Below are 57,671 nucleotides of genomic sequence, written 5' to 3' on the forward strand. Positions count from 1 at the left end.
AGAATTATGAAAAGTCTATTATTATTAGGAATTGTTTTTGCCTCTTTCTTTCTATGTGCATGCCAGAAAGAGCTTCTTTACAGTTGTGATCCTGAAATAGATAAAATAGTCAGAAATAATATTTCGGAGGTACAAGTTATGGATAGAACTCAATGGCTTAACATTGAAAAACAAGATTTACAACGGGGATATTATGTGGCTTTTAGTTCCGAGCAAAAGCATGCTTTCTGGAAAGAAAAATTGGCGGAAGTATTGGAGTTAGACTGGAGCGAACAAGAAAGAGCGCATCTGCTTATTTTAGTTGACTTTTTGGAAAAGAATCCGCAGATGTTTTCTCCGGATAAAAATCAAAAAGCGGATGATACATTCGATCTGTTTATGTATCGTTGGCAAGATGATGCGAAAGAAAAGTTGGGTTGGAACAAAAAGATGCTATACGCGATAGCCGCAACAGGGGACAAAATGTTAAATAAAGCAGGTGATATTGCATTTGCTTCCGATTCGGATCACCCTTTAGTTAAATCCCGATCTGAATCCGGTTCCGGCTCCGGTTGGAAGAATTGTAGTTGCTCGACGAAACAGGATTTTTGTGATTTGACCGGAGAATTTCAACAGAGATGTAAAGAGGACGCAGGATGTAAATTAGATTTTATCGATTGTGGATGGTTTAGGACACAAGCATGTGATGGTAATTGTCGTCATTTATGGGCTTAATTAACAACTTTATGAAGAAATATATATGGATTTTTATTAGTGCCGCTTTATTGGAGACTTTAATTTTCCCTTTAAGGGGGTTGTATTTACCGACTTGTCCCTATTTAGGACATCAGGTCTGTCTGTTCGTGGGAACTATTCTATTTTTTCTATTAACAGTGTATATGTTACATAAGTATAAGAATAGGATAAAGCCTTCTTATGTAATTATTCTTTTGCTTATCGGAAGTTGTATTTTTGAACTGCCTAACGATATTTATCTTTATATACGTTACGGTTATCTAACAGCTTCACCTCCGCAACTTCTTCTTCGCTGGATCGGCATCATTGGGGGATTAATCTATTGCAGGATGGAAAAGAAACAGCAGAAAATTCTTCTTTTGTCTTGCGGTATACTCGTAATTTTTTTGGCTTTATGGGGAAATCCTTATTGGTTAAAACTACTGTGAAAGATATTTTATTAAAAAATAAAGTGATTCCGTGATTCGGAGATTATGTGATTTTGATGGTAATTTTTGGGTAAGAAAACAAAAGTGTTATTGGATTAAGGTTATGAAGAAATATATATGGATTTTTATTAGTGCCGCCTTATTGGAGACTTTAATTTTCCCTTTAAGGGGGTTGTATTTACCGACTTGTCCCTATTTAGGACATCAGGTCTGTATGCTCGTGGGAGCTATTCTTTTTTTCCTGTTAACGATATACATGTTACGAAAGTACAAGGGGCAGACGAAACCTTTTTACACGGTTCTTTTTTTGCTAATTGGAAGTTGTATTCTGGAACTGCCTGATGATATTTATCTTTATATACGTTACGGTTATCTAACAGCTTCACCTCCGCAACTTCTTCTTCGCTGGATCGGCATCATTGGGGGATTAATCTATTGCAGGATGGAAAAGAAACAGCAGAAAATTCTTCTTTTGTCTTGCGGTATACTCGTAATTTTTTTGGCTTTATGGGGAAATCCTTATTGGTTAAAACTACTATGAAAGAAATTTTTATAAAAAAATAAAGTGATTCTGTGATTCGGAGACTAAAGTGGTAATAGTTGGATTTATAGAAAAACTGTTATTGGTTTCCAATATATAAATGGAATAAAATGATATCGAGTAGAAAAAATTATCATTTCTTTCTACTCGGTTTTATCTATCTGGAGAATATTTTAATTAAACATTAAATGAAAGGTAGAAGCAGATCTTTATCAGCAGGTCTAAAAATCATCCTTTTCCAATAACAATTCGTTATATTTTTGTTTCATTTTATCTTTTATATCGTCAATAATAATCGACGGTACTTTTACTTTTTTATTTTTTATATCTAAAACCGTTTTTTCAACCATTTTTCTATCTCCTCTTAATTCGTATAAGTTGACTAAATGGTATAAAGGTAAAAATCGGTTTGGGCACATCCTTGCTGCTGTCAGATAACAACATTCTGCCGCGTATAAGTTTCCCAAATGATAGTAATTGTCGGCTAACAGGAGTTGAACATCAAAATCATTAAAATAGCGTGTACATAAAGTAAGTACGATAAGACTCTCCTTATATTGCTTATCTCGATGTAATGCTGCTGCATGATTATAGAGGAACATACCGTCTTTTCCCAACCATTCGTGTAAATCATGGTATTTTTTCCATCTATCGGAAGAGCGGGAATACGTTATCACAAACCATTTTCTTTCTGCATGTATCCAATTGAATGTCCAAGTGAGAAATAGAATACAAATACTATAACCGATAAAACGAAATACATTCAATTTCCATCCTGTTATTGATTGAAAAATACACTTGTCTCTCGTGGATAAAATGGCCAAATTCAACATTAGAATCAGGCAGATGAGTGGATATTTCAGAGGATATGAGAAACAACTTGCTATGGCAATGGCAAGTAAACTTGTACCTACAAAATTTAATTTTATGATTTTGGTAGGTGAAGATTCGTTCTTCGATGCCGGTCGTACGGTTACGGAGCCAGAGAAGTGCGTCTTTGGGAATGTTGTCGTACTCGAGGTAATAATCCGTGGCTGTTTTCCGACCTAAGGATTGCCAGCCGTTCAGATCGTGGTAGAAAAGTTCGTATTCGCTTTCAGGGTATATTCCGTTCCCGTCGCTTCGGGGGAGGCATATTATTTTAGCTATTTCGACGGGAGAATCAAAACTAACTGCTTCGTCTTTTTTTACTCGTGTATTTGTAAGAGGATTGTGATCGAAACTTTTATTAAAGATTGAATCTGTGGTTCCTTTTAATCGTTCTCCACTGGAACTGATCAATATGATCTCACCGATATTTGTCGAAATGGGAGATGTGATTCGGTAGTGCTGGTATAATTTGCGGGTTTTAATTTCTCCGAACAAATAAGTGATCTCGGATGTTTCTAAATTTGTCAGGAGTGTATCTGATTCTTGGAGTTCAGGGTCATTGCTTCCTTCAAAAGTGATACGTTCGAGTTCTCGGGCATAGGAGAGTAAGTTTTCGTTTAGAGGATATTTTCGTTTTATGCGAATGACTTGACGTGTAGATGTATCTGGGATAAGGTATTCTACTTCTCCTTTCAGATTTAGTATAAACGGATAATTGATGATTGTCCTATTTTGCTTGTCGAAACAGACCGGAAGGTAGGCAATATCTTTGCCGATGTCTTTAAATTCAGCTTTTTTTCGTTTTACTTTGCCTATTGCTGTCGGTTGCCATTCCAAATTATTAAACACACATAAAAAGGCGTAGTGAGGCATTGTATATGACGAATTATTTACGTGTTAATTGTAGGTTGTAAATTTTAAATTGTAGATTACAAAATGTAGCGTCCAATTTACAATCTACAATCGTCAATTTACAATTAGGAGATGGCCGTAGATTAAAAAAACAGGAGTTCGATGTAATCTCGAACTCCTGTTTTTGATGGTAGATAGCATCCGTTGTCGGATGTTTCTATATGAATTTTTCCCGGTTGCGGGTGTTATTTAGGCCGAGGATGATAAAAAGGGTAGAAGCTACCAGCATGATAACCCGGTTGTGGGCTACCGTGTTGAAGAAGATCTCCGGATTTTTATCTAACGGGACATTGAACGGATTGATAAATATGTTCCATTGACTGTTTCCCAACTGTCCGTCCACTAAGTTAAGAATGAGACCGATGATAATAATTACCACGGAAGTCCCGTTTCCGTTTTTAATCACGGTACTCAGCATAAAGGAGAGAGTTCCGATAAAAAGAGCGGGAACCATCGTTTGAAATGTCAATTTGAATACGGGAACATCCACGATTACCCACCAGGTGAGGGTGGATAACAGAAGGGTGATCAGTAGGCAGATGACATAAGCGATAAGCAGACGGAACAGCCAAACCTTATAACTGTAATTCGGAATACCGAATATGATCTCTACGATTTTGGCATCCTGGTCATTTTGAATCCCGAAACACATGGGATAGAAAACGAGTAGAATACAAGGCATCATCAGCATGGAATAGGCTGTCGCTTGGGTAATTTCGTCGTCTCCGAAAAGTTTTACGGTAACGATGATGATGAAAAAAACCAGAGCGGCTAACATGAAATAGAGAAACTTATTTCCAAAAATAATTTTAATATTGTATTGGACCAGTTTTTGAATCGTTGTCCAAATCTGTATCAGGATGTGTGGTTTTGAATTGATAACGCTCATTGTATATTCCTCCTTTTAAGAGGGCTATGACTTCGTCTTCAACTCCGGTTGAAGACGAAGTATGGTCCCGTGTTAAGTAATAATCTCTTCTTTATTTTGAATCTTAACCGTTCGTAGTAACCACAGGTAAGAGTCTTCCAATGCCGGAAGTATTCTTTCCGCGTTTTCTGCCGGTTTTTCTTCGCTCAAGCAACGTACCCGGATGACGTCTCCCTGCCGGATGTGGTGTACGATCAACAAGTCGGACGGCAACTTCGTGAAGTCGCGGGCCGGGAGTTCGAAACTCCAAGTTACGTCTTTTGCGATATTTGCCATATCGTTCGGGGTTCCTAAGTATTTCAGTATTCCTTTGTTAATAACACCTACCTGATTACAGGAACTGGCGATATCCTCGATGATGTGAGTCGAGAAGATCACGATCCGGTTACGGGAAAGCTCCACCAGCAAGTTACGGAAACGAATTCTTTCTCTGGGGTCTAATCCTGCGGTGGGTTCGTCGACAACGAGGATGCGCGGTAAATTCAGAAGCGTTTGGGCAATACCGATACGCTGTTTCATTCCTCCCGAAAATCCTCCGATCTTTTTGTCTTTGTTTTCATACATGTGGACGGCCGAGAGGACCTCGCTGATACGATTGAAACGGGTTCGTTTGTCGTAAATGCCCTTCAAAAGGGATTGATACTCCAGGAATTCCCAGGCGGTCAGGTTTTCGTATGTTCCGAATTCCTGCGGTAAATAACCGATCAGTCCCTGTAACTCTTCCCGTTTCTTTTGAGTATCGATACCGTTGATGAAAATCTTACCGTAACTTTGCTCGAAAATACCGCAGATGATACGCATAAGCGTGGTTTTTCCGGCCCCGTTCGGTCCCAATAATCCGAACATTCCGGTACGAATCTCAAGGGAGACGGAGCTTAATGCTTTGAAAGGCTTCTTTTTTGCTCCGATAATCGGAGTTTGAGCTGCCATCCGGAAGATGGTTTTACGCAGCATCCGGAAACGTCCGTCAATCAGATCGATATTGATATTTTCGTTATTGATTTTATTGGAAAGGAAGCGGGCTCCAATCGCCAAATACCAAAAAAGCCCGATAAAAACGGCTCCTCCGCTATTGTTGAATTTGCTGCTTCCCCAGTTCAGAATGATTAACGGGCCGATATAGTAGATGACCATGACCGTATATTCCAGGATCTTTTTTGTAATATGCCATTCCCTGTTGATACTCAATTCATAGAAGATTTTTATAGTATTCAGGGTCATGAACCAAGAACATAGGGCGAAAACGATAGCCCAGAAAAATAGTACCTGATAGATAAAAGTAAAATAGAACAGGAAGACTGTAATAGGAACGAGCCAAACTAAAGCTTGCAAATCTTTCCAAGAGTAGTAGTCGTTTTTTAATCCTAAACGTTCCTTGACTTTTAGTCCAGAGGTCCATTCCCTGGTGAAGCGCGAAGGCCGTCCGTATATCTTCACTAAGTTACGGATCGTAATCACTAACTCCTCGTGTGCGGGAATAATATTGCTTTTTGCTCTGCGCAGACTATTCTCGAGGAACCAGGTAATTCCCGGAACCAACACGACTGCGATAATCAGGTAGAAAATACGATTCAATATTTCCGACGAGAAAATGAAGGTACAAACGACGCAGATAACAAATAGCGACAATTGCAGGACCTTCATAAAGAGACTTTGCGTACGTAATCTCTTCAAGGCATCTTCCAATCCGGAATAAAGGGTCGGAATGATCACAAGAGTCAATAGGGTACTCATGGTCAGTCCCCCGATAACGGTAATGGCAAAAGGAGCTCCCAATCCGGAAGCGGATTCATCTTTTCCCATAGCTAACGGAATCATGGCGACGATAGTCGTTATGGCCGTGATCAGTATCGGACGCAGGCGGGAAAGTCCTGCCGTAATGATTGCCCGTTGCTTGCGGAAACCGTTTTTCCGCAACATGGTGGTGTAATCGATCAGGATGATACTGTTGTTCACCACGATACCTATCAGGATGATAAAGCCGACATATACCTGGGCATTATTCGCCACGGAATTATTGGTAAACAGTAAAAACAGCAACGAACCGATCGCTGCCAACGGGATGGTGAACATCAACACGATGGGAGCGGTGAGAGATTCGAATACGGCGGCAAGGATCATATAGATAAGGACGAAGGCTGCGATGATCAGGAAGGTATAGTCTTCCGGTTGTTTTTCCTCGTGTACGATCTCTACGAAAACGCCGCTCGGAACGTCTGTTCCTTGTACTAATTCGTCGATCTGTAGACGGGAGGCTTCCAGCAAATCCTTGGATTCGTTGATATCGGATTTAAACATGTAGTTTATCTCCAGTTGCTTTTCCTGGTTGACTCGTTTGACTCTTCCCTGACCCTGTTCTAACCGGATCCGGCTGAAGTTATTCAATTGTATCAGGGCTTTTTTGCTGGTGGTGACATCTAAGTTACGCAGATCTTCCAAAGAGGGGTATTGTTGTTTTTCCTCTTTTTCTTTGTCGTAGTTGATATCCCGGATCGTGATGTCATATTCCTGATCTTTTGTTTTGAATTTTGCATTCGATACCGGACTTTCCGGTTGTAGGCCGGTTAGCTCTTGGCTTACTTCGGAAGGAGTGACTTCATTTACTTCCATCAGGTAAGGATCGAAATAGATACGGGCTTCGGGATCTCCGGGTAAAACATTTATGTTGGAGTAGGCTATTACATCTTCCAATTCTTTTAATTGATAGTCGATCAGATTGGCATAGCTGGTCATTTTTTCGAAATCCTCCCCTTTGATGACAATTTTTTCGGATTGACTTCCTCTTCCCATATACCTGAGCAGGTCGCTATTCCCGAGCAGACTGCTACCGCCACTGAAATTATCGCGGCTCTCGCTGGCATCCAAACTGATATCCGTAATATTTACTTTTTTAGCTAACTCTAAGATATCGGCTTTGAGTTTCTGGAGATTTTTACCGTTTATCTTTTCGAATTGGTCTTCTAACTTGATAATTAGGTTGGCTTTTTCCTTCTCTACGGTGGAAGAGAATGTTTTTATTTCCGGAATGCCGGGCAATTCCTCTTCGAAATGCCGGATCAGTTCATCCGTTTTTTCTAACGTCGAACCGGAAGGGGTGGTGATCTCTACCTGGAAACTGTCATTTTGTATCTCTTTCAGGGTATTCAGAGATAGCGTGAGGGAGAGAACTACCGTAACGAAGAGAATGACAAGGGAGAATAAAATAACCTCCGTGGGTTTTCGTAATGCCATTTTTAAAATAGCTATATACATTTGAACCAAACGGTTGTGTATGGAAATGTTACTGAAATTGACATTGCCGGTCTCTTTTCTTAAAAGGTAGTTGATTGCCATCGGAATAAGCAATAGCGCCACGACTAAGGAGATGATCAAAGTCGTAATAATGGAGATTCCGATATGCTCTCCGATCATTTTTATGATGTAGTCATTGGTGAACAGGAAAGGAAGAAAAACGGTAACAGTGGTTACCGTGGCTGCCAGAATGGCTTTCCATACCTCGGTAGTCCCTCGTACGCAAGCTTCTTCCGTGGGCATACCTGTGGCTTTTAGCCGATAAATGTTCTCCATGACCACGATGGAATTGTCCAATAACATCCCGACAGCAAGAGCAAGTCCTGTAAGCGTCAGGGTGTTGATCGTGATACCCGACAGGTAGAAGAAATAGAAAGAGGAGAATACGGAGATCGGGATGGCAAAGGCCACGATGCTGACGATTTTTATTTTCCGTAGAAACAGGAATAGTACGATGATTGCCAGAAACGCTCCGCTAATCGCCAAATCAATGATGGAATTGATATTTTTATTCATGATTTCGGCCGTATCGGAGTCGATCTCAATGGAAATTCCCTTGGATTTAAGTTCCTCGTTCAGGCGGTCGATTTCCGCACGAGTTCTTTTAGAGAGTTCGATAACATTAACTGTCGGGGATTTGGAAAGAACACAAGAGACCACCTCTTTTCCTTTGGTTCTGGAATAAGTTTCCTCTTCTTTTACCCCGAATCGGATCTCCGCGATGTCTTTCAATAAAATCGGACCTTTGGCCACAACGATATTGCCGAGATCTTCCGTGTTAAGATATTCTGCCGTTATATTGGCAAAATAGCGTTTGTTTCCATCGTAGGTAAGACCGATAAAGTTTTTTCCTGTTTGATTATTTGAAATCAGGTTACTGATAGTGGATTTGGTGATATTTAAAGCCTTGCATTTATCCGGATCGACGATAATCTCGATGGTTTTTTGCCGTCCTCCCCTTGCTTTTACGGAGGCCATCCCCTCCACGCTGCTCAGGTAGGGGACGATATCTTCGTCCGTGATATTGCGGACATAATCGATATCGCCTTCCCCGAGAATCAGTAAGTGCATAAATTGGTCGTTGGAAGACCCCGAGTAACCTTTACTGACGGATAGCTTGAAGATTTCCGGAACGGAGGATTGGGTGGATTTTATTTTTTGCTCCATTTGCAGGAAAGCATATTTTAGATCCACATCTTGGTTTAAAGAAACCTTAATATCAGCTCCTCTCGAGTAGTATTGCGATTCGATTTTTTCAATCCCTTGCTGGGAGCGGATAGCTCCTTCCACCGGGATAACCGCGTATTTTTCAACGTAATCCAAATCGAGTTCATTCTGGGCGTTGATACTCACGTACAATACCGGAAGATCGGCATTGGGATATAATTCCATGGGAATGTACTTGTAGGAAAATACGCCCATGAGAACTAATCCGATGAATAACATCGATATAAGAACCCTTCTTTTTATGATCGTGTTCATTCCACTTTCTTTTTCTTATCAATAATATAATACACGCACGGGATGACAATCAGTGTCATGACGGTGGAGGTAGCCAATCCACCGATTACCGCGAGAGCCATCGGGGAACGCAGGGAAGCTCCCTCCCCGAAACCGAAACACATGGGCAGTAAGGCCAAAATAGTAGTGGCACTGGTCATAATGATTGGGCGTATTCTGAATTGAGCCGCCATCATGATCGCCTCTTCCAGCGGGTGGCCTTCGGCCTTCAGGCGGTTGATGGCATCCACTAAGATGATGGAACTGTTTACGGCTATACCCGCTAACATGATGATACCGATAAAAGCCATCATATTGAGAGTATCTCCTGTGAGCAGGAAAGCCCAAATACATCCTACTCCCGCTAAAGGAATAGTCAGCAGGATGGTGAACGGATGTCGTAACGATTCGAATTGGGCAGCCATCACCATATAGACCAGAAGAATGGAGAGGAACAGGGCAAATCCCAAACCTCCGAATGATTCCTGACGCATCTCCTCCTCTCCGGTAATCTTTGCCGTGTATTTTGCAGGGAACTCTACCTCTGCTATTTGTTTTTTTACTTGAGGGGCGATGTGGCCTAACGTGTATCCTTTTTCCAACATGGCCGTTACTCTTCCGATCCGGCTCTGGTTATTCCGGGTGATCTCCTTGGGAGCCGTCAAGATCGAAATATCGGCAATCTCGTCCAAGCGGTATTTTTTATCGCTTTGGCTGATTTCGATACTTCCTAATTCGGCTAAGGAGACTTCAGGAACCTTAATACTGATGTCGATGCTTTCTCCTTTGTTATCGAAAGTCCCGGCCTCTTTTCCTTGTAGTTTACTTTTTATCTGACCGGTGACATCACTGATATTGATCCCGTATATACCGCTTTTTATGCGGTCTATTTGTATATTGACCTCAGGAGCTCCGTTTTCCATGGAGGTTTTGATATCGTATAAACCGGCAATACCCGTTATTTTTTGTTTGATTTCCTTACACAGTTCGTCAATGGTTTCCAGCTCTTCGCCCTTTACCTCTACGACTAAGGGTGCACCCTCCGTACCCAGGATACTTTGTAACGTTGATTCTCCCTGTTGATAGGAGATTTCCATGCCATTCTGTAGCGGATAAGTTTCACTGATGTTGGAAATGAAGTAGTCGGCATTCAATTTAGACTCTTTTTTTAACTTTACCTTAATTTGGGCTTGATGTTCTCCCTCTAATTTCTCTCCGTTGGGGTCGTTGATATTCGAGGGGCCTATGATGGAGTAAATCCATTCGATGTCATCTCCTCCCAAGGCCTTTATCGTTTCTTCGATTCCTCCTGCTGCTGCATCCGTACTTCTTAGGCGCAATCCGGGCTCCATGGAGAGGGTGATGGCAAATTCCTTGGAGTCGGCTTTCGGCATAAATTCCATCCCGATAAAGGGTAACATAAGGTAAGAGACAACCATAAGGATAGAGGCAACTAAAATGACCGCGTATTTTCTTTTTAATACCCGTCCCACGAAATTACCGAATCCTTTGATGGAGATAGCGCGGCTTTTTACGTCTTGATTTTTTTTCACGAATCGGGAAGCCAGCATGGGAATAAATAGGATGGAAACGAATAGCGAGGAGAGAAGCGAAAAGCTAACGGTCCAAGCCTGTTCTTTAAAAAGTTCTCCCGCGGCTCCCTGTAAATAGACGATAGGTAAAAATACCACGATTGTTGTCAAAGTAGAGGCCGTGATGGCTCCGGCAACTTCGGAGGTTCCCGTGACGGCGGCCTGCGCCGGAGAGAGTTTGTTTTCATCTAAGTTTCGGAAAATATTTTCCATGACCACGATGGCATTGTCTACCAGCATTCCGGCTCCCAACGCGAGCCCTCCCAATGTCATGATATTGATGGATAATCCGTTAAAGTACATCAGGTTGAATGTGGCGATAATGGAGATAGGAATAGAGACACTTACGATTAAGGTCATGTTTATACGTCTTAAGAAGACATACAAAATTATAACCGCCAATAAAATTCCCAAAAGAGCGGAGTCTTTCACTTCGTTAATGGAACTTCCGATAAAATCTCCTTGATTGCTGATGATATGGAAGTTATAAGCCGGCATGCTTTTTTGAAATTCCTGTAATTTGGTTAAAAGATTATCGACTGCATTGACGGTATTGTATTTATTCTCTTTGAAAATGCTGATACCGAGGCAACGTTCCCCGTTATACCGGACTATATTTTCCGGCTCCTGGTTCCGGATCGTAACGGTGGCCACGTCTTTCAGGAAGATCGGGGCTTTGGCTTTACTGGAAGAGCTGCTTGTTGCTCCAGAGTTTTCTCCGCTATTGCCGGAAGATGTTGTTTCTTTGAAAGCAACGATGATATTTTCAATATCCTCGACGGTTTTGATGAGGTTGACCCCTTTTACGGTATAAGTAATATCTCCCTCTTCGATGGTCCCGCCCGAAACATTGGTGTTTAAACCTTCGATTTTACTGGCGATAGTATTGGCATCCAGATTGAAAGCATCCAACATATAGCTGTCGGTATTGATCTCTACGATGGCCGTTTCCTGTCCGTTGAGCTGGATATCGGCAATGCCTTCCACTCTCACTAATTCGTTACGCATATAGTTCTCCGCTATCTTCCGGAGCTCGTTCATGTCATTGATTTCATTATGCGTCAAAGCGATGGTCAATATGGGAGTAGCGTTGGCATCGTAGCGCGTAACATTCAACTCGTCGACACCGTCTTCTTGAGACATTTGAGACAGGTTCCGTTGCAGATCCAGGAAGGCGGCATCCATGTCTTGGTCCCAGGCGTATTCGACGGTGATTTTGGCGTTTCCGACTTTGGAAACGCTGTACACGCTGCTAACTCCTTCCGAGCGGGCGATCTGGGATTCCGCTTTGGAAGAGAATAGTTTCTCAACTTCTTCCGGCGGACGCTGACCGCATTTTATCTCAACGTATAGGGACGGATTTTTTAAATCCGGAAACAAGTCCGTTCCCAATTTATTATAGGATATTGTTCCGAGCAGACACACCGCTAAGGTAAGCATGAGTACGCTTACCGGGTATTTGACTGCAAATTTTGTAATGCTGTTCATATATATGAATTTTAGATTTTAGATTTTAGATTACATACTGTGTCATGGTCTTTGCATGCTTAAAATGCTAAACTCTAAAAATTATTTCATGATTTTTACTCTGCTTCTGTTTCTCAGGTACTCATATCCTTTGGTGACGATCTTGTCTCCGGCATTCAAACCGCTTTCGATTTCAATGAACCGATCGTCGCTGATTCCGGTTTTAACCATTTTTTCTTCGGCCATGTTTCGTTCCACGGTAAAGACGGAGATCATTCTCCTCGAGCTGATCAGCTCTTTCGGAATGGCGACTACCGAGTCTTTTTGCAGGGTGATGATGTCTCCTTTGGCAAACATTCCCGGACGAAGTTTTAAATTGGGATTATCGATGGTAATAAAACCGGAAAAGGTCCGAGTCTCTTCGTTGATGGCCGGAGAGAGTTGGGTTACATGTCCCGATAGGGTGTCCGATTTGATATTGTAATTGGTAACCAAAACATTTTGGCCTACCTTTACCTTTTCGATGGCATTTTCCGGAAGTTCGATCTCCATATACATCTTGCTGTAATCCATAATACCTAATAGTACCTCATTGGAAGCAACGTCTACATTGGGCGTATAATAGGGAAGATTGACAATGACTCCTTTAAAGGGGGCTCTGATATTCAATTTATCGAGGTCCATCTTGGCTTTTTCCAATCCTAATTCGGCAGAAAGCAGACTTTTTTTTGCATTTAATAGATCTGTTTCCGTAACCCCTCCTTTCTCTAATAAGATCTCTTTCGCTTTTACATCCTTTTTCGCAATACCAAGTTCCATCTCTTTGGTTTCCAAAGAAACGGTATTTTCCTGTTCCTTATTTTCGAGACGGATGATAACGGCTCCTTTTTCGACGATATCGCCTAATTTATAGGGACGCCCGGTTTTGGGATTGGTTTGTAAGATATATTTTCCCGTGACTTCGGCTTTGACTTCTGCCTTTTGGCTTGCCTTGGCCGTTCCGGTGGTGGTGGTCAGTTGCCGGATCGTACGTTTGCCTACTTCCGATAACCATACCGGGGTGGGGTTTTCGTTTCCCGAACCCATTCTCGGACTATTACATCCGTTTAAAGCAAATGCTAATAGTATAAAGCCGATGTATTTCATATTTTTATTGATCATGATTTCTATGTTTTTAAAGTTAGTAGATTATTTTAACAGATCCACGGGGAAGTAAGAGGTATTAGTTTGGAAATCCCACAGCGTGTTTATTTTCAATTCCAATAATTTTTCTTTATATTGAATAATTGCACTGGTATAGTTTTCTTTAGCTGTCGTTAATTTGTCTTGAAAATCTTGTAGATCTTTGTAACTTAGCTGACCGGCTTGATAGGTTTGATATTTAATGTCGTATATGATTTCAGCATTATCTACTCTTTTTTTAGCAATGGAAATTTCTTTATATAATTGAGGAAGATTCCTGCAAATTTGGCGAATTTGAATAATAATATTTTTTTTCTGTTCCTCAAAATTAATTTCTTGAGATTCGTTAGCTAACTCGGTATTTCTGATATTTGCTTTACGTGCTCCCCAGTCGAAAATAGGTATGGAAACATTGAGACGAATGTCTTGTTTATCCTGAAGGTTTTGGAAAGCTCCCGTGAAATTACTGCTGTTATTCCATAATCCGACAGTGGCGGAAATCTCTCCGCTGAATTTATCTTCTGCTTTTATTTTTATAAGATTAAGTAAACCTTCTTGAATTGTAATATTTTGTTGCATTAATTCCATTCGTTGGTCCAAGGCGTATTTTATGGCTAAATCCATATCTACATGTATGGGTTCAACTTCTGTTTTAGGAAGAACGGAGATATCTTCGTCCAAAGGCAGGCCTAATAGTTTTTTAAAATTGTCTTTTGTATTGGCGTAATCAATTTGAGCTTTTGCCAAACTTATTTCAGCATCATCTATATTTACTTCAGCTTCTAATAAATCTACTTTCGGGCGATTATCCTGTTCAACCAAAGCTTTGGTTAATTCATAAGTCGCTTTTGCCTGTTTATAGCTTTCCTGTTGATTTATCAAGCTTTTATAACTTCTATATACGCTATAAAACTGAGAGGTTACAGATGTTTCAATGGTTAATTGTTTTAGTGCATAATCAATCTTGGATTTTTCAAGATTGTATTCTATTTCTTTCAGTTGCATTTTCAATTCATTGTATTTAAAAATGGGTTGTGAAAGAGTAAGGGAAAGGTCGTTGTTGAAATAAGTGCTTTTTCCTCCTTGCGATTGATTACTTGCATCCCGCCAGTCTAAACTTTGAGTTAAGGATATGCTACCACCTGTCCATATAATGGGTTGGTTTATCGTAAAACTACCACTGGAAGACATCTCTTTAGATATGTAGTTTTTGGATTCGTAATCGAAATAGACATTTTGTCGGGAATACTGAAAAGGGGATAAATTCAAACTAAACTTCGATTTAAGCATAGCTTTCTGGCGGACAAGACTTAATTCACTTTGCTCTAAAGTTATCTTACTTTGAATTAAATCGGGACTGTTTTTGTAGGCAATCTCGAGCGCTTTTTCCAAAGTCAGGACCTGAACTTCCTGTGCGGAAACCCGTTGAGGAAGCCATCCGGTTAAGCCGATGGTTAATAGAAGTAGTGCTGTGATTTTTTTCATAAAAGTGCTGGTTTATTTGTTATTTTTCTTTGTTTTGAAATACCCACCGAACAGCATCCGCGTAAATCACTTGATTGGGATTCGATCCTTTGTCGCTCAGAATAACTTTAGCCTCTCCGGGAGAGAAATGGAAGCTGCCTAATGAAACCCAATCCTGGGTATTTTCATTGGTCTCGATAGAAACCTCTTCCTCCCCGTCATCATGTTTTACGGTATAATATTGCATGTTTGATTCTTCGCGTCTCCATCCCCACACGATTCTCGCGTTATAGACAAAAACCTCGTAAAAACCGGGAGTCTCTATCTGGGCTACCCATTCGGCTTTATTGTTCCCGTTTCCGGTTTTTTTATAATAGCCGCTGTTGATATATTCCCCGTAGAAATTGGTACCCACGGTAGCCGTCCAACGGGTAGGAGGCATCCAAATCGTCAGGTTTTTGTATTTGTCTTCTTGCGGTTTCTTAAATATGGATTGGAGGGTTGTTTTCTGGTTGGACTCGATCAAATGGAAATTTTGATCCTCGTTGTCCACGATAATATCTTTGGGATTGTATTCAAAAAGGGTTGCATCCGTGTTAAACATACCGGTGGCCATGTCTTGGGTCTCCGTGTTTATTTTGGAAAAATTATAGACGATATCGCTTGGTATGTTTTGGGCGATATTGGTGTTAATGTCGATATTACGGGGTCGCTCGTCACACAGCGTCTTAATCTCTTTATAGGATTTAGCCGGAATAATGTAATGCTGTAACGGTTTTTCCTGTTGTCTGCCTCTTCCCCTTCTACCCCATTCTCCTTCTTCGATATTTACGGAAACGATACCTTCTACTTCCGTCGGATTGTGAATCTTAAATTGAACAACATATTTCGTGTAGTCATCGACAACGACTTTATCCGCATTGATTCCTTTCACGATGAATAAGGGGGTTTGGTTGATCGTATACCATTGGGGGATAAAATCCATCAGATTGATATTGAATTTTCTCATAAAAGAGTTATTCAATACCGTGAAATTGATCTCTTTAAACTGGTAATCTTTCATGAATTGTGTCATGAATTTATTATAATCTGCCAGAGGAATCTGGGAGGTGAGGTAATTACGCAGGTAATTTCCTTTGAGCTTAAGCATCTCGTAAAATACTTCCGGGGAGAGCGAACGGTCCAGAACTGCTTGTTCGAAACTCTTTTCCTTTAAAAAGGCGGATGCTTTCTGAGCATCGCTCATGCCGGAAAATCTCCTTCTCCACCTTGACCACGGATCATTTTCTTCCTGCTTGAACATCGTATTCAAAAGAATATCCATGACAGGGAAGTTGTGTGAATAGATAAAATTAGCATGATTGAAATAGAATCCGGAAAAATCAAAAGGATTTAATTTGGATGTCCCGTTCCAGCCGGACGAGAAGATGCTATTTACAAATAGATTTCCCGTCTCTTCGTATTTGCTTTCATTCAAAAAACACCAGGTAATAAAATCTCTGAAAACTCTGGTTTCTACTTCCGTTTCGTCTATCGTTCCCCGGTTCGGCCCTCCTCCTCTTTGCCTTTGCATTTTTTTGGCAAGCTTAAAATTCCCGCTGGGAAGAGTTGTTCCTCTTTCGGGAATAAAAGCTATCTCCGGTTGGATGAATTCACTGTAACCTTTCCAATTTCGAACGTAAGAGGCGAATGACACCGGAGTTTCTGCCAGGATCAGTTTTTCGAACGGATAGACCCTGTTTTTCCGGCTTTCGTATTGATTTTTGATGTCTGAGATAATACTGCCTAAGGTATCTTTCAAATTCGTAAATTCTTTCGAGAAGTAGTCATGTCCTTTAAAATGATATATTTCAAATAGGACGGAATCTACCGTGATAGACTTTTTTTCGTAATTTCCGATAGCCAGGCTGATGGAAGGTAGTCTATGTGTATTATGGAAAATGATGGTATCTCCTGATTGGGAGGATGTTCCCTGAGAAAGTACCGTTTGTTTTTCGGTGGGAATGACTTTCAATGAAAAATGGGTAAAATTCTTTTGAATATTATAAGGGGCTTCCGGGTTCATTGGCGGGAATGTGACCGGATACCATAAAACTTCGGGGGTCAATAGGGTAAAGTCGTTTTGTACGAAAGCGTATCTCTTCCCGAACCGCAGGATGCTGCTGCCGGTTTGAGTATCGTAGTATTCCTCGTCTTGTACTTCTAAGTAACCAATGTTTTCACTCACTTTGCCCTCGTACCGGATTTGTAAATCTACTATTTGATAAGGGGTTAATTCCTTGTCTATAACGAGTATCTGCTCGTCTCTTTTAAACGGTAGTTTGGTACCCTCGTGAGAGACCTCCGTCACCTGCAGGGTAGGATTCAGATAGATCAGAACAGAATTGATTTTCCGATGATTTCTGTTTTGAACGGTTAGATGAGCGTCGACGAAGATTTGATTACCTTTTTGGGAATAAATCAGCTCTTCGGACAAAAGGTTTACTTTGTCGTGGGAGTTGTAAGCCTGGTATTTTTCGATATAACGGCTTCTTAACGTGTCGTTATGACGGAATTGGCACAGATACGACAAGTTCGATCCTATACCTAATAATAGGATAATGATCCCCAGAGTGTTTAATAAGATTCTCTTTTTGGGGTGATGGGGAAGACGTTTTACCAATGCGATGGTGAAAGAGAGCAGGCTAATGCCTAAAAGCAAGAAAGAACTTCTTTGCAACAAATAATCCGATAGAACGGGATGTCCCGAAATGTCGGAAAAAATATTGGGCAGCGTGAGTGCGAAGAAATCGAATGCACCGTGTTCGATATTTCCTAAATAGAACAGGGTTACTCCGATATAGCCTAACAGAATGACGAAAGTTACCGCCTGATTCTTTACGAAACACATGACCATGAACGAGAGTCCCAGGATGAATACGAGAGACGGAATGGACAGCGTTAAAAGGTAGAAAACGTAAGGAAGTAAACTGAACGGAGATTCACTTACATAGAGGTTGATGAATGCTGCAACCAGTAAAGCGAGAATGTTTAGAGAGATGAAGACTTTAATGATTCCCCAGCTTTTCCCGATAACGTAATCCGCGTTGCTCATCGGACGGACATAGACGACTTCCGCCGTGTCTAATTTTTGGTCTCTTTTTAAAAAACTACCGGCTAAAAAAATGGCAATGACCGATTGTGCGATATTGAAAATATAAATATTGACGAAGGGGATAGAAGAGGACATCGCCACCATATTCCATTGGTACCAAAAAAGATTGGCTTGAGTAGTCAAATGGAAAAACGTGATTACTAATAAGGAGAGGATGGCAAAAATACGAAACAACCAACTTCTTCGTAAGAGTTTGGCTTCGTAACGGGAAACGGTATGTATATTATGTAGATTCATCGTTTTTTTAGTTTTGTGTTCTTAGTGAAATAATTCGCGTTTACTATTACTTCGATGCTGCTTCTCGGGCAGTTTGTCGATGTGATAAACAGGGGCATGTTTCGAATCGGGCCGGATTGCTGCTTCTCTTTTTTCCGTCATTTGTTGAAAACCCGTTTTTTGAGCTTCCCCGAGAGGATCTTCTTCAAAAAAACATATCGTTTTATCTCCTTTGGCAACGGTGTCATCGTCAAAAAAAATCTTTTCGAAAGAATGACCTTGAAGCGGAGATTGCATGCACGCAAAGATAACGTTTTCAATATTACGAAATACTGAAAAGCAAAAAAAAACCGGTTCAATGTTTACATTCAAATCACTAAAAACCCTTTTGTCACCTGAATAGATTCTATTGAGGTCGTCAATTTTTATACGCATAATTTTAGCGGTTTAATTGATTGGTTAAATTTATTTTTTGTAATTCACAAAGTGTGTTAATAAAAAGTGAAAAATACCATTTATCGTATGACATTTTCCTGCTTGAAAAGTTTATTTTTTAAGAAAATATTAACTAAAGATGAATAATGTCAAATTTTAAGAGAAGATTTCACGAATGACTTTAATGCTTTTGATGTTGAAATTGATGTTCAGGTGGAAGCTGAGGAAGAGGAGAAGTATATCTAAAATAATGCTTCTGCTTTGGCGGTTTAACGGAATATTTCCAATGTCTGCTAAAGGAGAGTTGCATAGCTTGTATATGGCTTGTGCCGCATGCGGGCCTGTCGAGTAGGAGCCGTTCCCGGCTGTCGGATAGAAATTCCCGTCATTGAGATTAAGTATATAACCGGGGCGGTAGGTCGATGAATTGATGTCGAATCCAAGCAGGGAGGCTAAATGGAACAGAAAAAATAAATTAAAGTTAGCGATGTCCCGTTGTGCCGAATCTAAATACTCGATGGAGTTTTCTATGTATTCGTACAGGGTTTCGTTTTTGCCTTCGTTTCGTAAAGTCAGGTTTAAGATCTCGCCCCATAGTAAAGCGATATTCATTTTATATACATCAAGATAGATTGCCGTGGTGTTACGGGTATTGACGATTGTCGTTAGTTTGTGGATGTTGTTTTTTTCATTGAAAATGTACTCTATTTCGACAATCTGCATGCATTGAGTAGCGTGATTGTTCCGGCGCTTGATCGTATTGACGGGAGTGATCAGCGAAAGAAATCCCCGTTCTGCGGAGAAAACGGAGAGTATGCGTTGATTTTCCGTGTAAGGTATGTTTTTTAATACGATGGCGTTAGTTACTTCCATGTTTATCTTCTCGATTTTTTAGGAAGATGCAGAGCTTTTCGACGGCTCGTCCCCTGTGGCTGATTTTGTTCTTGTCCGCAAGGTTCATTTCGGCAAAACTTTGGGCGAAGCCTTCCGGTTGAAAGATGGGATCATAACCAAAGCCGCTGTCTCCTTTGGGCGAGGATAGGATATGGCCGTTCACTATCCCTTCGAAAAGATATTCCTTCCGGTTTATTATGAGGGCGATAACAGTTCTGAATCGAGCTTTCCGGTTGGTTACGCCGTTCATTTGAGACAGTACTTTTTTCATATTGGCTTCGGAATTATGATCTGTTCCGGCATAGCGGGCGGAATAAACCCCGGGGGCCATGTCGAGGGCTTCGATCTCGAGTCCCGTGTCATCGGCAAAACAGTCGATCCCATACCTTTCGTGAATGTAACGAGCTTTTTGTAACGCGTTGCCTTCGAGTGTGTCCTGCTCTTCCGGGATATCGTCAAAACATCGGATTTCTTTCAAAGAAACAAGCGTGTAGGCGTCTCCTAACATTTGTTTGATTTCTTCTAACTTGTGAACGTTATTGGTGGCAAAAACTAATTTCATCTTAATGAGATTTCGGTTTTTATGCGTATTGCATGCGACAAAATTAGTGAAATAGATTATCTTTGTGAAGTTAAAAACGAAAAGAAAAGATAGAAATTGAGAATAAAGGTCTCAAAATGTCCATTGGGGTATCTTCTTGAATGTTCGATATCAGTTTGATGTACTTGTTTGGGAATGAGTTTTCGTCGCGAACCGATTTTTAATTTAAATGGCTAATCTAAGATGAGGGGTGTTGTTGTAAAGTCGACCGGGAGTTGGTATTCCGTACGGATGGAAGACGGGGAGATCTGGTCGTGCCGGATAAAAGGAAAATTTAGGACGAAAGGCATAAAGACCACTAATCCGGTGGCGGTCGGTGATAGAGTGGCGGTTGAACGACAAGCGGGAGAAGGAGTTATTTATGATATATTAGACCGTAAAAATTACATTATCCGGAAGTCTACCAATCTCTCCAGGCAAGCCCATATTATTGCCGCGAATGTAGATCAGGCGATACTGGTCACGACTTTGAAACATCCTGAAGTTTCTACCGTCTTTATCGATCGTTTTTTAGCCTCCGTGGAAGCATATAATATTCCTGCCGTGTTGATTTTTAATAAGATAGATTTATGTGACGAGGAAGATCGATGGCTTTTGCGGGCGTTGGTGGATGTTTATCAGAACGTGGGGTATACCTGTTTGGCCGTTTCCGCGGAAACGGGAGAGGGTGTAGAGGAAGTAAAACAATTGTTGCAAGATAAAGTTTCCGTGTTTTCAGGACAATCGGGTGTAGGAAAATCCTCTTTGATCAACCGGATAGAGCCGGAGCTGACTCTGAAAACGGCAAAAATATCCGAAATGCACGATACCGGTAAGCATACGACCACTTTTGCCGAGATGTTCGAATTGAGTTTCGGAGGGTATATCGTGGATACACCGGGGATTCGGGCTTTTGGACTTGTCCATATGGAAAAAAACGAAATATCTCATTATTTCCCGGAAATATTTAAGTATGCCGAAGATTGCCGCTATTATAACTGTACTCATATTCATGAACCCGGTTGTGCGGTATTGGAGGCTGTTAAAGAGGGTAAGATCAGTGAGACCCGTTATTTCAGTTATGTCAGTATGTTTGAAGAAGAGACAGAAAAGTATAGAAAGGGGTAAGTGTACGATCGGGGTACAAAATTGTAATATTCGTGTTGGAGAGGGATGAAAATAAAAAAGAGGGAAATAGTTGTCACGGATGAATTATTTTTTGTACATTTGCGCCGTTTTTGTTTCGTATAGTAGTGGATAGGTTGAAAGAATATAAGATTGCTCACAGGGGCTTGGGAGAGGGGAAACACTCCTTCGAATTCATGTTGGACGACTCTTTTTTCGATTGCTTTGAGACGACAAAAGGGACGAAAGGAGAAGTCAGGGCTTGTGTGGATATCGTGAAGTCTTCTCTTTTGATGGAGGTGAGGATGAAGATTATGGGAGTGGTGAAAGCTGTATGTGATCGTTGTCTGGAAGAGATGGAATTACCTGTTTGCGGAGAGTTGAATCTTTATGTGAAATACGGAGAACGTGAAGAGGGGAACGAGGATGATTTTATCGTGTTGTCGCAAGAGGAAGATTTTTTAGATTTGAGTGCACCGCTATATGAAATGTATATGTTGAATTACCCTCTTCGGGTTGTACATCCGGCTGGAGAGTGTAATGAGGAGATGGAAAAAGTGCTGGACAATTTGGTAATAAACGAGAATAAAAAAAGCGATCCCCGATGGGATGAATTGAAGAAATTAATTAATAACTAAATTAAAAATAGAAAAAAATGGCACATCCTAAACACCGAACCTCTAAGCAGAGAAGGAATAAGAGAAGAACACATGACAAGGCGACAGTTCCTGCAATAGCAAAGTGTTCAAATTGTGGTGCTGCAGTACAGTATCATACTGTATGTCCGGAATGCGGATATTACAGGGGTAAATTGGCTATTGAGAAAGCTGTTGTCGCATAATTTTGATGTGACGATAAGTTGCCTTAAATAATACAGCCCCCTGTAATAAGGGGGCTATGGTTGTATAGGGGTATTTATTTCGAGTGAACGAAAATTATCAAAAAAAACTTTATGGAAAGGCCAAAGGCTGTAATTACGGGGGTCGGTGCATATTGTCCCGACTATATTTTGACAAACGAAGAGTTGAGTCGTATGGTGGACACCACGGATGAGTGGATTATGACCCGGATTGGTATCAAAGAGAGACGTATTTTACGGGATAAGGATAAAGGAAGTGCATACCTTGGAGCGAAAGCTGTTGAAGATCTTTTTCGCAAGACGGGACTTACGCCTGAAGAGGTCGACCTTTTGATTTGTTGTACCGTTACGGCGGATATGCATTTTCCGGCCAATGGAAATGTAATTTCCGATATGGTAGGAATAAAGAATGCGTTTAGTTTTGATCTGAATGCCGGGTGTTCCGGATTCCTGTATGGATTGACGACGGCTACACAATTCGTCGAGAGCGGACGTTACAAGAAGGTCGTTTTGGTGGGAGCGGAAAAGATGTCTGCTATTGCCGATTACACGGATCGTGCCACTTGTCCGATTTTCGGTGATGGTGCTGCTGCCGTATTATTAGAGCCTACCTTTGAGAACATAGGGGTGATGGATCATATTTTGCGTTCTGACGGAATGGGAAGGGTGCATTTGCATATGAAAGCCGGTGGTTCGTTAAAACCTCCTGCCATGGAGACGATCATGGCCCGGGAGCATTACATATATCAGGAGGGGCAGCCTGTATTTAAACATGCCGTTTCTAATATGGCCGACGTATCGGTAGAGATCATGAAAAAAAACAATCTGACTTCCGACGATGTGGCTTGGCTCGTGCCTCATCAGGCTAATTTGCGAATCATTGCCGCGACGGGAGACCGTATGGGACTGGATCGGTCCAAAGTTATGGTAAATATTCATAAATACGGAAATACGACTTCTGCGACGATTCCTCTTTGTCTTTACGAGTGGGAAGATCAGCTTAAGAAAGGGGATAATCTGATTTTAGCTGCTTTCGGGGCCGGATTTACCTGGGGAGCGATCTACCTCAAATGGGGGTATGACGGGAAAAATGCAATTGGCAGTCGTGGATAAAAAAGCGGAATGAGATCAGGTGTCCGGTAATCGAAGGGTTCGGTGGTTAATCTGCAATTTACGATATTATAAAATGCTATCCGGTAGGATAGCATTTTTTTTTTTGTTTATGGCGTTACGTCTGTTATCCCGTTTTGTCGCAAGAAATATTGGAGGACGGATGCTCAGATTTCGTTAGATTTGATTTTTTATTTTAGATTACTTGTTGTATATTTGGTCACTTATTTTCTTGCAATATGACGAAAAATGTACATCAACATAATGCGAAGAGAACAGTTATTCTTAGTACATCCGTTATTCAAGGGGATATAAGAGTGCCGAATGATTTGTTCCTGGGAGGTATTGTCGCGGGTAATGTGGATTGTGGCGGAGTGTTGGTGATTAAAAGGGGTGCAGTTGTGGAAGGTAATGTGAATTGCAAGGTGTTGGATGTGGATGGCCTGGTAAAGGGGAGCGTGAATACGGGGGATTTGACTATACGTGAGGAAGGGCGTGTCGGGGGACGTGTTGAAACCTGCCGTTTGCGGATTGTGGGGAATAGAATAGGTATTAACGAGTTGTGTTTGGTAAAAATATAATCTAAAGGACTTTTATGGGAAAAGAAGTACAACAACAGGTAGCGTTGAATTTATTAAGCGAGGGGACTTCTATCGAAGGGGATCTTCACGCGAAAAATGACATACGTGTCGATGGAACCATTAAAGGTAAGATTAATACTACGGGGCGTTTGGTTATTGGACCGACGGCAAAGGTAGAAGGAGAGATAAATTCACCGAGTGTAGATATCTTAGGCAATGTTCAGGGTAATATACTTTCGCTTGGAACGGTTTCCTTGAGAGCGAAATCGACCTTCGTGGGTACGATAAAGGCCGCTTATATAATGATAGAATCAGGAGCTGTTTTTAATGGGGAGTGCCGTATAGAAAGAGAAGTTCACCAGAAATAAATCAGGACGTGCGTTGTTTTTTAGCCGTTATACAATTCTGTTTATTATTTGCCGCTTGCGAGAGGGGAAATGGTGGTATTGAAAAAGGGGTTTCAAAAGAACTGGCACAAGAGCGAAAATCGAATATCGGGGGAGTAAGCTATAGCTTGTATTTTGCGATTCCCTCCGATAAAGGAGCTGCCATCATTGCCGATTCGGAAATCTCTTTCGAATTGTTACAGTTGGCTCCGGTCGTTTTGGATTTTAAGGCGGACGAAGAAAGTATTATCTCGATTACTTCCGATGGAGAAAGAGTCCCGTATATATTTAAGAATGAACATATTATTATTGAAGAAAAAAATTTGAAAGAGGGGCGGAATTCGTTGAATATTAAATTTCGAGCCGGAGAGACCTCTTTAAATCGGAATGATGATTTTCTTTACACCTTATTGGTTCCGGACCGTTGCCGGACGTTGATGCCTTGTTTCGACCAACCGGATATTAAAGGGCGTTTTAAATTGAGATTGAAAATTCCTTCGACATGGAGAGCCGTTGCCAACGGGGATTTGTTACGAATGGAGCAGTTCGATGACTATAAACTGTATGAATTTGAGGAGACAAAGCCGTTGAGCACTTATTTATTTGCATTTGTGGCGGGAGTTTTTGATTACGCGGAATGGTATGTAGACAGGCGTTGGATCGGTATTTATTACCGGGAGACAGATACCTCTAAAATTAATGGCAGCCTATCCGAAATAGCCCGGGAGGTGGCCTATTCGTTAAATTGGATGGAGAAATACACGGGAAGGCCTTATCCCTTCGATGTATACAATGTGGTTGCTATTCCGGCTTTTCAATTCGGAGGGATGGAGCATCCGGGGGCAACGTATTACCATGCTTCACGGTTATTTCTCGATCCGGATGCCGATATGACGGCACGCTTGAGACGAAGTGAGGTTATCGCTCATGAAACAGCCCATATGTGGTTTGGAGATCTGGTGACGATGAAGTGGTTTGACGATGTATGGCTGAAGGAGGTTTTTGCAAATTTTATGGCAGGTAAAATTTTAGCCGGCCTGTATCCGACGGTCGATCATAAGTTGAATTTTTATTTAAGTCACTATGAAGCTGCTTTACGTACGGATCGAACCGAGGGTACTCATCCGATCTTGCAACGATTGGATAACCTGAAAGATGCGGGGACGTTGTACGGGGATATTATTTATCATAAAGCGCCTATTGTGATGAATATGTTGGAGAATTTGATTACGGAAGGGGAGTTGCGTAGAGGATTGCGTCATTACCTGAGGAGATGGGCTTATTCCAATGCGGATTGGAATGATTTGATCACCCTGCTCGAAGAGACATCCGGAGTCGGTTTACAGGCGTGGAACGAAATATGGGTGAAAGAGGGGGGAGCCCCATTGATCGAATTCGGTGAAAATGGAGTCGAAATGGTCGATGAGTCCGGAAAAAACCGGGTATGGCCTCAACGGATATCGGTTATTTGGGAAAGCAACAGACGTTTGCGGGAAAATATTCTCTTTTTGAAAGATACGTTAACGCGCTACCGTAATGCTAAGGTGGTGTTGCCGGACGGAGATGTTTTGGGATACGGTTGTTTCTTACCTACGGAGTATTCTGTTCGTGCCTTGAACGAGTATTTGAGTGAATTGCCTGAACCGTTGTACCGGGCAGTCAGCTGGCAATTGCTATATGAAGGAGTTTTGAATAAAAAGTTAAAGGGGGAGTTGTTCGTTCGTTTTTGTATCAAGCATCTGCCCGCGGAAACGAATAATTTGGTTATTAATCGGACGCTTTCGTTTTTAACTACCGTATATAATACTTACCTGGATGAGGGGAGCCGTCAGTTATTGCAGGAGGATCTGGAGCGTTTCTGCATGGATATGTTGTCAAAAGAACAGACGGGAGTGAACAAGAAAACCTATTTTAAAACATTGTTGGGTATATATACCTCGTCGGAAGCCAAAGGATATATAGCGAAAATATTATACGGTACGGAAGAGACGGGTGGGATGACGATCGCGGATGACGACAGGATACTGATAGCTTATAATATGATATTGAGAGATTCCAATCAATACCAGAATATGAAGAAATACATCCTCAGAACGGTAAAGAATAAGGACTTGTTAAATCGTTTTGCCTATGTATTGCCTTCCGTATCCGGAAAAAAACAGGTCCGGGATAGCGTTTTTAACGCTTTGTTGTTGGAAAAGAATAGAGTAAATGAGGTTTGGGCGGGAGAGAGTCTGAGGTGGTTGAATCATCCCTTACGCCGTCAAGAGTCCGAAGAATACATACCTCAAGTGTTGGAGAAATTGCAGGAAATACAGGAGACGGGGGATATCTTTTTCCCTTCCGACTGGTTGAATGCCGGTTTATCCGGCCACACGAGCAAGTATGTTTATTCCGTCGTTACTCATTTTTTGGAAAAACATCCCGATTATCCGCACAATCTGAAATTAAAAATATTGTCCAATTCCGATCATTTACGACGACTTCATGCCGAGAGTAATAATCTCAAATTAGAATAGCATAATGATTCTCAAATCTAATTTAATATTAATTCCAGCCAGGTATGCTTCTACCCGATTTCCGGGGAAACCTTTGGTCGAAATAGCGGGGAAGCCGATGATACAGCATGTGTATGAAAAAGCGACGGCCGTGTCGGAACATGTTTATGTGGCTACGGACGATGAACGGATTTACGATACCGTGATCCGGTTCGGAGGTCGAGCCGTGATGACGGCAACAACTCATAAAAGCGGGACCGATCGTTGTTATGAGGCCTATCGAAAAGTGAAAGAACTTTTGCAACAGGATTTCGAGGTTATTGTAAATGTTCAGGGAGATGAACCTTTTATTCTGCCGGAACAGATAGAGGCCTTGATATCGAGGTTCGAGGAACCGGATATTCAGATCGCGACTCTGGCCAAACCTTTTGAAAAGAATGAAGAAATATTTGATCCCAATAAGGTGAAGATCGTTTTTTCCCAACAACATACGGCCCTTTATTTTAGTCGCTGCCCTATTCCGTTTTGTCGAGGCGTAGACCAAGGTGAATGGCTGACGCGCACTCCTTATTATAAACACGTGGGGATGTATGCCTATCGTCCGGTAATATTGGAAAGTATTACCCGAATTCCGCAGGGGATACTGGAGAAAGCCGAATCTTTGGAGCAATTACGTTGGTTGGAGAACGGTTATAAGATAGCCGTGAGCATCACTCATCATGAATCTATCGGAATCGATACGCCGGAAGATTTGAAGAAAATCCTCCAAGATTAAGGGATTTATATGCTATGATTTGATAATTCGGTGATTGGAAATGGATCGTTTCGTCATTCAAGCGCCGAAGTTCTTAATCTACAATCGTCAATTGTCATTTTTTTTGTTTAACGGAATGAAGGTAATTCTGATTATTAAGCGTTATCTTTGAACAAAATTTGGTGTTCTAAATTTATTAATAGATGAAAGCAGTTATATTGGCAGGGGGATTAGGAACCCGGTTGAGTGAAGAGACGGGAATCAAACCGAAACCTATGGTTGAGATCGGAGGAATGCCTATTTTGTGGCATATCATGAAGACTTATTCTCACTACGGAGTGAATGAATTTATTATCTGTTTAGGTTATAAAGGTCATATAATCAAGGAATTTTTTGCAAATTATTGTATGTATCGTTCCAATCTGATGATCGATCTGCAACGGAATTCTTTGGAGATACTGGATACGGATGTGGAACCATGGAAGGTAACGTTGATCGATACGGGGTTGAACACGATGACGGGAGGTCGTATCAAACGGATTCAAAAATACATAGGTGACGAGACCTTCATGCTGACTTATGGAGATGGTGTATCCGACGTAAATATCGGGGAACTGCTTCGTTTTCATAAAAACCATAAGAAGTTATGCACGGTAACGACCATTCAGCCGACTGGTCGTTTCGGTGCTATCACGATAGAGGAGGAGAATAGTGTTAAATCTTTTATCGAAAAGCCTAAGGGAGACGGAGCCTGGATTAACGGGGGGTATTTTGTGTGCGAGCCGGGAGTGTTTGATTTTATCGAAGGAGATCATATTACCTGGGAGAGAGAGCCCATGGAGCGAATTGCACAACAACATCAGATGATGGCTTTCAAACATGCCGGTTTTTGGAAACCTATGGATACGCTGAAAGATAAGGAAGATTTGAATAAGATGTGGGAGTCGGGAGAGGCTGTTTGGAAAGTTTGGTAACGTAATTGTTGACGTATGGATTGGAAAGAGAACCCTTATAACGGGAAAAAGGTTTTGGTGACGGGCCATACCGGCTTTAAAGGTGCGTGGTTGATCAAGATACTCTCAATGTTAGGAGCTCGGGTAAAGGGATATGCTTTGGCTCCGGAAACATCTCCCAACTTATACGACGTTTTACAGGTGGAGGAGATAGCTACCTCCGTGATCGGGGATTTGATGGATGCTAAGCGTCTGTCCCGGGAAATTACAACGTTTGAACCTGATTTTATCTTTCATCTGGCGGCTCAGCCTATTGTTCGTTTGTCTTATGAATTTCCGGTGGAGACTTTTGCCGTAAACAGTATCGGGACGGCTCATTTGTTGGATGCTTTAAGGAGATGGCAACACAAGTGTACCGTCGTGTTGATTACCACGGATAAAGTGTATTATAATTACGAATGGTCCTATGCCTACCGGGAGAATGACAGGTTGGGAGGGTATGATCCGTATAGCGCGAGTAAGGCTTGTGCCGAGTTGGTAATCGATTCTTATCGGAATTCGTTTTTTAATACCGAAAGATACGGGGAACATCATAAAGCTTTGGTCGTAGCCCGGGCGGGTAATGTTATCGGCGGAGGAGATTGGGCCAAGGATCGTTTGGTTCCGGATATCATCCGGGCTCTCCAGGAAAAGAAAGAGATTGTTCTGAGAAACCCGGGAGCTGTCCGTCCGTGGCAACATGTCTTGGAACCGTTATATGGTTATTTGTTATTGGGGGCCATGGCATCCGAGAGGTACGGGGAAATGTCCAACGCCTATAATTTCGGGCCTTGGTCTCACGACACGTTGACGGTAGAGGAGATGACAAAGTTGGCCATTGAAATTTGGGGAGAAGGGGAGTATGTCGTACGGCAAGATACGCGAGTGTTGCATGAGGCGAATATGTTGAGATTGGATATATCGTTGGCTAATAAAGAATTGAAATGGTATCCCCGGTTGAATGCTTCCGAAGCGTTGAAATGGACCTTGGAATGGTATAAAAACTATAATGAGGATCCCGGAAATATACGGGAGTACACGGAAAAGCAGATAAAAATTTTTTTTGAAAGAGCATGAATACGAAAAGAGAACGAATCTTGAAGCTCGTAAGGGAGTATTACATAGAGGAATTTAAGGAGAAAGAGACTGAATTTAAGGAAGGAGACAGGATCGGTTACGGGGGACGTTATTTCGATCAGGATGAATTGGAAAATTTAGTGAATGCTTCTTTGGATTTCTGGTTGACGACCGGACGTTATGCTTCGGAATTCGAGCGGGAATTTGCCAAGTTTTTAGGTGTGAAATTTTGTTCTTTAACCAATTCCGGATCGTCTGCCAATTTGTTGGCTTTTATGACCTTGACCTCTCCGAAATTAAAGGAGAGACAAGTAAAAAGAGGGGATGAGGTGATAACGGTTGCGGCCGGTTTTCCGACAACGGTGACCCCTTTTATCATTTATGGGGCCGTGCCTGTTTTCGTGGATATCACGTTACCCACGTATAATATTGACGTGACCTTGTTGGAGCGGGCTTATTCGCCGAGGACGAAAGCGGTGATGGTAGCTCATACGTTGGGCAATCCCTTTGATTTAAAAGCGGTAAGAGATTTTTGTGACCGCCATCGATTGTGGCTAATCGAGGATAATTGCGATGCATTGGGTTCCAAATACCGGCTGGACGGAGAGTGGAAATACACGGGGACCATAGGTGATATAGGTACTTCCAGCTTTTATCCGCCCCATCATATCACGATGGGGGAGGGCGGTGCCGTTTATACGAATAATTTGTTACTGCACCGGATTGTAAATTCGTTCCGGGATTGGGGAAGGGATTGTTGGTGCGATTCGGGAAAAGATAATACCTGCGGAATACGTTTTACCCAGCAATTCGGAGAACTTCCTCTCGGTTATGACCATAAATACGTCTATTCGCATTTCGGATATAACCTGAAGGTCACGGATATGCAGGCCGCAATAGGATGTGCGCAGTTGAGAAAAATTCCGGCTATCGTGGAGGCCAGAAAACAAAACTGGACTTATTTGAGGGAGGGGTTAAGAGGTTTGGAGGATCGGTTGATTTTTGCAGAGCCTACCGGAAATTCTGATCCCAGTTGGTTCGGTTTTTTAATCTTTGTAAAAGAAAATGCCGGTTTTACCCGGAATGATCTGGTTCACCACCTTGAGAGACATCATATTCAAACCCGAATGTTGTTTGCCGGGAATTTGATCAAACATCCTTGTTTCGATGAGATGCGTAAAAGCGGAGAAGGTTTCCGGGTGGTCGGAGAGTTGAAAAATACGGATCTGGTGATGACGAACTCTTTGTGGATAGGTGTTTATCCCGGCATGAAGAAACCTATGCTCGACTATATGATAAAAGAAATTAAAGCGTTCTGCCATGAGCATGAATAAAACGATTTTATTAACAGGTTCGAATGGTTTTATCGGTAAGAATATAAAGGAGAGTTTCCTTTCCGAACGGTATCGTCTGTTGACTCCTTCGAGTAAGGAATTGAATCTTGTCAACGAGAAGGAGGTTGACGACTATTTCCATGGTCATTCGGTGGATGTGGTGATACATGCTGCCGGTCAGCCGGGACATAGGAATGCGGCTTCTTGTGAAGGATTGTTTTATAACAATACCCGGATGTTTTTTAATCTGGAACGACACGTGAAGGAGTATGAAAAAATGATTGTATTGGGCTCCGGTGCGATTTATGATATGAGGTATTATCATCCCAAGATGAAGGAAGAGGAGTATGGACAAAATATTCCGGCAGATGAGCACGGTTTTTCCAAGTATGTCTGTGAAAAGTGTATTGAAAAAAGTTCGAATATATACGATTTACGAATCTTCGGAATTTTCGGAAAATATGAAGATTATGCGATTCGTTTTATTTCGAATGCGATTTGTAAGACGTTGTTTGATTTGCCGATTACGATAAAGCAGGACCGGAATTTTGATTATATTTTTGTAGAGGATTTGATGACGGTGTTAGAGTTTTTTATCGAAGCCCGGCCTAAATACAAGGCCTATAATATTACCCCGGCCTCTTCGGTTTCTCTATATGAATTGGCTTTGATGGTGAGGCGTATATCCGGAAAAGATTTGCCTGTCATTATCGCTAAAGAGGGAAAGGGATTGGAGTACAGTGGTTCCAATATCCGGTTGTCGGAAGAGATGCCCGGATTGAAATTCACACCTTTGGAACAAGCCGTTACACGGTTATACCGTTGGTATGTCGATAATAAGGCTCATATAAACAGAGATTTATTGTTAGTGGATAAATGATGAGAGTAAGCGATTATATTTTTAAGCGATTGGTTGAGAAATACCGTGTTGAACATGTATTTATGATCACGGGGGGTGGTGCGATGCACCTGAATGACGCTATCGGACGTTGTGCAGGACTGAAATATACCTGTAATCATCATGAACAGGCCTGTGCTATTGCGGCTGAAGCTTATGCCCGTTCGACGGGCAGGTTGGCGGTGGTTAATGTAACGACGGGTCCTGGAGGATTAAATACGTTGACCGGACTTATGGGGCAGTGGACGGATTCCGTACCCGTTTTATATATTTCCGGTCAGGTAAAACAACAGACGACTATTACTCATTACCCTCGGCTCAGACTTCGTCAATTGGGAGATCAGGAGGTGGATATTATCGAGGTGGTAAAACCGCTCACGAAGTTTGCCAAACAGATAACCTCGTTGGATGAGGTGAAGAGTGTCTTGGACGAAGCCGTGGATCGGGCTCTCTCTGGTCGTCCCGGTCCGGTATGGATAGATGTGCCCATGGATATTCAGGGGATGATTATGGATGAAAAGATTCAAAAAGAGTATAGTCCTTCTTCGATAAAAAAAGAGGAGCCGGATCTTACTCTTTTTTTCGAGTGGTTGGAAAAGGCCGAACGTCCCGTATTCGTGGCCGGACACGGAATAAAAATAGCTAAGGCTGCGGATCGTTTTCGGGCTTTGGCGGAGAAATTTCATATACCTGTCCTTACGACGTTTAACGGAATGGATATTCTGGAAGAGGAGAATCCTAATTATATCGGTCGGATAGGAACATTAGGTTCGAGAGCCGGTAATTTTGCCCTTCAAAATGCTGATTTGGTTATCACGATAGGTTCCAGAAACAATATACGTCAGGTAAGTTATAATTGGGAATACTATGTACGCGCGGGTAAGCACGTGGTCGTGGATATCGATCCTGAAGAGCTTCGAAAACCGACGGTTCGGGTGGATATGGGTATATGTGCCGATGCCGGGTGGTTTATTGACCGCCTGGGAGCCTATACTCCCAGGCGGTCCTGGCCGGACTGGTTAGCCTGGTGTCAGGCAAGGAAACAACGTTACCCTACGGTATCGGAAGAGTATAAGTATACAAAGGAGAGAGTTCAACCTTATTATTTCATGAGGGAATTAACCCGTCGCTTATCTGATAAATCGACTGTTGTAGCCGGAAACGGAACCGCGTGCGTGGTGCTTTTTCAGGCTGGAGAAGTGAAGAAAGGGCAGCAATATATATGGAATTCCGGCTGTGCTTCCATGGGGTATGATTTGCCTGCCGCTATAGGGGTTGCCGTTGCTCATCCCGAACGGCAGATCATCTGTCTGGCAGGGGATGGCAGTCTGATGATGAACTTACAGGAGATGGCGACGATGGCCTATTATAAATTACCTATTAAGCTGATTGTATTGGATAATCACGGGTATATCTCTATTAAACAGACTCAGGATAATTTTTTTGCGGGACAATATATCGGTTGCAATGAGGATAGTGGAGTCGGTTTTCCTGATTTTGTCAAACTCGGAACGGCTTTCGGTATTAAAACACTTTCCATTGCTTCTCACGAGGAGATGGAGCGGGTGTTACCCGAATTATTGCGGGACAATACGCCGATGGTGTGTGTCGTCAATCTGTTGGATGATTACAAGTTTATACCGAAAACCTCATCCGTGAGGAAAGAGGACGGCCGGATGGTTTCCAAACCGTTGGAAGACCTGTATCCTTTTCTTTCCCGGGAAGAATTTTTAGAAAATATGATTATAAAACCATTAAATGAATAGTTATGAATGCTCTTGAACATAAGATGGTCGAGACTTTGATCGACTTAAAAGAAAATTATCATGTGATTGGCATTAAGGCAGAGTTTGAGGCTGAAGGGACTCGAATGGAAGAGGCTCTGCGATTGAAAGAAGTAGTAACGAAGGCCGGCTTGGACCTGACGATAAAGATTGGAGGAGGAGAGGCCATTAAGGATATGTATGATGCGCGTTCTATCGGAGTAAAGCGTATTGTGGCGCCTATGATCGAGACCCCTTATGCCTTGAAGAAATTTCTTCATGCTACTCGGTTGGTTTTCCCCGACGAGGAGTGGAACGATGTGGATTTTTTGGTAAATATCGAAACGATCGACGGGTATAGGAATTTTGATAGGATGTTGGAATTGCCTTGTATCGGAGATTTGAAAGGTATTGTATTGGGACGGGTAGACATGACGGGATCTATGGGGATGACCCGGGAAGATATCAATTCGGAAGAGATTTTTAAAATTGCCGATGATCTGTGTAAAAGGGCTGAAAAAGCTGGATTGGAGTGTGTTATAGGCGGAGGAGTTTCTGCGGCATCCATACCGTTCTTCAATCGTTTACCCCAAGGGACTCTTCATGGATATGAAACCCGTAAGGTTATTTTTGCTTGTCCCGAAGCCTTGGGAAAAGAGTCGGATAAAGGAATATTGAAAGCCGTGGGCTTTGAATTGATGTGGTTGAAAAATAAACGTCATTTCTACCGAAGCATATACGAGGAAGATGCTAATCGCATCGTGATGCTTGAGGCTCGTTATAAAAAATTAATCGAAGAAGCCGGTGGAAATTATTAAAAGAGAAAATGAATTGAAAGTAACAACACTCGCTTTTGATCTGGATGGCACCTTATACAATGGTGATAAGGCTGTTGACGGGGCTCCGGAGGTTTTGAAACAGTTGAAGAATAAAGGATATCGGTTATTATACCTTACCAATAATTCTTCCAAGAACGAAATCGAGTTAAAAAATAAATTAGTACGGTTGGGATATGAGGCTGAAGAAGAAGAGATTTTCTCCTCTTTGACGGTAACCGTAGATTTTGTATGTAGAGAAGGATATAAGAATGTCTATTGCTTGGGAACGGCCGGGTTGAAACGCGAGATAGGAAAAGCGTGTAACGTGGTCGAGTACTCCGAGAAGGAAAATTGCAAGGTAGAGGCCATCGTGCTGGGACTCGATACGAGTATCGATTATAGCAGGCTCGCGGAGGCGTTGAAAATGATAGACAGGAATCCGGAAGCTAAGTTAATAGCTTGTAATTTGGATAAGAATTATCCTGTTGGCGGAGGCGCAAGATATCCGGGGTGCGGGGCTATTGTACGTGCGATGGAGGTGGCTTGTGAACGGGAGGTGGACGTGGTGATAGGCAAACCTAATACCTATATGTTATCTATGGTGTCCGATAGATTTCGATTAAACCCTCGGGAGATTGCTTTGATAGGAGATTCGTATGAATCTGATATCCGGATGGCTCAAAATTTCGGTTGTTCCTCTTTCTTGATTTCGACCGATTTAGAGAAGAGTCGTACGAATGTATTGGCGGATATAGAAGAGTTGTTATTGTTTTTTTAGACACGGATAGAGATGGAAAAATTATTATCTCTTTGTATTCCTACTTATAACAGGTGTGAGATCTTGGATGCGGTACTCTCTCGCATTGTGTGCGATGAGGAGTTCGACGAGCGGGTTGAGGTAGTCGTTTCGGATAATTGTTCTACGGACGCAACGCCTGAGGTGGTAAAAAAATACTCCTCGTTTTACACGAATGTTGTGTATCACAGGAACCCGGAGAATATTCGCGATGCCAATTTCGAGTTGGTTTTGTCTTTAGGGACGGGTAGGTACGTGAAGTTATTGAATGACTATTCCATATTGAAAGCAGGTACACTCGGTTATTTGTTGGAGAGGATAGAAAAGCATAAGGAGTCCGGTGAGAATCTGTTCTTTTATACGAGAGTTTCAAAACCGGAGTTTAACGAGGCCGTATGTTATTCATTGGACGATTTTGTGGAAAAAGTCTCTTTCTGGTCTACTTGGATTGGGCATTTCGGTACATGGAGAGAGCGTTTTGAGGCTCTACCCGATAAGGAACGTTGCCGATCTTTACAGCTGAGCCAAATGGATTGGACGCTGAGAATCGTGGATGAAAAGAGTCCTACCGTGGTCTACCGGGAAGATCTTTATGAAACGCTTCCTCCCAGTAAAAAAGGAGGATATAATTTTTTTAAAATTTTTGTAGAGAACTATATGGGGATCTATCAGGAGTATCTCCGGAGCGACGCCCTCTCTTTCAACGTGTTTAAACAGGAGAAGCGTAAACTTTTTAAAGGGCATCTTTATCTTTGGCTTAAACGTATCTATATCAAAGATAGAGAGATGTATTATTTCGAAACGGAAGGAACTTTTCGCATTATTTTTAAACATTATTGGAGTTGCCCTTATTTATATATTAACTTTGTGAAACTATTTCTATATGGATTAGTATATCCTTTTAAAAGGATGTTTGTGAAAAAGAAGGGATAAAGAATTGTATATGAAAAACATTATTATTAGAATGCCTAATTTTATTGGGGATTCAATAAATACACTTCCTGCGATAGATTTATTAAAACAGGAGTATCCGGATTCGAGGATAACCTTGTTGGGCCTTTCTTTTATAAAAGATATATTTGAACATGATCCTCGAATCGATGATTTTATTTGTTTTGAGAAAGGAAGAAAAAATTACCTTACTTTCGTCAAACGGATTTATCAGGGTAAATACGACTTGGGTATCCTATTTACGAATACGTTTATCTCTGTTTTTATATTTAAACTGGCTTTGGTAAAATGCCTTATCGGATACAAAAATGAAGGAAGGGGTTTTTTATTGGATTTTAAGATGCCATTAAATCGTAACGTGCATTATATCAATCGGTATGCTATGCTCGTGAATAAGTATTTCAATAATAAATATATTTACCTTCCGCCTTTGAGATTATTCTATAAACAAGAGAAGACGTTTTATTTCCCGGATAATAAACAGATAATCGGTTTGTATTTGGGAGGTATAAATAAGAAATATAGAAGATATCCGGAAAGTTTGTCGCTTGAATTGTTGAAATTGTTAAACGGCTATAATCTTGTTTTGATAGGAGACCGTAACGATGCGGGGATTCATGCTTCCTATTTGAAACGGGTGAAATTGGATAGTGTTATCAACCTGACCGGAAAAACTTCCGTGGGGGAATTTGTAACGACGATAGCCAATTTAGATGCGTTGATTACCATCGATTCTTCTGCCATGCATATCGCTGCAGCGGTTCACACGAAATTTGTGGCTCTTTTGGGACTCTCCACGAGTCCGACCTCTACGATCCTTCCCAAGGTCGATTTCGGTATCGCCTTGAAAGTGGAGAACAATATGATCAATGAGGAAGATTATATTCGGAATATAACACCGCGAATGATTGTGGATCATGTCGAGTTATTACTTAATCGGGGAGATTGATATAGTCTTTCCAAAAATTCAACTCTTTGTTCCAGCGGTGGCAACCGAAAGGGAGTTGCTTTTGAGCGAATTGAAAACAGATTTTCGGGAATAGGTCGAATGAGAAATGTATTGCTTCCTGCCAGGTCGGTATAGAGAAGTCGTCGTTTTTCGTTGCTTCCAAAGCCCAAAAGACATCTTCGTTGAATTGGCTGCTTTCGCCGACACGGGAAAGATAGGTGTGGATGCGTGATTGCATCTCTATTGTTTTGCGATAACACGTATCAACCTTGCGTAAAGAGAATCCACCGTTCCCGACTTTGAAAAAACATTGCTGCCTGTGTTTTATTCCCGTAAGGGAATAGACTGCTCCCCGAAGTTTTAGAAAAAAGTTCAAAGGGAACCTCCGGTACTTCAATTTACATAACCAGGGGGCCCCGATATAATCGTAACCCCGTTGACACCATTGGGTGAGCTCGTCCCGGAAAACAAAAGCATCCAATTGATAAATCAAAATGTATTTCACGTGAAGAAATCGTTCGTAAAATTCAGCTGAAAGCATTAAACGGTTATAGCCTGCGATATCGGCAAAATAGCGATCGTCGAAACTTTCAATTTCGAAAGTATCGGGATACAAGTCTAACACTTCCGTCACATCTAAGCTGTTCGGTTTGATGATGACTTTAGGATATTGATTTAATACCTTAACCACCTGATTTAGTGAAATAATCTCCGTACGATTCAGATCCGTTTTATAGACAGGTAGTATGATTTTTACGAGTTGATTCATCTTCACGATAATTGAAGGTGGGGCAATATGTATCGTATTATACACTAAAGGGGCCGCCCGTCATTTGCCGGGCGGCGTTATTCATTCGAGCAAAATATTCCCATTGGAACATAAGGTTTGTCGGGGATAGCCGAGTTAGATAGTCATAATGTCTTTCTCTTTTTTAGCGAAATACTCGTCTACTTTTTTACCGTATTCGTCGGTTAGTTTCTGAGCGACTGCTTCGGCATCTTTGGCCTCATCCTCGGGAAGTCCGTCTTTAACCATTTTCTTTACCTGTTCTATGGCATCGCGCCGTGCATTCCGTATACTGACTTTGGCGGTTTCTGTTTCTCCCTTACTTTGCTTTACCAAATCACGACGACGCTCTTCCGTTAAAGACGGAATATTGATTCGTATGGTTTCTCCGTTGTTATCCGGGTTTAATCCCAAGTTGGCTGCCATGATGGCTCTTTCAATGGGAGCAATCATGCTTTTTTCCCACGGTTGTACGGAGATCGTCCGAGGGTCCGGACTGGAAATGTTGGCAACTTGATTTAACGGGGTAAGACTTCCGTAATAATCTACCATGACATCTTGTAAGATTTTCGGGTTAGCTCTTCCCGCTCTGATTTTACTTAATTCTGTTTCTAAATGATTCAGAGCAGCTTCCATTCTTTCTTTGGCTTCGTCAAGATAAAATTGTACTTCCTCGTTCATATAAATTGTGATTTAATGTTATTTTGCCTATTGATTACAAAGGTATAAAAAACTTTATTTCAATCTATTCTTTTCGAGTTTTCCTTTACGATATATTTTTAGTAGTCGAGAAAGAAGAAGGCTCCTCCGTCCGAAATTTTGTTTTTTGTCGTGTTTATAAGTCCTTCATTTGGAAATTAATCGGTACGGTGAAAGAGACGTTCACCGCTTCTCCGTTTGCTTTCCCCGGTTTCCATTTTGGCATGGACTGGATAACTCTAACGGCCTCTGCATCTAATGTTTCTTCTACTCCTCTAACAATTTTTATATCCTTGACGCTACCGTCTTTCGCTACTACAAACTGGATAATTACTTTGCCTTCTACTCCTTTTTTCTGGGCTTCGGCCGGGTATTTGGTCTTCTGATTGATCCATTTGACGATATCCCCTTCAGGGAAAACGGGCATATCTTCTACCGTAACAAAAATATCTGTCGTATCTGCGGTAACGTTACTTAAATTTAGTGTTTTTGTGACATTTTGCTCCTGGGAGTTTGATTTTTCCGTTTGACAGGAAAAAGTAATAAAGAGAAATCCACAGAGTAAAGTGGCTGGTACGTAATTCCATACTTTGTACCTTTGGGTTTGTTGCTTTGTCATCATAATTATTCTTTTTTTTAGGTTAGAACATGCAAAGTGATTCGTGAAAGAAAAATGGGTTTTAAATGATTGGTTCAGAATGAGTCGCAGATAACTTTCCGTTTGATACTTTTGGATCACCCGGTGATCGGCGATGAATTCGTGGTTTTGGATTATGGCTCTTTTCAATAGCCATGCAAAAGGATTGAACCAATTGAACAGGCAGAAAAGATGAATGAATAGTAAATCCAAGCTGTGTAGCTGGCGTATATGTATTTTTTCGTGGGCGAAAGTATTTTGCCGGGTTTCAGCGTCTTCTACGGATTGATTGACAAAGAGTAAATGGAAAAACGAAAAAGTCGGATAGGATCGGGGAAGAAAAACGATTCGTATCCCTCGTATTTTTTTAGATGGATTTGTATTTACTAAATGCCTTAATTGCAAAATGGCTAAGGCGAATTTAACGGATGCGATGATTACTCCGGAAAAATAGATCCAAGTCCAGTAATCGGGAGCCGAAACGGAAACTTCAACATTAGTATCGGTTAAGAAAATGGCTGCAAACGGATTGTCCATGATTCCCTGACTCTCCATAAAGGAGCGGAAAGGAATTGTTATTTGGATGAACGGAATAAGTTGAGCCATAAGCAGGATGCCGAGCAGGTAAAAACGGTTGGTATTGTAAAAAGTTTGTTTTTGCAATACCAGCTGATAGTATCCCAGTAAAACAATCAATATGATTGTCGACTTAACGATATAAGGCAAGAAGGGTATCATGACTCTATTTTTTTCGTTCGGCCTGTTGAGCTTCTTTTACTTTTTGCAGGATGTCTTCCAACTCTTTCAAATCGATATTTTCCGAGCGGGTGAGAAAAGAAACCATTTGCGAATAAGAGTTTTCAAAATAGTTCCCTACAAAATTCCTCAGGAATTTTCGGGTGTATGTCTCTTTGTCCACAAGAGGGAAATATCGGTGACTTTTTCCAAAAGTTTCATGGTCTACGAATCCTTTTTCCTGCAAAATTCGGATAATAGTAGAGACCGTATTATAGGCCGGTTTAGGGTCGGCAAATTTCTCTACGATCTCTTTGACAAAGGCTTTGTCCAGATCCCAAAGGATCTGCATGACTTGTTCTTCTGCTCTTGTTAATTCTCTCATTGTTTTGTATTTTGTACGTGCAAACAAATATAGAACTAATATTTTAGTTTTCAAACTAAAAATATAGTTATTTTCTCGTATGGAGAATGCGTAATTATTAATACGATGTGTATTAGTGGTTTATCGTTTCGATATTTTTCGGATTTTATAGTGAATGGCGGTAATAAAGATATTCATAAACGGGCTGATTAAATTGAAGAAGCAATAGGGAAGATAATCGAAAGTTGCGACCCCTAATACGCGTGATTGGGTTGCTCCGCAAGTGTTCCACGGGATTAAGACAGAGGTAACGGTGGCCGAATCTTCCAACGCCCGGCTTAGAACTTCAGGTTTAAGCCTATGTTCTTTATAAATCTTTTGCATCATTTTTCCCGGTACGACGATCGACAGATATTGATCGCAAGCCGAGATATTGAAAAGGATACAAGAACCGATGGTTGTCGCCACGAGCGAAGTGTCGTTCTTGATATAGGCAACCATGGCTTCGCTTATTCTTTTCAGGGATCCTCCGGCTTCCATCACTCCGCTGAAAATCATCGCCGTCAGGATCAACCATACCGTACTGAGCATTCCTTCCATTCCTCGGGTAGAGAGTAAACGATCGATGTCGGGAGAACCCGTTGAAAACTCCATTTTACTGGAAATGACTTGTAGGATAAGTTGATATTTATTGGTGAACGTTTCTCCTTTTATTAAGTTCTCGAGTAATTCGGTCTGAAAAAGCAAAGCAAATAGAACGCCTAAAGCAATACCAATTAACATTGCCGGGATGGGAGGAATTTTTTTGATGATAATAAACGCTAATAGGAGAGGAACGGACAGTAGCCAGGGAGTAATCCGGAAAGTTTCGGCGATGCCGGTCTTGATGTCGTCTGTACTGGTTAAATTTATTTCATTGGTGTGGGTTAATCCGATGATGACAAAAACGATCAAAGTAATGATTAAACTCGGTACCGTCGTGTAAATCATATAGCGGATGTGGGTAAACAGATCGGTGCCGGCAATTGCCGGGGCCAGATTGGTCGTGTCGGAGAGGGGAGACATTTTATCGCCGAAATAAGCACCGGAGATGATTGCGCCGGCAACGATCCCGGAATTCATATCGAAAGCGTGTCCTATTCCGACGATTGCGACCCCCACGGTGGCAATCGTGGACCAAGAGCTTCCGGTTGCCAGGGAAACAATCCCGGATATGACCACGGAAGCAACAAGAAAATAAGAGGGGGACATCAGGTCTATTCCGTAGTAGATCATCGCGGGAATAACTCCGCTTAACATCCAAGTTCCACTTAAGGCTCCTATCAGAAGGAGGATCAGAATAGCCGGCATGGCTGAATGAATGGTACTGAGAATTTTACCTTGCAGGTGATTCCAGTCCACGTGATTATGCCAAGCGATCAGGCCGCTGAGAGTCGCGGTGATCATAAGTGCGATTTGGTTGGCTCCTCCCAATGGATCTTCAAAGTAAAGGACGTTTAAAAACAGTAATCCAATTAAAAAGGGGATGGGGATAACGGCTTGAACGAGTGTGGGAGGTTGCGGATGTGTCATAAGCGTGTTCTTTCGTTTTATTGAGATATACGATTTCTTCAAGAGATGGATTCAATGGTTTGGCTTCTCCAATACACTAATTTTCAATTTCAGTTTTTATTTTCGATGAACAAATGTACTTTTGTCGTTCTAAATGTTGCGTATGAAAAGAACAGATTTTGAGATAATGGCTCCCGTCGGCTCTTATGAATCTTTGGAGGCTGCCTTGCAGGCAGGAGCGAATTCCGTTTATTTCGGCGTGGAGGGATTGAATATGCGTTCCCGTTCTTCGGCCAATTTCACGTTGGAGGATCTAAAGTGTATCGTTGAAAAATGCAGGGAAAAGGGAGTGAAGACTTATTTGACCGTTAATACGATTATCTATAATAATGAATTGGAGAAGATGCGCCGGATTATCGATTGCGTGAAAGAGTCCGGTTTGACGGCTATCATTGCTTCGGATATGGCAGCTATTCTTTACGCCCGTTCCATCGGTGTGGAGGTGCATATCAGCACGCAGTGCAATATTACTAATTTTGAGGCGGTGAAGTTTTATTCTCAATTTGCCGATGTGGTTGTATTGGCCCGGGAATTGGATTTGGATCAGGTCATGACGATTCATCGCCAGATTGTGGCACAGGATTTAAGAGGTCCCAAAGGAGAGCTCATGCAAATCGAAATGTTTGCGCATGGGGCGTTGTGTATGGCCGTTTCCGGTAAGTGTTATTTGAGTTTGCATGAGATGAATGCTTCTGCTAACCGGGGAGCCTGCTATCAGATATGCCGCCGTTCGTATACGGTGAAAGATACGGATAGCGAGGTGGAATTGGAAGTAGACGGAAAGTACATCATGTCGCCTAAAGATTTGTGTACGATAGGCTTTATTAATAAACTGATAGATGCCGGAGTACGGGTATTTAAAATTGAGGGACGGGCACGTTCCGCCGAATACGTGAAAACGGTTTGCGAGTGTTACAACGAAGCAATAGATGCTTATGCGGACGGTAGTTATTCCGCCGAAAAGATCGAACATTGGAAAGAACGGCTTTCAACCGTGTTTAACCGGGGATTCTGGAATGGATATTATCTGGGGCAACGTTTGGGTGAGTGGAGTGAGGTATACGGTTCGAAAGCCACGAAAAAAAAGGTGTGTATCGGGAAAGTGACCAATTATTTTACGAAACTGCACGTGGGTGAATTTAAGTTAGAGTCTTATGATCTGAGAGTCGGGGATGAAGTTTTGATTATGGGACCGACAACAGGAGTCGTGCAAATGCATGTCCCGGAAATTCGGGTTGATTTACAACCGGTTCGACAAGTCGGTAAAGGTTCTCTTTTTTCTATGCCTGTCGAACCGTTTTTGCGCAGAGGTGATAAATTGTATCGATTGGAAGAAACCGTATGATTCGGTGGTTCAGTGATTTGATAATTCGTTTTTCAATCAACGAATCATTTAATCACTAAATCGTAAATCCCTAAATTTTATGTTTAAACGGATTTAAGCGGGGAGGTTTTATGTCGAACAGGTTATAACTTACGACTAAAGCTCCTCGTATCTGAAGCATTTTGTAATCGAAATATTGATTGCTCGGTTTGAAAATATCCTTGAATCCCCAAGATACACGTAATCCGATCTCTACTCTGGAAAATAATTTGCGCTCGTATCCTGCGATCAGCCCCGCATCCCAAGTATCCAGAATGTCGCTAAAGTTAATTTTTAACGGTTCGTCGTCGATGGCTCCTGTATAGACTCCGTTGTCGTCCATCATAAAGCCTTTGTTTACGGTAACATTGAATTTTCCTTTAATGATCCAGGCAAAATAACCTCCTGCAAGGATGCGGTCTTTTTGATTCCGGAACGTGTATTTGAAGTAGAGAGGTACTTCCATCATGGTAAAGTCCATATTCATTTCAGCCGATCCCGTGAAACGGGCGATAACATCGTTTTTAGCATCGTTGAAACGTTGGTTTTCTATTCTTGCGTCCGCATCGATGGCAACTTTTTTGTAGGTTATTTCAGCCCCGACGGTCCAGTAACGATCTACGGGGAAGGTGAATTTCGCACCTAAAGAGGGAGAAAGTTTCGGATAAGGATTGAATGGCTCGGGAACATTACTGAAAGGAAAGGGAATGGCTCCCCCGATATCGGTTCCCAATTGGACTCCTAAGGCAAACCTGTATTCGACATTTTTACGATCGATACTATCCTGTTTAGCGGATGGGAGCGTTTGTTCCGTTTTTCGTGCGAAAAGGGTAACGGAGCAAAAAATGAATAAAACGGGTAAAAATATATATTTCATCATGGTAGATTAATATTTGAATGTGAGGTTATCAACAGTTAACGTACTTCCTTTGGCACCGATAAAAAAGTCTCCTTTGTTACTGGAAGTCATGACAATACTGATGTGGGTGGGTTCCAGATCGGAAGTATATTTGATAGGAATGACTATATTCTTCCAGTCGCGTAGGGAGAGATCCGATCCTTTAAGAACATAATCTCCTTCTCCGATGACGGTCAGATCCGGTATGTCTCTATCGTGATACTCCAATTCACCTTCCCCGTTCCAGTGTAATAATTTAACCCATATACGTCCCTCGTCTACTCCTTTCACCTCTGTCAAAACATATTTTCCGTCTTTATTTTTAACGGATTGCTGTAACGTGTTTCCCGGTTTATATTTTGCATCTATGGAGAGAGAGGCCGGTCTATTGATAAAAGGAATACCGAAGTAGGTCATGGCTCTCGGATCGTCTAATTTGGATATATTCATCTTGAAGTAACCGGTGAACAGGGTTCCGGCTGTAACGAGGTCTCCGATAAAACCTATACTTTGTATGTCCGTGGATATCTGGGCGGCTTTGCCCCCGTTATTCGATACGGGCAAAGTCCCTTGTACGAACATGTTATTAGCGGTCGCCCAGCCGAATCCTTTACCCGGAATGGGATCAATATTTACGTCTATCGTTCCCTCGTTGATCCATAATTCGAAGTCCGAATTTTCAATGGGAGGTACGATCTGGATGTTCCATACCCTTTCGTCTCCGTTGTCGGCTACCAGGGTCAGGTGTTTAGTTTCTCCCGGTTGGGTGAAATGGAAAGAAGTAATATCGGAACCCTCCTTCCACTCTCCGATGCGGGTGATTTGTGCTTCGATATCGATAGGCCATTTTTCAATGGCGTCCTTAAAGACGATTCTTACGTAATTGTCACGGATTCTTGCACTTACCTTATCTTCCGGGAAATTGGTAATTTTAAAGTCGGAAATTTCAGCGTTCGGTTGATCTATAAGGATGATCCGGGCTAAATGAGGAACACCGCTTTCGGAAATCAGGTAAAAAGTTTGCGGTGTATACACATCGTTGAATGTAAATTCTTTCAGGTTTAACGGCTGGGCGTTCGTGCTCATTGTTCCGTCAGTTGTTGATGAAAATTTTATTTCAGTAGATAAAGTTAACGGGAATAATTTTCTTCCGTAGTTCAAAGGTATGGAAACAATATTGTTCTCGATGGTTATATTGTTCTGATCGATGTTGATGCCTTGAGGAGTTATTCCGGTAATGGCAAGTGAAGTAATATTGGCCTCGTCACTAAGTTTATCTACTTTCGTACAGGCGTTTAATATCAGTATGCCTGTTAAAAAAAGAAGGATAAAGTAATTTCTCATAGTTTATTTTTCTGGTTAAACCATACTTTACGTATTTGAAAATGTAAAGTAAATTATTTATAGATGTATTAACATTATGGGACATTTTCGAGCAAAAAACGTACCAGAATTTTCTTATTTGTATTTTGTCTCTTTAATTCATAGTGGTTTTAGGAGATATTAGGATCTTTTTTATGCCTACGATGATATACCCGAGCAGTAACAGTAATAATATGCCGGAACATATAGCTGAAATTTTGGCTCCCGTATAATAAGATTCCGGTTTATATTCGAATACGATAGCATGTTCTCCTGCCGGAATGATCATTCCTCTTAGGATGTAATTGGCTCTGAAAAGGTCGGTTTCCTCTCCGTCGATATACGCTTTCCACCCTTTAGGGTAGTAGACCTCACTGAATAAGGCCAGTTGTTCGTTGTCGGCTTTACTCTTGTATTCCAGTCGGTTGGGTGCGTATCCGGTTAACACGATCTCTCCATTTTCGTCGTAGTTGAAACCTTTGTCTTGAATAATCGGTTTGAATTCTTCGTTGATAACGGCTATTTCAGCCGGATCTATCGCCTGTAAGGTGACCAACTCCTCTTTCGGCGTGTTCACTAATTTATAATCTTGTACAAACCAAGCATTCCCAAGGGCGGATCTGTTTTCAATAGAGGCATTGGTATTCAATATGATGTATTTCGTGTTAAGCATATTCAACACTTTTTGCCTCTTCAAGCTCTCCTCCATTCCCGTGAGGGTCTGAGTCGCATTTGCGTCTTTTTGGAAAGATTGAATCTCGGGAATAATAAAGTAATCGATGATATCCTGATAGCGTTGTAATTTTGCCGCACTATAACCGCCGATGGTTTTGTGAAAATAGCTGGAATGGGAATCGTTGAACACGTTTACGGCTAAATCCAGTACCCGGTAATTCGGATCCTTGTCTTTTAAGATTTCCAGATCGACCGGGCGAGCCCGGAATTGATTATTAAATTCTTTTTGAGTAACGAAATGATTATTGTTCAGGTAACGTTTGTCGATGGTCCACATGTCCGTCAATATCAGAAGACTGAGGATAATGGCCATTTGAGAGAATTTTAATTTTTGGATCACTCCCGCCCAGATAACGGTCCCTGCTAAAAGAATAAAGATTAAAGAGCGGAAAGCGTCGGCCCGTAGCATGGATATTCTGTCCTGAATCACCAATGCCCGTAACCAGTCATAGTACTGTTGATCTACGGGAGCGGTAAAATTACCGGCCAGACCGGGAATCAGGGCGAAGACGGCACAAATACCTCCGGTAATACCAATAGCAATTTTTAATCCTTTGACTAAGGTTTTTTTGTCGAATTTTTGATTGAATATTTGGTTTAAGGTATAAATGCCCAACAAGGGAATCGTTAGTTGCAGAATGATCAGGATCATGGACGGTACCCTGAATTTATTGTATAGAGGTACATAATCGTAAAAGATATTGGAGAAGAACATGAAATGTCGTCCCCAACCCAAGAATAGAGCTAATAAAGAGACTCCTACGATCCACCATTTCATCGGCCCCTTGATCAGAACGATCCCCAATACGAAAAGAAAGACGGCTATGGCCCCCATGTACATCGGACCGGCCGTAAAGGGTTGTTGTCCCCAATAGGTTCCTAACTGTCGGATCACTTGATCGACTTCTTTTACTCCTTGTTGTTTCAAATATTTGTAAGTTTCCGAGTCGGTGCCCAATCCTCCTTGAGAGCTGCCTCCTTTGAAATTGGGTATCAATAAATTCAATGTTTCGTCTATCCCGTAGCTCCAAGCGGTGGCGTACTCTTTGTCCAAGCCTTTCGTTTTGGCGGATGGATCGTCGGAGGTTAATTCGGAACCTCCCCGCATGGTATATTTCCCGTATTCCCAGGTGGGCCATAGATGATTGACATTGGTTCCGGCTGCCAATCCGGCCGCAACCACTAATAAAAGTGCCGTTTTAAAGAAAGCGGGTAATGTTTTGTTTTTAACGGCTGTATAGAGTTGTCCTATACCATAGGCAATAATGATAAATGCCAGGTAGAAGGTAATCTGAGGATGATTCGCCGTGATCTCGAACGAAAGGGCCAAACCGAATAACAGGGCGCCTAACAACCGTTTTTTTCGGAAGGCGTAGACGACTCCTGCCAGGACAAGCGGCATAAAAGCGATAGCCATCATTTTAGCATTGTGTCCCACTAACAGGATCTGGAAGTTGTAGGAACAAAAGCCGAAAGCTAAAGCGCCTGCAATCGCTAACCAGGCATTTACGCCAAACGCTAACATCAGCAAATAAAAGCTGAAGAGTGCGATAATAAGGTAGCTTGCCGGACGAGAGCCGATAAATAATTGTTTATATATATATTCTAAGTAATTCCCTTTATATTTCGTGAGGATCATAGTGGTGGGCATACCGCTGAACATGGAGTTCGTCCATAGTGTCTCCTCTCCGGTCTTTTTTTGAAATTCAAGAATCTCGTTGGCGGCTCCTCTCCAGGAAGAGATATCCGACTGGTGCACGATTTTGCCTTCGAAAAGGGCGGGGAAATAAGCATACGAAATGATAATAAAAAGAATTAGTGCAATGAAATGCGGATATAACGGTTTGAAGTTGATTTTTTTCATGGATAAATTCTTTAACTTATGATCAAACAGGGACAAAAATAAAAAATATAATCGTCAAACCCCCATTATCGATAAATAATTCCTATTTTTGTTTACTATTTGCGCGATAAATCTATAAGTACAAAGGTTCATGGGGGTTATTATCCGGCAAAGCATAAAGGGCACTGTTGTGAATTACGTGGGGGCTTTTATCGGTTTCCTTTCCACGATGTTTATCGTGACTCGTTTTTTAACTTCAGAGGAGATCGGTTTAACTCGGGTATTATTTGAAGCTGCCACGTTATTAGGAACCTTTGTTCAGTTGGGGACGACCTCTTCCGCTATTCGTTTTTTTCCTTTTTTTAAAAGTAAAGACGGCCGTAATAACGGTTTCTTTTTTTATCTGGTCGCTTTACCTTTAGTCGGGTGCTGTCTTTTTATTCCTGTGGCCTGGTTGTTGAAGCAGCCTGTATGTGCTTATTTCGAGCAGAACTCGGCTCTTTTCGTGGATTACTATAATTGGTTGTTTCCCTTGATGTTTTTTATCGTTTACCTCGGAGTATTCGAAACGTATTCCAATTTGCTGATGAGAATCGCTGTCCCCAAATTGATACGGGAAGTGGTGATCCGGTTGTTGTTGATCGGGGTTTACATTTTGTATGCCGTTCACGTGACGGGAATGACCGGTTTGGTTGCTACTTACATTGCCGTGTATGGAATTGCGATGTTTTTAAATCTATGGTATGCTTCCCAGATTGGTTCCGTCTCTTTAAAACATGATTTCTCTTTTATAAACAAAGATCTTCGTAAAGATATTTTGAAGTATACCGCTTTTTTAATGGTGGGGGTTATCGGGGGAAGTATCACGAGTAAATTGGATCTTTTTATGGTAAGTGCGGAGATGGGATTGAATTACGGTGGAATCTATACCATCGCCTTTTATATGGTTGCCATTATCGATATCCCTTCCCGTTCGATCACGGCCATTTCTTCCCCGGTAGCGGCGGAAGCCCTGAGAGCCGGCGATTTCGAGAAGGCAAATGCCTTGTATAAAAAAGTATCTTTGCATCAATTGTTGATCGGAGGATTCCTGTTCCTGCTTTTATGGATAAACATAGACAATATATTCGATATTATTCCTAACGGAGCGGATTATCGGGCTGGTAAATGGGTTGTTTTTTTCATCGGTCTTTCTCGTTTGATCGTGATGTTTTTAGGTTTTGGATATACATTGATTAGTTTTTCCAGATACTATTATTGGGGTCTTTATTTTACCTTTTTTATTACGGCTATTACCATTCTTACGAACAGTTGGTTGATTCCCATATTGGGGATGACCGGGGCTGCCGTGGCGACATTGCTGACCTGTATCCTTTCCCATACCGTTCAACAATGGCTTGTATTTGCAAAAGTGAAAGGAAATCCCTATACATGGAATACCCTTAAGTTGTTAGGTATCTTCTTGTTATTATACGGTTTGAATGCCATTTTGCCGGATATGGACAACCCTTGGTTGGATGGGATTTTCCGGAGTTCCATTATGTGTATCGCGGGAAGTGTACTCACTTATTTCCTGCATCTTTCGGCCGAGGTAAATCAATTGGCGGATGATCTGATTTTTAAGTGGCTAAAATGGAGAAGATGATGAAAGAATTAACTGTTTTTACCCCAACCTATGACCGGGCTTATACATTGGGACGCCTGTACGAAAGTTTATGCCGGCAGAGTAATAAAGACTTCGAATGGTTGGTCGTGGATGACGGGTCGAAGGATGGAACGGAAGAGCTTATAAAAAGCTGGCAATCGGAAGAAAAAATTTCCATAAGATATATTTACCAGGAAAACGGCGGAAAGATGAGGGCTCATAACCGGGGAGTAAAAAGTACGGAAACCGAATTGTTCGTATGTGTGGATTCGGATGATTACTTGGTAGACGACGGGATAGAGAAAATTTTATCTTTTTGGAAAGAGAAGGGAGGAGATGCGACGATTGCCGGACTCGTGGGATACCGGGGGAAAAATACCGAGGAGACTTTGTCGGACGGCAAGTTTCCTTATGAACGTAATTCGACCTTGAAAGAGTTGTATAAAAACGGTTTCCGGGGAGATTCGACCTTAGTATACAGAACGGAGGTGCTTCGTTCGTTTTTATTTCCCGAAATTGAAGGGGAGAAGTTTATTACCGAGGCCTATGTGTATAATCAGATAGATCGGCAATTTCAACTGTTGGTTTTGCCTCGGATTATCATCGTGTGCAATTATTTGGAAGATGGGTATACGCGTAATCAAGCGAAATTAAGAAAAGATAACCCGATAGGATATGCTTTATACTGCGATCAAAAGGCGATGTATGCCGAATCCTTTAAAGAGAGGTGGAAGAATACGATTAATTATGTCAGCTATGCCTTGGCCGGTAAAAAGAGGCGTCTTCTGGAAGATTCATCGGATAAGGTAAGGACCTTCTGCTGTTATCCATTGGGATATCTTTTATTTTTAAAGCGGAGATATAAAAATAAGAAAGTATGAAAGTGGCTTATTTCCTTGGAGCATTAAATCGGGGAGGCATGGAGACTCTTTTATTGGATATTTTATCCCGAGCGGACCTGACTTCTTATCAAATCATATGTATTTATCGGGAAGAGGGAGTTATTTCGGATCTATTTAAAGCCACGGGAGTTCCCATGTTTAAGATGACACCCCGGAAAGGAATGGACTTATCTTACGTTTTTCGTTTGAGGAAGTTGCTCTGCCGGGAAAAAGTAAATATCGTTCATGCCCAGCATTCGTTAGAGGCTTGTTACGCTTGGTTGGCAACGAGGGGATGCGGGATAAAGATCGTTCAGACGTTTCATGGTTATGATTATCATCAGACGGCAAAGGGGCGTTTTTTTATGAAATGGATGATCCGGCATGCGGATTTGAATATTTTCGTGAGTGAGGTACAAAAGTCCTATTACGAGAAAAAGTATCGTTTCCCCCGGAACCGGAGCCGGGTCGTTTACAACGGGATCGATTTTGCCAAATTCGAACAACGGGAGAAAGGAGAGTCTTTTGAATCGCCCGGATTGCTGATGGGGAGCGTCGGTAATTTTGTTCCCGGAAGAGATCAGATAACTATTTGCCGATTTCTGGTTTTATTGAAAAAAGCGGGTATCCCATTTCGATTTTTATTTGTCGGTAGGAAAGATTCCCGTTACCCTCGCTTGTATGACGAATGTGTTCGTTTCTGTGAGACTGCGGGTTTACAGGATGAGGTATGTTTTTTGGGAACAAGATCGGATGTGCCCTCTCTTTTGACCCAATGGGATGCTTTTATCTATTCTACGGAACATGATTCTTTCGGTATTGCGGTTATAGAAGCGATCGCTGCCGGTATTCCTGTTTTTGTAAACGACTGGGAGGTGATGCGGGAGGTGACGGAAAAGGGTCGGTTGGCCGTGATATATAAAACAAAAGAGGTGGAACAATTGCTATCCTCTTTTTTAGATTTTTATGCTCATCCCGAAAAATATAAGGAGAAAGCGCGGAAAGCGGCCTTCTACATTAAAGAAAAATACGGGATAGAAAAGCATATGGAGGCCTTGAACAGGCTGTATACTCATTTATCAGGCGTTGGCAATAAAACGTGTTGAATGAAATCGGGATAGTTCTTCTCCGCGGAGAATTTTTTCAACCATAATTTACGGGGATGGAGAGTCTCTTTGATTTTGTATAGTTCCCGGATTCGGGCAGCGATCAATTCGGGAGAAGAATCGGGAGCGATCAGAATACCGGTTTCCGGTGTGACGATTTCACGTGTCCCTCCTACATTTGTTGCGATAATCGGAATGTCGAAAGAGATCGCTTCCATAATCGCCACGGGTAATCCCTCGCTGGAACTGACATTGATAAAGATGTCGATCGGTTGTGATTGATAGTATTCGATGACTTGTTTGTTACTTCGCCTGCCGGTAAAGTTTACCTTTATGTTATCGGGAAGAAGCAGACTTTTCTCTTTTAATTCCTCCCATAGGTTACCGTCTCCGATGTGGGTCCATTCGATTTTTTGATCGCGGATGGTTTGTAAGGTTTCTAAAATTAAAGCTACCCGTTTGACGGGAATCACGTTGGAGCAGCTCAGGAGGCGGATGATACCATCTGGAGGGAAGTTTTTTTTAACCCCATAGTCCAGTGTACCCAGGTAACTGCAACAGGCATTGAAATGGTAATTTCCGTATCGTTCCGCGGCGTACTCCAAACCTTGTTTGGAGATGTAGACGGCTTGCGTCAGGTGAGTGTAAACTTCTTTGCGGAATGGAATATATCGATTGGCTCTTCTTTCCAGGTACAGGTCGGCTCCGTGGAAACGGACGATTTTTTTGCGCTTGTTTTTAATGAAGGGGAGTACGTAGGCCGTACCGATGCCCCAATAAAAATAAACGGTATCATTCTTAAATTCGTCATTGACTTTTTTAAAATCTTTATTAGAGAGGATGGCCCGACAGAAGGTAGATACCGAAATGTATTTTATAATTTTGCTAAGGCCGGTATAGGCTTTATCCGAAAAGAATCGGCGAATGAAATAAAAAAGAGGGGCCCGGCAAAAGATTCCCGACAAAATCGTATCCCGGTCGTTTCTAAGCATGGGTTTTAGTACCTTGCAGTTGGCCGGAACCTTTCGGGTGATCTCCCCTTCGCCTATCCAGGGAAGAATCGTGATCTCATCGAAAGCTTTTGACAGGTAACCGATTTCGTTTTCGATAAAAGGTTCTTTGTAACTGTAGGGAAAACTCTGGGTGAAAAATAACAGTCGTTTCATGGGTTATTTGTTTTTACCGTAGTAATTTTTGGAGAAACCTTTTACTTCTTTTCCTTTCAGGGTATTCCATGCTCCCCAAAGCAATCCTGCCCCGTAGGCGAATACTTGAATATTCAGTGTCAGTATAGAGAGTAAAGCCGTTTGGCCGCTTTTGTATTTACAATAGGATTGCACGAAAGCAAACAAGCAGATACCGATGAATCCGCACCCGATGACGATCCAAATCAGAGGGGCATGGGCGGGTAATAAAAAAGAAAGTATCCCGACAAGGATTAATCCCAAAAGTAATAATGCCGGTAGTAGATGTACCGCTTTTAATGTATGCGGATGTCTTCGGGTCAGGTTAATCCGGGCGACACCCCAGTTGAAGATCTGTCGGAAGAATTTAGGGATACTGGTACGCCGTTTGTGATACACGTAAGCTCCGGGAATCAATCCCACCTTAAAGCCTGCGTTGTATATTCTCATGGAGTAATCCATGTCCTGTCCGTGACGTAAACCTCCCATGCCTCCGATCGTTTCATAAATTTTCCGGGATATACCCATGTTAAAACTGCGGGGGTAGAATTTTCCGATATGTCTTTTACTGCCGCGGGTTCCTCCCGTACCGATGAAGGAGGTCATCGAATAGTTGATGGCTTTCAGCAAAGGGGAAAATGAGGGGTGGCAGGTGTCCGGACCGCCGAAAGCATCGTAAAAGCGTATTTGTTGTGTTTTTTCGATTTCCGTTAGCCAGTGCGGGGGAAACATGCAGTCCGAGTCTACGAAAATGAAATAATCCCCTTTGGCTTGACTCATGCCGAAATTGCGGGCTGCTCCAGGGCCTTGATTTTGTTGGAAAACAGCTCGTATCTGCAGGCCGCTGGGAGAAGAATAGTGTCGGATGAAATCTTTAAAACCGTCTTTTGAACCGTCGTCCACGAACAGAAGTTCGAAAAGGGAGCGGTCTCCTTCTAAGGCCTCGGCACTGACAAGCAGTTCTTTGACCTCCTCCAACCGGTTGTATACGGCTATGATGATGGAATATGTCGTATTGGCGTTTTTTTCTCCCATGCTTATGCCTGATATCGTTTTTATTCTATTTATAATAAGATTCAATACGGTCATCCGTCCTGTGGTGAATGAATTGATCTTCCCATATGGCTAATCCGACTAAAATCCAGATGTAATTGTAGTGCCACCGGAGTTTCGGATGGGCCGGATAGTCCAATATGCGTTTGATGTAATCGTAATTGAATATTCCTTGTCGATCGATGTATTTTGGGGTCAATATCTTTTCCGCGGTCTCCTTTAAATCTTTTTTGAACTGGAGGTACGGGTTAACGGTAAATCCCCATTTTTTCTTCGTGATGATTTTGGGCGGCAGATAGGGTTCTAACGCTTTTCGGAAAAGATATTTTGTCTGGTTATTCTTTATTTTTAATTCCACCGGCAGTCGGAATGCGAATTCAACTAACTCTTTGTCGAGTAAAGGAACTCGTTCTTCTACCGAGTGGGCCATGGACATCCGGTCGTCGGTCAATAGATAGTCATTGACCATTTTGGTTTGAAATTCGGCGTAAAGAACCTGATCCAGGGCTTTTTCGTGCCGGACACGGTGAAATAGGCTGTCGAACTCCCGGTGAACCCGAATACTCTCCACGCGTCGTTGCCTTAGAAACGATTCGTTATATATGTTTTTATAAAATGGAGTATCGTAATCCCAAACATTTCGAATAATCAGGTAGAAACGTTCGATGTTTCCGATGGCAAGCAACATTTGCACTCCTCGCCGATATTCGTCGTAACGCAGAGCATGAGAATTATTTTGGAGCTTAAAGATAAAGTCCGATTTCCAGCGTAACAGACGTTGCATCCAGTACGGGGTATAATGATGCCAGCGATTGAACGGATAGATGAATTTATGAATATCGTATCCGGCAAAGAGTTCGTCGCCTCCCAGTCCTCCTAAAATTACTTTTACTTTCGGATGCACGAAAGCGGACATATTGTAACCCTGTAACAGATTGATCTTGGGCTCTTCGGCATGCCAGATGACTTTGGGCATCTGTTGCATGGGGTTCATCGAGAGGCTCAGGGTATGGTGTTTCGTGTGGAAGTAATCCGCTATCTGTTGAGCATCCGGAAATTCATCCGTGGGTTCGTTAAAGCCGAGGGTAAACGTGTTTATCTCCGCGACTCCCAATTCATGCATTTTTTGTACGATCGCGGAAGAATCCAATCCTCCGGACAAGTAGACTCCCACCGGGACGTCGCTGATCAGCTGTCGCTTTACGGCGGCTTTGATCAAAACATTGATTCTCTCTTTGGCCTCTTTTTCCGTGATGGAGCGGTCTGTGCCCACGGGCATCTCCCAATATCGCCTGACCGTAAAAAGTCCGTTTTCGAATAAGGCGAAATGGGCAGCCGGAAGCCGTTTTATCCCTTGGAACAGCGTTTCGTTTCCTTGGGTATATCTTAGATTCAAATGAATATGCAGTGCCTTTAGATTGAGCTCCCGTTCGTATTTCGGGTGGAGGATGATGGATTTTTGTTCCGATCCGAATAATAGGATTCCGTCCTTCAGGTAATAATGAAGGGGTTTTACTCCGAAATGATCCCTGGCGAGAAGGAGCCGGTTGCGGTTCTTGTCTAATAACGCGAAAGCGAATATTCCGTTTAACCGGTTAAAAAAATTTGTCCCGTACTCTTCGTAAAGGTGTACCAGCACCTCGGTATCTGTATGGGTGCGAAATCGGTGTCCTTTGGTTTGCAGTTCCTCCTTTAGCTCTTCGAAATTATATATCTCTCCGTTGAAGATAACGCAAACGGACTGATCTTCGTTAAACACGGGTTGATCTCCCGTGCATAAATCGATGATGGAGAGACGGCGATGCCCTAAGGTGAAATTTTGATGGGTATAAATGGATTTGGCATCCGGACCTCTATGGGCGATTGCGTCCAACATCTTCGACATCAACGGCCGATTGTCTTTTTCTTTTTCAAATATCCCGGCTATCCCGCACATAATTACCCTTATTCCGATAAAACGATTTTATGATCTTTGTTTACAAAGTTACTATTTTTCGGGAGCTTGTACAAATTGTTCATCCCTTTTGCGGTAAATATTGGCGGATACGAAAATTAAAGTCGGTTTAATTTTTTCAGGGCTCTGAATTTAAACCGGTACATTTTCAAAATAGGAAAGAGAGCGTCGTATTTTCCGAATTTATTCCGGTATTCCAACAGCTCTTCTCGTTTCGTGATCCGATAGAGCACTTCTATTTGTAAAAGGACTAAGCGAAGATAACTGATGGTGCAGGGGTCGTCTTTCGGATAACCGGGTACTTCGCAACGATTGAAACGCAACCAAAATCCCATGTCAAACGAGGGAAGTTGACGAATTAATCCCTCTATTCCCTCGTTAAAAAGGCGAAGAGCTAAACGGTTGTACTCCGTCAATCGCTCGTCGCTCGTCGCCCGGACGAAGTCGTATAAACCGAACAATGAAAAACCGTGCCCGTCCAGTACCCGGGTAGGACGGGCCGCCACGTACTCTTCATAAAATGTCTCCTGCATATTCCGGTCTACCGCCACGCCTCCCTCCGAAATATCTTTCGTGAAAGGTATCAATGCTTTGGAGGCGGTTGCGAGGTATTTTTCTTCTCCGGTGATTTGCCATGCTCTCAGGAGAATGGAGATGCCCCGGCTTTGGGCAAAAGCCGATTTCCAGGGTTTGAATACTTGAAATTCCGGTTTGGGAACCTCGGTCAGCCAGTAGGTGCCGAGGTCGTTATCCGTTACGGCGTGAGTTTGAAACCAATCGGCAATATTCAGGAACAGTTGTTTCTTCACTTCTTGCCGGGTCGAGAGCCACGAGTGGAAGACGGCTAATCCGTATTGTCCGATAGTAATCGGGTAATAATGCAGTTGTTGTTTTTCGACGTCGATATAACTGGTATTGATAGGTACTCCTTTTTCATCGAACGAGTGAATGAGCCGATTCAGTCTGGAGAGATTCTCTTCGAATTTGAAATAGTAACCGGACAACAAAGGGGTAGTATTCTCTTGGTTTATCTTCAGGTGTTTGTTACCGTTCAGGTCCCGAAGGAATTTGCGAAACATGAATATGATTTTCTTTAGTTGCATATTAATCAATGAATTGGCTTAGTCGGGCGGTTAATGTTTGTCTTGAATATCGAGAGATTTTTTCCGAGTCTCCTTGGAATTCCGGTTGTGAGTATGCCGTCGATATGAATTTTTTGATACCTTCTTTATCATGGAAAGAGAGGGTTATTCCGGAACGACAATCCCGGATGATCTTGCCGGCCATACTCTCCCGATCTTCTATACAGAGAATCGGTGTTCGGGCCGCCAGGTACTCAAACAGTTTTCCCGGCATATGTCCCTCGTTTTGATTCGTATGATGGAAGATTAATAATAGAAGTTGTGATTCGATCAACTCTTTTACGGCTCTTTCGTGGGGTATAAATCCGGTAAATACGGCTTTTATATTCTTTTTTGAAGTAATGTATGCCTTGTGTTCTTCGCTTACTTTACCTACGAATTGTAAAACGATTTTTTTTTCCGGATAGAGTTCCTCAACGGCATCGATAAAGGATTGAACAGGATAAGAGGAGGCCAATGTTCCGGCATAGGTAATCGTGAACTCCTCTTTTTTATTGGCTCCCTCTGTTTTAAAATCTTCTTCGTCAAAGCCGTTGGTTAATACGTGTATCTTGTCAGGGATGATTTTAGAGCTTTTACAGACGAGTTTCTC

The 57,671-nt window shown here is 42.0% G+C and carries 48 protein-coding genes (1 of these 48 cut by a window edge); 24 read left to right on the plus strand and 24 right to left on the minus strand.

Annotated features, from left to right (window positions below; genetic code table 11):
- The first annotated feature begins 6 nt into the window (after nucleotides 1-6).
- The 3 genes from NVS78_RS03315 to NVS78_RS03325 all read left to right on the plus strand — a co-directional run bounded on the left by NVS78_RS03315 (nucleotide 7) and on the right by NVS78_RS03325 (nucleotide 1,704).
- Complete coding sequence (locus tag NVS78_RS03315) at nucleotides 7-714, plus strand: bacteriocin fulvocin C-related protein (protein ID WP_286357911.1); 708 nt, start codon at nucleotides 7-9, stop codon at nucleotides 712-714.
- An 11-nt stretch (nucleotides 715-725) separates the two neighbouring features.
- Nucleotides 726-1,163, plus strand: coding sequence for a hypothetical protein (locus NVS78_RS03320; protein ID WP_286357912.1), 438 nt, complete (start codon nucleotides 726-728; stop codon nucleotides 1,161-1,163).
- Nucleotides 1,164-1,266: 103 nt separating this feature from the next.
- Nucleotides 1,267-1,704: a hypothetical protein gene (locus tag NVS78_RS03325; RefSeq protein WP_286357913.1), complete on the plus strand. Its 438-nt coding sequence runs from the start codon at nucleotides 1,267-1,269 to the stop codon at nucleotides 1,702-1,704.
- Between the two features lie 221 nt (nucleotides 1,705-1,925).
- Here NVS78_RS03325 and NVS78_RS03330 read toward each other — a convergent pair whose 3' ends face one another.
- The 11 genes from NVS78_RS03330 to NVS78_RS03380 form a co-directional block, all read right to left on the minus strand.
- Nucleotides 1,926-2,381 (minus strand): hypothetical protein, encoded by a 456-nt coding sequence (locus NVS78_RS03330; protein ID WP_286357914.1) that lies wholly within the window; start codon nucleotides 2,379-2,381, stop codon nucleotides 1,926-1,928.
- Nucleotides 2,382-2,442: 61 nt separating this feature from the next.
- Complete coding sequence (locus NVS78_RS03335) at nucleotides 2,443-3,447, minus strand: hypothetical protein (protein WP_286357915.1); 1,005 nt, start codon at nucleotides 3,445-3,447, stop codon at nucleotides 2,443-2,445.
- Nucleotides 3,448-3,643: 196 nt separating this feature from the next.
- A complete protein-coding gene (locus NVS78_RS03340; protein ID WP_286357916.1) occupies nucleotides 3,644-4,375 on the minus strand; it encodes a hypothetical protein in 732 nt (243 codons plus the stop codon).
- A gap of 72 nt (nucleotides 4,376-4,447) precedes the next feature.
- On the minus strand, nucleotides 4,448-9,187 hold the full coding sequence (locus NVS78_RS03345; protein WP_286357917.1) for an efflux RND transporter permease subunit: 4,740 nt from the start codon (nucleotides 9,185-9,187) through the stop codon (nucleotides 4,448-4,450).
- The gene (locus NVS78_RS03350; RefSeq protein WP_286357918.1) at nucleotides 9,184-12,285 is read right to left on the minus strand and encodes an efflux RND transporter permease subunit; all 3,102 of its coding nucleotides are present in this window, start codon (nucleotides 12,283-12,285) and stop codon (nucleotides 9,184-9,186) included. The genes NVS78_RS03345 and NVS78_RS03350 overlap by 4 nt, the downstream gene beginning before the upstream one ends.
- A gap of 81 nt (nucleotides 12,286-12,366) precedes the next feature.
- Nucleotides 12,367-13,425, minus strand: coding sequence for an efflux RND transporter periplasmic adaptor subunit (locus tag NVS78_RS03355; RefSeq protein ID WP_181416486.1), 1,059 nt, complete (start codon nucleotides 13,423-13,425; stop codon nucleotides 12,367-12,369).
- A gap of 27 nt (nucleotides 13,426-13,452) precedes the next feature.
- A complete protein-coding gene (locus NVS78_RS03360) occupies nucleotides 13,453-14,931 on the minus strand; it encodes a TolC family protein (RefSeq protein WP_286357919.1) in 1,479 nt (492 codons plus the stop codon).
- 19 nt (nucleotides 14,932-14,950) lie between these two features.
- The gene (locus NVS78_RS03365) at nucleotides 14,951-18,301 is read right to left on the minus strand and encodes a golvesin C-terminal-like domain-containing protein (protein ID WP_286357920.1); all 3,351 of its coding nucleotides are present in this window, start codon (nucleotides 18,299-18,301) and stop codon (nucleotides 14,951-14,953) included.
- A gap of 21 nt (nucleotides 18,302-18,322) precedes the next feature.
- Nucleotides 18,323-18,715: a hypothetical protein gene (locus NVS78_RS03370; protein ID WP_286357921.1), complete on the minus strand. Its 393-nt coding sequence runs from the start codon at nucleotides 18,713-18,715 to the stop codon at nucleotides 18,323-18,325.
- A 156-nt stretch (nucleotides 18,716-18,871) separates the two neighbouring features.
- Entirely contained in the window at nucleotides 18,872-19,588 is a 717-nt protein-coding gene (gene recO / locus NVS78_RS03375) for a DNA repair protein RecO (protein WP_286357922.1), read from the minus strand.
- Nucleotides 19,575-20,171, minus strand: coding sequence for a non-canonical purine NTP diphosphatase (locus tag NVS78_RS03380; protein WP_286357923.1), 597 nt, complete (start codon nucleotides 20,169-20,171; stop codon nucleotides 19,575-19,577). Before NVS78_RS03380 ends, recO begins: the two co-directional genes overlap by 14 nt.
- Before the next feature lie 222 nt (nucleotides 20,172-20,393).
- On the opposite strand from NVS78_RS03380, the gene rsgA reads away from it, so the two are divergent.
- The 17 genes from rsgA to NVS78_RS03465 all read left to right on the plus strand — a co-directional run bounded on the left by rsgA (nucleotide 20,394) and on the right by NVS78_RS03465 (nucleotide 37,080).
- Nucleotides 20,394-21,317, plus strand: a complete 924-nt coding sequence (gene rsgA / locus NVS78_RS03385) for a ribosome small subunit-dependent GTPase A (RefSeq protein WP_286357924.1) — start codon at nucleotides 20,394-20,396, stop codon at nucleotides 21,315-21,317.
- Between the two features lie 110 nt (nucleotides 21,318-21,427).
- Nucleotides 21,428-21,952, plus strand: coding sequence for a YceD family protein (locus NVS78_RS03390; protein ID WP_286357925.1), 525 nt, complete (start codon nucleotides 21,428-21,430; stop codon nucleotides 21,950-21,952).
- A gap of 17 nt (nucleotides 21,953-21,969) precedes the next feature.
- Nucleotides 21,970-22,155: a 50S ribosomal protein L32 gene (gene rpmF / locus NVS78_RS03395; protein WP_041505225.1), complete on the plus strand. Its 186-nt coding sequence runs from the start codon at nucleotides 21,970-21,972 to the stop codon at nucleotides 22,153-22,155.
- Nucleotides 22,156-22,266: 111 nt separating this feature from the next.
- Nucleotides 22,267-23,286, plus strand: coding sequence for a beta-ketoacyl-ACP synthase III (locus tag NVS78_RS03400; protein WP_286357926.1), 1,020 nt, complete (start codon nucleotides 22,267-22,269; stop codon nucleotides 23,284-23,286).
- Between the two features lie 236 nt (nucleotides 23,287-23,522).
- On the plus strand, nucleotides 23,523-23,864 hold the full coding sequence (locus tag NVS78_RS03405; protein ID WP_286357927.1) for a bactofilin family protein: 342 nt from the start codon (nucleotides 23,523-23,525) through the stop codon (nucleotides 23,862-23,864).
- 14 nt (nucleotides 23,865-23,878) lie between these two features.
- Nucleotides 23,879-24,232 carry a bactofilin family protein gene (locus tag NVS78_RS03410; RefSeq protein WP_041503302.1) on the plus strand — a complete coding sequence of 118 codons (354 nt, stop codon included), beginning with the start codon at nucleotides 23,879-23,881 and terminating at the stop codon, nucleotides 24,230-24,232.
- An 8-nt stretch (nucleotides 24,233-24,240) separates the two neighbouring features.
- Entirely contained in the window at nucleotides 24,241-26,769 is a 2,529-nt protein-coding gene (locus NVS78_RS03415) for a M1 family metallopeptidase (RefSeq protein WP_286357928.1), read from the plus strand.
- Between the two features lie 4 nt (nucleotides 26,770-26,773).
- Complete coding sequence (gene kdsB, locus NVS78_RS03420; RefSeq protein ID WP_286357929.1) at nucleotides 26,774-27,523, plus strand: 3-deoxy-manno-octulosonate cytidylyltransferase; 750 nt, start codon at nucleotides 26,774-26,776, stop codon at nucleotides 27,521-27,523.
- Between the two features lie 182 nt (nucleotides 27,524-27,705).
- A complete protein-coding gene (gene rfbF, locus NVS78_RS03425; RefSeq protein WP_286357930.1) occupies nucleotides 27,706-28,476 on the plus strand; it encodes a glucose-1-phosphate cytidylyltransferase in 771 nt (256 codons plus the stop codon).
- Nucleotides 28,477-28,491: 15 nt separating this feature from the next.
- Nucleotides 28,492-29,571, plus strand: coding sequence for a CDP-glucose 4,6-dehydratase (rfbG, locus tag NVS78_RS03430; protein WP_286357931.1), 1,080 nt, complete (start codon nucleotides 28,492-28,494; stop codon nucleotides 29,569-29,571).
- Complete coding sequence (rfbH, locus tag NVS78_RS03435; protein WP_286357932.1) at nucleotides 29,568-30,905, plus strand: lipopolysaccharide biosynthesis protein RfbH; 1,338 nt, start codon at nucleotides 29,568-29,570, stop codon at nucleotides 30,903-30,905. Before rfbG ends, rfbH begins: the two co-directional genes overlap by 4 nt.
- A complete protein-coding gene (locus tag NVS78_RS03440; protein WP_286357933.1) occupies nucleotides 30,892-31,785 on the plus strand; it encodes an NAD-dependent epimerase/dehydratase family protein in 894 nt (297 codons plus the stop codon). The genes rfbH and NVS78_RS03440 overlap by 14 nt, the downstream gene beginning before the upstream one ends.
- A complete protein-coding gene (locus tag NVS78_RS03445) occupies nucleotides 31,782-33,569 on the plus strand; it encodes a thiamine pyrophosphate-binding protein (RefSeq protein ID WP_286357934.1) in 1,788 nt (595 codons plus the stop codon). The genes NVS78_RS03440 and NVS78_RS03445 overlap by 4 nt, the downstream gene beginning before the upstream one ends.
- A 2-nt stretch (nucleotides 33,570-33,571) precedes the next feature.
- The gene (locus tag NVS78_RS03450) at nucleotides 33,572-34,384 is read left to right on the plus strand and encodes an aldolase/citrate lyase family protein (RefSeq protein WP_286357935.1); all 813 of its coding nucleotides are present in this window, start codon (nucleotides 33,572-33,574) and stop codon (nucleotides 34,382-34,384) included.
- Nucleotides 34,371-35,162 (plus strand): HAD-IIA family hydrolase, encoded by a 792-nt coding sequence (locus NVS78_RS03455; RefSeq protein ID WP_286357936.1) that lies wholly within the window; start codon nucleotides 34,371-34,373, stop codon nucleotides 35,160-35,162. Before NVS78_RS03450 ends, NVS78_RS03455 begins: the two co-directional genes overlap by 14 nt.
- A 12-nt stretch (nucleotides 35,163-35,174) precedes the next feature.
- Entirely contained in the window at nucleotides 35,175-36,113 is a 939-nt protein-coding gene (locus NVS78_RS03460) for a glycosyltransferase family 2 protein (protein WP_286357937.1), read from the plus strand.
- Between the two features lie 10 nt (nucleotides 36,114-36,123).
- Complete coding sequence (locus tag NVS78_RS03465; RefSeq protein ID WP_286357938.1) at nucleotides 36,124-37,080, plus strand: glycosyltransferase family 9 protein; 957 nt, start codon at nucleotides 36,124-36,126, stop codon at nucleotides 37,078-37,080.
- Here NVS78_RS03465 and NVS78_RS03470 read toward each other — a convergent pair.
- From NVS78_RS03470 to nhaC, 5 genes are all read right to left on the minus strand, one after another.
- Nucleotides 37,064-37,849 (minus strand): DUF5672 family protein, encoded by a 786-nt coding sequence (locus NVS78_RS03470; RefSeq protein ID WP_286357939.1) that lies wholly within the window; start codon nucleotides 37,847-37,849, stop codon nucleotides 37,064-37,066. The genes NVS78_RS03465 and NVS78_RS03470 overlap by 17 nt on opposite strands.
- A gap of 135 nt (nucleotides 37,850-37,984) precedes the next feature.
- Complete coding sequence (gene frr / locus NVS78_RS03475) at nucleotides 37,985-38,548, minus strand: ribosome recycling factor (protein WP_041503312.1); 564 nt, start codon at nucleotides 38,546-38,548, stop codon at nucleotides 37,985-37,987.
- 154 nt (nucleotides 38,549-38,702) lie between these two features.
- Nucleotides 38,703-39,941 carry a M56 family metallopeptidase gene (locus NVS78_RS03480; protein ID WP_286357940.1) on the minus strand — a complete coding sequence of 413 codons (1,239 nt, stop codon included), beginning with the start codon at nucleotides 39,939-39,941 and terminating at the stop codon, nucleotides 38,703-38,705.
- 4 nt (nucleotides 39,942-39,945) lie between these two features.
- Nucleotides 39,946-40,323, minus strand: a complete 378-nt coding sequence (locus tag NVS78_RS03485) for a BlaI/MecI/CopY family transcriptional regulator (RefSeq protein ID WP_041503314.1) — start codon at nucleotides 40,321-40,323, stop codon at nucleotides 39,946-39,948.
- A 120-nt stretch (nucleotides 40,324-40,443) separates the two neighbouring features.
- Nucleotides 40,444-41,874 carry a Na+/H+ antiporter NhaC gene (gene nhaC, locus NVS78_RS03490; RefSeq protein WP_286357941.1) on the minus strand — a complete coding sequence of 477 codons (1,431 nt, stop codon included), beginning with the start codon at nucleotides 41,872-41,874 and terminating at the stop codon, nucleotides 40,444-40,446.
- Nucleotides 41,875-42,016: 142 nt separating this feature from the next.
- Between nhaC and NVS78_RS03495 the strand changes: the two genes are divergently transcribed.
- A complete protein-coding gene (locus tag NVS78_RS03495; protein ID WP_286357942.1) occupies nucleotides 42,017-43,258 on the plus strand; it encodes a peptidase U32 family protein in 1,242 nt (413 codons plus the stop codon).
- A gap of 70 nt (nucleotides 43,259-43,328) precedes the next feature.
- Here NVS78_RS03495 and NVS78_RS03500 read toward each other — a convergent pair whose 3' ends face one another.
- The 3 genes from NVS78_RS03500 to NVS78_RS03510 all read right to left on the minus strand — a co-directional run bounded on the left by NVS78_RS03500 (nucleotide 43,329) and on the right by NVS78_RS03510 (nucleotide 48,135).
- Nucleotides 43,329-44,156 (minus strand): PorT family protein, encoded by an 828-nt coding sequence (locus NVS78_RS03500; protein WP_286357943.1) that lies wholly within the window; start codon nucleotides 44,154-44,156, stop codon nucleotides 43,329-43,331.
- Between the two features lie 6 nt (nucleotides 44,157-44,162).
- Complete coding sequence (locus NVS78_RS03505; RefSeq protein ID WP_286357944.1) at nucleotides 44,163-45,518, minus strand: PCMD domain-containing protein; 1,356 nt, start codon at nucleotides 45,516-45,518, stop codon at nucleotides 44,163-44,165.
- A 133-nt stretch (nucleotides 45,519-45,651) separates the two neighbouring features.
- Nucleotides 45,652-48,135, minus strand: a complete 2,484-nt coding sequence (locus NVS78_RS03510; RefSeq protein WP_286357945.1) for a YfhO family protein — start codon at nucleotides 48,133-48,135, stop codon at nucleotides 45,652-45,654.
- Nucleotides 48,136-48,265: 130 nt separating this feature from the next.
- Here NVS78_RS03510 and NVS78_RS03515 point away from each other — a divergent pair, with 130 nt between their 5' ends.
- From NVS78_RS03515 to NVS78_RS03525, 3 genes are read left to right on the plus strand one after another with little or no spacing between them, the layout of a single operon-like run.
- Nucleotides 48,266-49,759, plus strand: a complete 1,494-nt coding sequence (locus NVS78_RS03515) for a lipopolysaccharide biosynthesis protein (RefSeq protein ID WP_286357946.1) — start codon at nucleotides 48,266-48,268, stop codon at nucleotides 49,757-49,759.
- Nucleotides 49,756-50,640: a glycosyltransferase family 2 protein gene (locus NVS78_RS03520; protein WP_286357947.1), complete on the plus strand. Its 885-nt coding sequence runs from the start codon at nucleotides 49,756-49,758 to the stop codon at nucleotides 50,638-50,640. The genes NVS78_RS03515 and NVS78_RS03520 overlap by 4 nt, the downstream gene beginning before the upstream one ends.
- Complete coding sequence (locus tag NVS78_RS03525; RefSeq protein WP_286357948.1) at nucleotides 50,637-51,746, plus strand: glycosyltransferase family 4 protein; 1,110 nt, start codon at nucleotides 50,637-50,639, stop codon at nucleotides 51,744-51,746. Before NVS78_RS03520 ends, NVS78_RS03525 begins: the two co-directional genes overlap by 4 nt.
- On the opposite strand, the gene NVS78_RS03530 is transcribed toward NVS78_RS03525, so the two are convergent.
- The 5 genes from NVS78_RS03530 to NVS78_RS03550 form a co-directional block, all read right to left on the minus strand.
- Nucleotides 51,713-52,912, minus strand: coding sequence for a glycosyltransferase (locus NVS78_RS03530; protein ID WP_286357949.1), 1,200 nt, complete (start codon nucleotides 52,910-52,912; stop codon nucleotides 51,713-51,715). The genes NVS78_RS03525 and NVS78_RS03530 overlap by 34 nt on opposite strands.
- Before the next feature lie 3 nt (nucleotides 52,913-52,915).
- Complete coding sequence (locus tag NVS78_RS03535; RefSeq protein ID WP_286357950.1) at nucleotides 52,916-53,965, minus strand: glycosyltransferase family 2 protein; 1,050 nt, start codon at nucleotides 53,963-53,965, stop codon at nucleotides 52,916-52,918.
- 25 nt (nucleotides 53,966-53,990) lie between these two features.
- Nucleotides 53,991-55,919 carry an asparagine synthase (glutamine-hydrolyzing) gene (asnB, locus tag NVS78_RS03540; RefSeq protein WP_286357951.1) on the minus strand — a complete coding sequence of 643 codons (1,929 nt, stop codon included), beginning with the start codon at nucleotides 55,917-55,919 and terminating at the stop codon, nucleotides 53,991-53,993.
- A gap of 116 nt (nucleotides 55,920-56,035) precedes the next feature.
- Nucleotides 56,036-57,016 (minus strand): D-glucuronyl C5-epimerase family protein, encoded by a 981-nt coding sequence (locus NVS78_RS03545; protein ID WP_286357952.1) that lies wholly within the window; start codon nucleotides 57,014-57,016, stop codon nucleotides 56,036-56,038.
- A 25-nt stretch (nucleotides 57,017-57,041) separates the two neighbouring features.
- Nucleotides 57,042-57,671: the final stretch of a glycosyltransferase family 4 protein gene (locus tag NVS78_RS03550; RefSeq protein ID WP_286357953.1), read on the minus strand. It continues 657 nt past the right edge of the window; the window shows 630 of its 1,287 coding nt (coding positions 658-1,287); the start codon falls outside the window, past its right edge; it ends in the stop codon at nucleotides 57,042-57,044.

The sequence above is a fragment of the Gabonibacter chumensis genome (genome assembly GCF_024741215.1).
In the GTDB taxonomy this organism is placed as follows: domain Bacteria; phylum Bacteroidota; class Bacteroidia; order Bacteroidales; family Marinifilaceae; genus Gabonibacter; species Gabonibacter massiliensis.

Coding starts and splice junctions, on each gene's coding strand:
- NVS78_RS03500 (WP_286357943.1), bottom strand. CDS start 44,156: ATGATGAAATATATATTTTTACCCGTTTTATTCATTTTTTGCTCCGTT.
- frr (WP_041503312.1), bottom strand. CDS start 38,548: ATGAACGAGGAAGTACAATTTTATCTTGACGAAGCCAAAGAAAGAATG.
- NVS78_RS03405 (WP_286357927.1), top strand. CDS start 23,523: ATGACGAAAAATGTACATCAACATAATGCGAAGAGAACAGTTATTCTT.
- NVS78_RS03510 (WP_286357945.1), bottom strand. CDS start 48,135: ATGAAAAAAATCAACTTCAAACCGTTATATCCGCATTTCATTGCACTA.
- NVS78_RS03445 (WP_286357934.1), top strand. CDS start 31,782: ATGATGAGAGTAAGCGATTATATTTTTAAGCGATTGGTTGAGAAATAC.
- NVS78_RS03535 (WP_286357950.1), bottom strand. CDS start 53,965: ATGGGAGAAAAAAACGCCAATACGACATATTCCATCATCATAGCCGTA.
- NVS78_RS03515 (WP_286357946.1), top strand. CDS start 48,266: ATGGGGGTTATTATCCGGCAAAGCATAAAGGGCACTGTTGTGAATTAC.
- NVS78_RS03345 (WP_286357917.1), bottom strand. CDS start 9,187: ATGAACACGATCATAAAAAGAAGGGTTCTTATATCGATGTTATTCATC.
- NVS78_RS03525 (WP_286357948.1), top strand. CDS start 50,637: ATGAAAGTGGCTTATTTCCTTGGAGCATTAAATCGGGGAGGCATGGAG.
- NVS78_RS03485 (WP_041503314.1), bottom strand. CDS start 40,323: ATGAGAGAATTAACAAGAGCAGAAGAACAAGTCATGCAGATCCTTTGG.
- NVS78_RS03530 (WP_286357949.1), bottom strand. CDS start 52,912: ATGAAACGACTGTTATTTTTCACCCAGAGTTTTCCCTACAGTTACAAA.
- NVS78_RS03410 (WP_041503302.1), top strand. CDS start 23,879: ATGGGAAAAGAAGTACAACAACAGGTAGCGTTGAATTTATTAAGCGAG.
- rfbF (WP_286357930.1), top strand. CDS start 27,706: ATGAAAGCAGTTATATTGGCAGGGGGATTAGGAACCCGGTTGAGTGAA.
- NVS78_RS03450 (WP_286357935.1), top strand. CDS start 33,572: ATGAATGCTCTTGAACATAAGATGGTCGAGACTTTGATCGACTTAAAA.
- NVS78_RS03355 (WP_181416486.1), bottom strand. CDS start 13,425: ATGATCAATAAAAATATGAAATACATCGGCTTTATACTATTAGCATTT.
- rfbG (WP_286357931.1), top strand. CDS start 28,492: ATGGATTGGAAAGAGAACCCTTATAACGGGAAAAAGGTTTTGGTGACG.
- NVS78_RS03335 (WP_286357915.1), bottom strand. CDS start 3,447: ATGCCTCACTACGCCTTTTTATGTGTGTTTAATAATTTGGAATGGCAA.
- NVS78_RS03465 (WP_286357938.1), top strand. CDS start 36,124: ATGAAAAACATTATTATTAGAATGCCTAATTTTATTGGGGATTCAATA.
- rsgA (WP_286357924.1), top strand. CDS start 20,394: ATGAGGGGTGTTGTTGTAAAGTCGACCGGGAGTTGGTATTCCGTACGG.
- rfbH (WP_286357932.1), top strand. CDS start 29,568: ATGAATACGAAAAGAGAACGAATCTTGAAGCTCGTAAGGGAGTATTAC.
- NVS78_RS03320 (WP_286357912.1), top strand. CDS start 726: ATGAAGAAATATATATGGATTTTTATTAGTGCCGCTTTATTGGAGACT.
- recO (WP_286357922.1), bottom strand. CDS start 19,588: ATGGAAGTAACTAACGCCATCGTATTAAAAAACATACCTTACACGGAA.
- NVS78_RS03440 (WP_286357933.1), top strand. CDS start 30,892: ATGAGCATGAATAAAACGATTTTATTAACAGGTTCGAATGGTTTTATC.
- NVS78_RS03460 (WP_286357937.1), top strand. CDS start 35,175: ATGGAAAAATTATTATCTCTTTGTATTCCTACTTATAACAGGTGTGAG.
- NVS78_RS03480 (WP_286357940.1), bottom strand. CDS start 39,941: ATGATACCCTTCTTGCCTTATATCGTTAAGTCGACAATCATATTGATT.
- NVS78_RS03380 (WP_286357923.1), bottom strand. CDS start 20,171: ATGAAATTAGTTTTTGCCACCAATAACGTTCACAAGTTAGAAGAAATC.
- asnB (WP_286357951.1), bottom strand. CDS start 55,919: ATGTGCGGGATAGCCGGGATATTTGAAAAAGAAAAAGACAATCGGCCG.
- NVS78_RS03470 (WP_286357939.1), bottom strand. CDS start 37,849: ATGAATCAACTCGTAAAAATCATACTACCTGTCTATAAAACGGATCTG.
- NVS78_RS03400 (WP_286357926.1), top strand. CDS start 22,267: ATGGAAAGGCCAAAGGCTGTAATTACGGGGGTCGGTGCATATTGTCCC.
- NVS78_RS03325 (WP_286357913.1), top strand. CDS start 1,267: ATGAAGAAATATATATGGATTTTTATTAGTGCCGCCTTATTGGAGACT.
- kdsB (WP_286357929.1), top strand. CDS start 26,774: ATGATTCTCAAATCTAATTTAATATTAATTCCAGCCAGGTATGCTTCT.
- NVS78_RS03495 (WP_286357942.1), top strand. CDS start 42,017: ATGAAAAGAACAGATTTTGAGATAATGGCTCCCGTCGGCTCTTATGAA.
- NVS78_RS03545 (WP_286357952.1), bottom strand. CDS start 57,016: ATGTTTCGCAAATTCCTTCGGGACCTGAACGGTAACAAACACCTGAAG.
- NVS78_RS03365 (WP_286357920.1), bottom strand. CDS start 18,301: ATGAATCTACATAATATACATACCGTTTCCCGTTACGAAGCCAAACTC.
- NVS78_RS03315 (WP_286357911.1), top strand. CDS start 7: ATGAAAAGTCTATTATTATTAGGAATTGTTTTTGCCTCTTTCTTTCTA.
- rpmF (WP_041505225.1), top strand. CDS start 21,970: ATGGCACATCCTAAACACCGAACCTCTAAGCAGAGAAGGAATAAGAGA.
- nhaC (WP_286357941.1), bottom strand. CDS start 41,874: ATGACACATCCGCAACCTCCCACACTCGTTCAAGCCGTTATCCCCATC.
- NVS78_RS03350 (WP_286357918.1), bottom strand. CDS start 12,285: ATGAACAGCATTACAAAATTTGCAGTCAAATACCCGGTAAGCGTACTC.
- NVS78_RS03505 (WP_286357944.1), bottom strand. CDS start 45,518: ATGAGAAATTACTTTATCCTTCTTTTTTTAACAGGCATACTGATATTA.
- NVS78_RS03520 (WP_286357947.1), top strand. CDS start 49,756: ATGATGAAAGAATTAACTGTTTTTACCCCAACCTATGACCGGGCTTAT.
- NVS78_RS03370 (WP_286357921.1), bottom strand. CDS start 18,715: ATGCGTATAAAAATTGACGACCTCAATAGAATCTATTCAGGTGACAAA.
- NVS78_RS03340 (WP_286357916.1), bottom strand. CDS start 4,375: ATGAGCGTTATCAATTCAAAACCACACATCCTGATACAGATTTGGACA.
- NVS78_RS03360 (WP_286357919.1), bottom strand. CDS start 14,931: ATGAAAAAAATCACAGCACTACTTCTATTAACCATCGGCTTAACCGGA.